General features: G+C 72.0%; 54 protein-coding genes and 1 tRNA gene (1 of these 55 only partly in view). 21 read left to right on the top strand and 34 right to left on the bottom strand.

Features of this window, described 5'->3' with window-relative positions:
- Positions 1-3 precede the first annotated feature (3 nt).
- The gene (locus ABZS40_RS01165) at positions 4-303 is read right to left on the bottom strand and encodes a hypothetical protein (RefSeq protein ID WP_354940412.1); all 300 of its coding nucleotides are present in this window, start codon (positions 301-303) and stop codon (positions 4-6) included.
- A gap of 114 nt (positions 304-417) precedes the next feature.
- The gene (locus tag ABZS40_RS01160; protein ID WP_354940409.1) at positions 418-615 is read right to left on the bottom strand and encodes a hypothetical protein; all 198 of its coding nucleotides are present in this window, start codon (positions 613-615) and stop codon (positions 418-420) included.
- 91 nt (positions 616-706) lie between these two features.
- On the opposite strand from ABZS40_RS01160, the gene ABZS40_RS01155 reads away from it, so the two are divergent.
- Complete coding sequence (locus ABZS40_RS01155; RefSeq protein WP_354940406.1) at positions 707-1,012, top strand: helix-turn-helix transcriptional regulator; 306 nt, start codon at positions 707-709, stop codon at positions 1,010-1,012.
- Between the two features lie 418 nt (positions 1,013-1,430).
- Here the strand turns inward: ABZS40_RS01155 and ABZS40_RS01150 are convergent, their stop codons facing one another.
- Together ABZS40_RS01150 and ABZS40_RS01145 are read right to left on the bottom strand one after the other, a co-directional pair.
- Positions 1,431-2,300 carry an ABC transporter permease subunit gene (locus ABZS40_RS01150; protein WP_354940403.1) on the bottom strand — a complete coding sequence of 290 codons (870 nt, stop codon included), beginning with the start codon at positions 2,298-2,300 and terminating at the stop codon, positions 1,431-1,433.
- On the bottom strand, positions 2,300-5,164 hold the full coding sequence (locus ABZS40_RS01145; protein WP_354940400.1) for an alpha/beta fold hydrolase: 2,865 nt from the start codon (positions 5,162-5,164) through the stop codon (positions 2,300-2,302). The genes ABZS40_RS01150 and ABZS40_RS01145 overlap by 1 nt, the downstream gene beginning before the upstream one ends.
- 372 nt (positions 5,165-5,536) lie before the next feature.
- On the opposite strand from ABZS40_RS01145, the gene ABZS40_RS01140 reads away from it, so the two are divergent.
- From ABZS40_RS01140 to ABZS40_RS01110, 7 genes are read left to right on the top strand one after another with little or no spacing between them, the layout of a single operon-like run.
- Complete coding sequence (locus ABZS40_RS01140; RefSeq protein WP_354940397.1) at positions 5,537-6,715, top strand: hypothetical protein; 1,179 nt, start codon at positions 5,537-5,539, stop codon at positions 6,713-6,715.
- A complete protein-coding gene (locus ABZS40_RS01135) occupies positions 6,702-9,320 on the top strand; it encodes a nitrate- and nitrite sensing domain-containing protein (RefSeq protein ID WP_354940395.1) in 2,619 nt (872 codons plus the stop codon). The genes ABZS40_RS01140 and ABZS40_RS01135 overlap by 14 nt, the downstream gene beginning before the upstream one ends.
- The gene (locus ABZS40_RS01130) at positions 9,317-9,790 is read left to right on the top strand and encodes a roadblock/LC7 domain-containing protein (protein WP_030490063.1); all 474 of its coding nucleotides are present in this window, start codon (positions 9,317-9,319) and stop codon (positions 9,788-9,790) included. The genes ABZS40_RS01135 and ABZS40_RS01130 overlap by 4 nt, the downstream gene beginning before the upstream one ends.
- On the top strand, positions 9,787-10,275 hold the full coding sequence (locus tag ABZS40_RS01125) for a DUF742 domain-containing protein (RefSeq protein ID WP_354940392.1): 489 nt from the start codon (positions 9,787-9,789) through the stop codon (positions 10,273-10,275). The genes ABZS40_RS01130 and ABZS40_RS01125 overlap by 4 nt, the downstream gene beginning before the upstream one ends.
- Positions 10,253-11,008: an ATP/GTP-binding protein gene (locus ABZS40_RS01120; RefSeq protein WP_354940389.1), complete on the top strand. Its 756-nt coding sequence runs from the start codon at positions 10,253-10,255 to the stop codon at positions 11,006-11,008. Before ABZS40_RS01125 ends, ABZS40_RS01120 begins: the two co-directional genes overlap by 23 nt.
- A gap of 38 nt (positions 11,009-11,046) precedes the next feature.
- The gene (locus ABZS40_RS01115; protein ID WP_354940386.1) at positions 11,047-11,547 is read left to right on the top strand and encodes a hypothetical protein; all 501 of its coding nucleotides are present in this window, start codon (positions 11,047-11,049) and stop codon (positions 11,545-11,547) included.
- A gap of 36 nt (positions 11,548-11,583) precedes the next feature.
- A complete protein-coding gene (locus ABZS40_RS01110) occupies positions 11,584-13,797 on the top strand; it encodes an AAA family ATPase (RefSeq protein WP_354940383.1) in 2,214 nt (737 codons plus the stop codon).
- Between the two features lie 31 nt (positions 13,798-13,828).
- Here ABZS40_RS01110 and ABZS40_RS01105 read toward each other — a convergent pair whose 3' ends face one another.
- From ABZS40_RS01105 to ABZS40_RS01055, 11 genes are all read right to left on the bottom strand, one after another.
- Positions 13,829-14,338: a GNAT family N-acetyltransferase gene (locus ABZS40_RS01105; RefSeq protein WP_354940380.1), complete on the bottom strand. Its 510-nt coding sequence runs from the start codon at positions 14,336-14,338 to the stop codon at positions 13,829-13,831.
- Positions 14,339-14,487: 149 nt separating this feature from the next.
- Positions 14,488-15,375, bottom strand: a complete 888-nt coding sequence (locus tag ABZS40_RS01100; protein WP_354940377.1) for a hypothetical protein — start codon at positions 15,373-15,375, stop codon at positions 14,488-14,490.
- A complete protein-coding gene (locus ABZS40_RS01095; RefSeq protein WP_354940373.1) occupies positions 15,344-15,943 on the bottom strand; it encodes a DUF3618 domain-containing protein in 600 nt (199 codons plus the stop codon). The genes ABZS40_RS01100 and ABZS40_RS01095 overlap by 32 nt, the downstream gene beginning before the upstream one ends.
- Positions 15,944-15,965: 22 nt before the next feature.
- Positions 15,966-16,361, bottom strand: coding sequence for a phage holin family protein (locus ABZS40_RS01090; protein WP_354940370.1), 396 nt, complete (start codon positions 16,359-16,361; stop codon positions 15,966-15,968).
- Entirely contained in the window at positions 16,358-16,996 is a 639-nt protein-coding gene (locus ABZS40_RS01085; RefSeq protein WP_354940367.1) for a hypothetical protein, read from the bottom strand. Before ABZS40_RS01085 ends, ABZS40_RS01090 begins: the two co-directional genes overlap by 4 nt.
- A gap of 193 nt (positions 16,997-17,189) precedes the next feature.
- Complete coding sequence (locus ABZS40_RS01080) at positions 17,190-17,597, bottom strand: DUF3263 domain-containing protein (protein ID WP_354940364.1); 408 nt, start codon at positions 17,595-17,597, stop codon at positions 17,190-17,192.
- Positions 17,598-17,707: 110 nt separating this feature from the next.
- Entirely contained in the window at positions 17,708-18,724 is a 1,017-nt protein-coding gene (locus ABZS40_RS01075) for an ABC transporter permease subunit (protein ID WP_354940361.1), read from the bottom strand.
- Positions 18,721-19,731, bottom strand: a complete 1,011-nt coding sequence (locus ABZS40_RS01070) for an ATP-binding cassette domain-containing protein (RefSeq protein ID WP_091403013.1) — start codon at positions 19,729-19,731, stop codon at positions 18,721-18,723. The genes ABZS40_RS01075 and ABZS40_RS01070 overlap by 4 nt, the downstream gene beginning before the upstream one ends.
- Before the next feature lie 19 nt (positions 19,732-19,750).
- The gene (gene tnpB, locus ABZS40_RS01065) at positions 19,751-21,151 is read right to left on the bottom strand and encodes an IS607 family element RNA-guided endonuclease TnpB (protein WP_354940358.1); all 1,401 of its coding nucleotides are present in this window, start codon (positions 21,149-21,151) and stop codon (positions 19,751-19,753) included.
- The gene (locus ABZS40_RS01060; RefSeq protein WP_354940356.1) at positions 21,148-21,345 is read right to left on the bottom strand and encodes a hypothetical protein; all 198 of its coding nucleotides are present in this window, start codon (positions 21,343-21,345) and stop codon (positions 21,148-21,150) included. The genes tnpB and ABZS40_RS01060 overlap by 4 nt, the downstream gene beginning before the upstream one ends.
- Before the next feature lie 233 nt (positions 21,346-21,578).
- Positions 21,579-22,364: a DeoR/GlpR family DNA-binding transcription regulator gene (locus tag ABZS40_RS01055; RefSeq protein WP_091403015.1), complete on the bottom strand. Its 786-nt coding sequence runs from the start codon at positions 22,362-22,364 to the stop codon at positions 21,579-21,581.
- Positions 22,365-22,564: 200 nt separating this feature from the next.
- Here ABZS40_RS01055 and ABZS40_RS01050 point away from each other — a divergent pair, with 200 nt between their 5' ends.
- Genes ABZS40_RS01050 through nagA form a run of 3 tightly spaced genes read left to right on the top strand, consistent with a single transcriptional unit; the run spans position 22,565 to position 25,553 of the window.
- The gene (locus tag ABZS40_RS01050; RefSeq protein ID WP_354940352.1) at positions 22,565-23,497 is read left to right on the top strand and encodes an SIS domain-containing protein; all 933 of its coding nucleotides are present in this window, start codon (positions 22,565-22,567) and stop codon (positions 23,495-23,497) included.
- On the top strand, positions 23,494-24,447 hold the full coding sequence (locus ABZS40_RS01045) for an ROK family protein (RefSeq protein WP_354940349.1): 954 nt from the start codon (positions 23,494-23,496) through the stop codon (positions 24,445-24,447). The genes ABZS40_RS01050 and ABZS40_RS01045 overlap by 4 nt, the downstream gene beginning before the upstream one ends.
- On the top strand, positions 24,444-25,553 hold the full coding sequence (gene nagA / locus ABZS40_RS01040) for an N-acetylglucosamine-6-phosphate deacetylase (protein WP_354940346.1): 1,110 nt from the start codon (positions 24,444-24,446) through the stop codon (positions 25,551-25,553). Before ABZS40_RS01045 ends, nagA begins: the two co-directional genes overlap by 4 nt.
- A gap of 323 nt (positions 25,554-25,876) precedes the next feature.
- Here the strand turns inward: nagA and ABZS40_RS01035 are convergent, their stop codons facing one another.
- Positions 25,877-27,100: a DUF4032 domain-containing protein gene (locus ABZS40_RS01035; protein WP_354940342.1), complete on the bottom strand. Its 1,224-nt coding sequence runs from the start codon at positions 27,098-27,100 to the stop codon at positions 25,877-25,879.
- Between the two features lie 119 nt (positions 27,101-27,219).
- On the opposite strand from ABZS40_RS01035, the gene ABZS40_RS01030 reads away from it, so the two are divergent.
- Complete coding sequence (locus ABZS40_RS01030) at positions 27,220-27,957, top strand: phosphatase PAP2 family protein (protein ID WP_354940854.1); 738 nt, start codon at positions 27,220-27,222, stop codon at positions 27,955-27,957.
- Between the two features lie 10 nt (positions 27,958-27,967).
- On the top strand, positions 27,968-29,203 hold the full coding sequence (locus ABZS40_RS01025; protein WP_354940339.1) for an APC family permease: 1,236 nt from the start codon (positions 27,968-27,970) through the stop codon (positions 29,201-29,203).
- A gap of 19 nt (positions 29,204-29,222) precedes the next feature.
- On the opposite strand, the gene ABZS40_RS01020 is transcribed toward ABZS40_RS01025, so the two are convergent.
- The 4 genes from ABZS40_RS01020 to ABZS40_RS01005 form a co-directional block, all read right to left on the bottom strand.
- Positions 29,223-30,008: an ABC transporter permease gene (locus ABZS40_RS01020; RefSeq protein WP_354940336.1), complete on the bottom strand. Its 786-nt coding sequence runs from the start codon at positions 30,006-30,008 to the stop codon at positions 29,223-29,225.
- Positions 30,005-30,994: an ATP-binding cassette domain-containing protein gene (locus ABZS40_RS01015; protein WP_354940333.1), complete on the bottom strand. Its 990-nt coding sequence runs from the start codon at positions 30,992-30,994 to the stop codon at positions 30,005-30,007. Before ABZS40_RS01015 ends, ABZS40_RS01020 begins: the two co-directional genes overlap by 4 nt.
- 30 nt (positions 30,995-31,024) lie before the next feature.
- Positions 31,025-33,868 (bottom strand): BTAD domain-containing putative transcriptional regulator, encoded by a 2,844-nt coding sequence (locus ABZS40_RS01010; protein ID WP_354940330.1) that lies wholly within the window; start codon positions 33,866-33,868, stop codon positions 31,025-31,027.
- 61 nt (positions 33,869-33,929) lie between these two features.
- Entirely contained in the window at positions 33,930-35,882 is a 1,953-nt protein-coding gene (locus tag ABZS40_RS01005) for an NAD-binding protein (protein WP_354940327.1), read from the bottom strand.
- A 95-nt stretch (positions 35,883-35,977) separates the two neighbouring features.
- Between ABZS40_RS01005 and ABZS40_RS01000 the strand changes: the two genes are divergently transcribed.
- The 4 genes from ABZS40_RS01000 to ABZS40_RS00985 all read left to right on the top strand — a co-directional run bounded on the left by ABZS40_RS01000 (position 35,978) and on the right by ABZS40_RS00985 (position 39,969).
- Complete coding sequence (locus ABZS40_RS01000; RefSeq protein ID WP_354940324.1) at positions 35,978-36,466, top strand: MSMEG_6728 family protein; 489 nt, start codon at positions 35,978-35,980, stop codon at positions 36,464-36,466.
- 24 nt (positions 36,467-36,490) lie between these two features.
- Entirely contained in the window at positions 36,491-38,038 is a 1,548-nt protein-coding gene (locus tag ABZS40_RS00995; RefSeq protein WP_354940321.1) for an FAD-dependent oxidoreductase, read from the top strand.
- 67 nt (positions 38,039-38,105) lie between these two features.
- On the top strand, positions 38,106-39,314 hold the full coding sequence (locus tag ABZS40_RS00990) for a hypothetical protein (RefSeq protein ID WP_354940318.1): 1,209 nt from the start codon (positions 38,106-38,108) through the stop codon (positions 39,312-39,314).
- 211 nt (positions 39,315-39,525) lie between these two features.
- Complete coding sequence (locus ABZS40_RS00985; RefSeq protein ID WP_354940315.1) at positions 39,526-39,969, top strand: HNH endonuclease; 444 nt, start codon at positions 39,526-39,528, stop codon at positions 39,967-39,969.
- 73 nt (positions 39,970-40,042) lie between these two features.
- On the opposite strand, the gene ABZS40_RS00980 is transcribed toward ABZS40_RS00985, so the two are convergent.
- The 5 genes from ABZS40_RS00980 to ABZS40_RS00960 form a co-directional block, all read right to left on the bottom strand.
- Positions 40,043-41,614 carry a serine/threonine-protein kinase gene (locus ABZS40_RS00980; protein WP_354940312.1) on the bottom strand — a complete coding sequence of 524 codons (1,572 nt, stop codon included), beginning with the start codon at positions 41,612-41,614 and terminating at the stop codon, positions 40,043-40,045.
- 78 nt (positions 41,615-41,692) lie between these two features.
- Positions 41,693-42,268 carry a hypothetical protein gene (locus ABZS40_RS00975; protein ID WP_354940309.1) on the bottom strand — a complete coding sequence of 192 codons (576 nt, stop codon included), beginning with the start codon at positions 42,266-42,268 and terminating at the stop codon, positions 41,693-41,695.
- The gene (locus ABZS40_RS00970) at positions 42,265-42,465 is read right to left on the bottom strand and encodes a hypothetical protein (RefSeq protein ID WP_354940306.1); all 201 of its coding nucleotides are present in this window, start codon (positions 42,463-42,465) and stop codon (positions 42,265-42,267) included. Before ABZS40_RS00970 ends, ABZS40_RS00975 begins: the two co-directional genes overlap by 4 nt.
- 171 nt (positions 42,466-42,636) lie before the next feature.
- A complete protein-coding gene (locus ABZS40_RS00965; protein ID WP_354940303.1) occupies positions 42,637-43,461 on the bottom strand; it encodes an enoyl-CoA hydratase/isomerase family protein in 825 nt (274 codons plus the stop codon).
- Positions 43,462-43,641: 180 nt separating this feature from the next.
- The gene (locus ABZS40_RS00960; protein ID WP_354940300.1) at positions 43,642-46,035 is read right to left on the bottom strand and encodes a M4 family metallopeptidase; all 2,394 of its coding nucleotides are present in this window, start codon (positions 46,033-46,035) and stop codon (positions 43,642-43,644) included.
- Positions 46,036-46,201: 166 nt separating this feature from the next.
- Here ABZS40_RS00960 and ABZS40_RS00955 point away from each other — a divergent pair, with 166 nt between their 5' ends.
- Positions 46,202-46,738 carry a hypothetical protein gene (locus ABZS40_RS00955; RefSeq protein WP_354940297.1) on the top strand — a complete coding sequence of 179 codons (537 nt, stop codon included), beginning with the start codon at positions 46,202-46,204 and terminating at the stop codon, positions 46,736-46,738.
- Here the strand turns inward: ABZS40_RS00955 and ABZS40_RS00950 are convergent.
- The 6 genes from ABZS40_RS00950 to ABZS40_RS00925 all read right to left on the bottom strand — a co-directional run bounded on the left by ABZS40_RS00950 (position 46,726) and on the right by ABZS40_RS00925 (position 49,500).
- On the bottom strand, positions 46,726-47,370 hold the full coding sequence (locus ABZS40_RS00950; protein ID WP_354940294.1) for a histidine phosphatase family protein: 645 nt from the start codon (positions 47,368-47,370) through the stop codon (positions 46,726-46,728). The two genes, ABZS40_RS00955 and ABZS40_RS00950, sit on opposite strands and share 13 nt — an antisense overlap.
- A gap of 66 nt (positions 47,371-47,436) precedes the next feature.
- Entirely contained in the window at positions 47,437-48,096 is a 660-nt protein-coding gene (locus ABZS40_RS00945) for a DUF998 domain-containing protein (RefSeq protein WP_354940291.1), read from the bottom strand.
- A gap of 10 nt (positions 48,097-48,106) precedes the next feature.
- Positions 48,107-48,526, bottom strand: coding sequence for a VOC family protein (locus ABZS40_RS00940; RefSeq protein ID WP_088952055.1), 420 nt, complete (start codon positions 48,524-48,526; stop codon positions 48,107-48,109).
- 35 nt (positions 48,527-48,561) lie between these two features.
- On the bottom strand, positions 48,562-48,963 hold the full coding sequence (locus ABZS40_RS00935; protein WP_354940288.1) for an AraC family transcriptional regulator: 402 nt from the start codon (positions 48,961-48,963) through the stop codon (positions 48,562-48,564).
- 37 nt (positions 48,964-49,000) lie between these two features.
- The gene (locus ABZS40_RS00930; protein ID WP_354940285.1) at positions 49,001-49,276 is read right to left on the bottom strand and encodes a hypothetical protein; all 276 of its coding nucleotides are present in this window, start codon (positions 49,274-49,276) and stop codon (positions 49,001-49,003) included.
- A gap of 147 nt (positions 49,277-49,423) precedes the next feature.
- Positions 49,424-49,500 (bottom strand) — tRNA-Thr (locus tag ABZS40_RS00925).
- A gap of 341 nt (positions 49,501-49,841) precedes the next feature.
- Between ABZS40_RS00925 and ugpC the strand changes: the two genes are divergently transcribed.
- Entirely contained in the window at positions 49,842-50,933 is a 1,092-nt protein-coding gene (gene ugpC / locus ABZS40_RS00920; protein ID WP_354940282.1) for a sn-glycerol-3-phosphate ABC transporter ATP-binding protein UgpC, read from the top strand.
- Between the two features lie 136 nt (positions 50,934-51,069).
- Here ugpC and rlmB read toward each other — a convergent pair whose 3' ends face one another.
- Both rlmB and cysS read right to left on the bottom strand, forming a co-directional pair.
- The gene (gene rlmB, locus ABZS40_RS00915; RefSeq protein ID WP_354940279.1) at positions 51,070-52,203 is read right to left on the bottom strand and encodes a 23S rRNA (guanosine(2251)-2'-O)-methyltransferase RlmB; all 1,134 of its coding nucleotides are present in this window, start codon (positions 52,201-52,203) and stop codon (positions 51,070-51,072) included.
- Positions 52,203-53,618: a cysteine--tRNA ligase gene (cysS, locus tag ABZS40_RS00910; RefSeq protein ID WP_354940276.1), complete on the bottom strand. Its 1,416-nt coding sequence runs from the start codon at positions 53,616-53,618 to the stop codon at positions 52,203-52,205. The genes rlmB and cysS overlap by 1 nt, the downstream gene beginning before the upstream one ends.
- A 222-nt stretch (positions 53,619-53,840) precedes the next feature.
- On the opposite strand from cysS, the gene ABZS40_RS00905 reads away from it, so the two are divergent.
- Positions 53,841-54,500 (top strand): helix-turn-helix domain-containing protein, encoded by a 660-nt coding sequence (locus ABZS40_RS00905; RefSeq protein WP_354940851.1) that lies wholly within the window; start codon positions 53,841-53,843, stop codon positions 54,498-54,500.
- A 240-nt stretch (positions 54,501-54,740) separates the two neighbouring features.
- Positions 54,741-55,862 (top strand): hypothetical protein, encoded by a 1,122-nt coding sequence (locus tag ABZS40_RS00900; RefSeq protein ID WP_354940273.1) that lies wholly within the window; start codon positions 54,741-54,743, stop codon positions 55,860-55,862.
- A 205-nt stretch (positions 55,863-56,067) separates the two neighbouring features.
- Here the strand turns inward: ABZS40_RS00900 and ABZS40_RS00895 are convergent, their stop codons facing one another.
- On the bottom strand, positions 56,068-56,082 hold the end of the coding sequence (locus ABZS40_RS00895) for a S8 family serine peptidase (RefSeq protein WP_354940270.1). The gene runs 1,680 nt beyond the window's last position; only the last 15 of its 1,695 coding nucleotides appear in the window; its start codon lies beyond the right edge, outside the window; it ends in the stop codon at positions 56,068-56,070.

Raw genomic sequence — 56,082 nt, 5'->3', positions numbered from 1 at the left:
CGTTCAATCCTGGTATGTGAAGTTCTCGCCCCGCACCCGCTCCTGCTCCTCGTAGTGGGTGGCGATGGTGGTCAGTGCGGTGCCGATCGAATCCATCGTCTTCTGGAGCGCCGCTGCCACGTCGCCCACGCCCTGCCGGACCCGCTCGTAGTCGTCAGGCAGGTTCCACGCGAACATCGGAAAGGCATCCCGCGGCAGTGTCAGCGAGGCGATCCTGGGTAGCACCGTGTCGGCGAATGACTTCGCGTCCTCGCTGATCGTCTGGCCCGCCTTGCGCATGGCCTCGGTTTCGAGCGACGTCACAACGACCCCCTCACCAGGCATCAACGGATCGATGGAAACGGCTGGTCCTGGCGGTTCATCCTGCCACGGATGGACCACTGGAGCTGTCCCCTGCTGCCGCCGCGGGTCGGCGGGTCAGCGGGCGCTCACCGCCGCCGGGTCGGTCACCGCGATCGGGTCCGTCACCGCGCCCGGCCGGGGCAGCGCCCTGGTCCGGGGCCGGGCGGCGAGGTTGAGCGGGTCGACCCGGTCGAGCGCGCTGGCCAGGATCGGGAACATCACGCCCCAGCCGAGCACGGCGACCAGTGGGTACGCGGTGGCGCGGGATCGCATCGGCAACTCCAATGTTCGAGTATCGTCGAACCAACGACACCGACCATAGGGTGTTGTTCGATGGTTGTCGAACAAGGGTTACACTGCTCACATGGAGCCGCACGAGCCCGACCTGATCGCCGTACCGGTCACCAGCGTGTTGGCCGCACTCGCCGACGACGTGCGGCTACAGATCGTCCGGGCGCTCGCCGAGGGCGGCGAGGCGACCTGCGGCAGCTTCGACTTCGGCGTCTCCAAGGCGACCCGTAGCCACCACCTCAAGGTGCTGCGCGAGGCGGGCCTGACCCGGACCCGGGCCGCCGGCACCAGCCGACTGGTCCGGCTCCGCCGGGACGAGCTGGACAAGCTCTATCCCGGCCTGCTGGACGCGGTCCTCACCCAGCGCCCGCCAGCCTGACCCTGCCCCACCCCGGCCCCGTCAAGCGGCGGCCCGCACGGCGGCGGCGGGTGGGACCTGCCCCAGGCGCTCGCTTTGGAGCTGAATCGTCTACGACATCAGCGAGGAGACGCGGCCCCGGCGGGCACACCGGCACGAGTTGGCGGAGTCCGGCGCAGCCCGACCTGTCCGGGTGATGTCGCAAACGATTCAGCTCCAAAGGCACCTGAGAAGAAGGTCCGCCGCCAGCGACGGAACAGCGCAAGGCCAGGCCAAATGCGCAACGGGGTACGCCAGCCAGCCTCGGACACGTGTCCGAGGGCGGGTCGAGGGCGGAAGCAGGCCCGACCGGCGGGGACGCCGCGATGGGCCTGCGAGCCTCGGCCTGGAGCTGGTCAACTGCCGCGAGCACCCCTACCAGCCCATCGGTGCCGACCCGCTACGAGGTGATGTCCTTGCGGGTGAAGCGCCAGAACGCAAGCCCCCAGAACAGCGTCGCGTAGCTGATCGCCGAGATGCAGCCGCGTACCACGTCGTCGGTCTGCACCGGAGTCGACAGCAGGCCCAGCCAGGCGGTGCTGAAGTGGGTGGGCAGGAAGTCGCGCACCGCGCCCAGGGCGGTGATCTGGTCCAGGATGCTGGACAGGATCCAGAGCAGCACCGCACCACCGACCGCGCCCAACGCGGCGTCCGTGGTCACCGACAGCAGGAACGCCAGGCCGGCCACCACCAGCAGTACGACCGCCAGGTAGCCCAGCACGGCCAGCAACCGGAGCAGCCCCTCGGTGGGTTCCAGCTCGGCGGCAACGGTGCTGCGCAGCGGCGACCAGCCGTAGCGCAGGGTGCCGGCCAGCAGCGCGGTGCCGGCCAACAAGATCAGGGCCAGCCCCGAGTACGCGAGCGCTACCACCAGCTTCACCGTCAACAACCGCGCCCGGGGCACCGGGATCGCCAGCAGATAGCGCAGGCTGCCCCAGCTCGCCTCGCTGGCCACCGTATCGCCGCAGAACAGCGCGACGACCACCACCAGCAGGAACGACGCCGAGACGAAGATCGAGAACAGGGTGAAATTGAGCCCGCCCGAGGTGGCCAGCTCGACCAGGCTGGCGAACTCGTTGCGACCGTTGTCGTCGTCGCCGCCCGAATCGAACTGGAACGCGATCAAGATGATCAGCGGCAGCAGCACCATGAACCCGAGCGCCAGCTGGGTCCGCCGCCGGGACGCCTGCCGACGGAACTCCGCCACGAACGGCGTGGTGGCCGACGGCCGATAACCGCGGGCCTCACCCGCGTCAGTAACAGCAGCCATCACCGGTCACCGCTTCCCCGAGAGTTCTCGCCCACCAGGGCGAGGAACGCGTCCTCCAGGCGCCGCCGAGGCACCACCCGATCCACCCCGATGCCGGCGCGCACCAGCTCCGCAACCACTTCGCTGCGGGCCGTGCCGTTGGTGTCGACAACCAGTTGGCCGTCGCTCTCCGGCAACACGCGGACCCCGTGCAGCCGGTCCAGCACCGCTCGCGCCGCCACCGGGTCGGTGACGTCGAAGAGCACACTCGGCGACTCGCCCACGATCTCCTCCACCGGCCCGGACGCCACGATCCGGCCCTTGTTCACCACCACCGCGTGCGTGCACGTCTGCTCCACCTCGGCCAGCAGGTGACTGGAGACCAGCACCGCCCGGCCGTCCGTGGCGTACCGCTGGAGCACCCGGCGCATCTCGGCGATCTGCGGCGGGTCCAGCCCGTCGGTCGGCTCGTCCAACACCAGCAGTTCGGGGAGGCCGAGCATGGCCTGGGCGATGGCGAGCCGCTGGCGCATCCCGTGGCTGTAGTTCTTGATCCTCCGGTGCACGGAGTCACCCAGCCCGGCGATCTCCAGCGCCGCGTCGAACTGTGCGTCCTCCCACGGCCGCCCGGTGGCCCGCCAGTACGCCTTCAGATTGTCCAGACCCGACAGGTGCGGCAGGAAGCCCGGCCCCTCCACCAGCGCCCCGATCCGGGACAGCACCGGTGAGCCGGGCACCAACCGACGACCGAAGACGTAGATCTCCCCGGCGGTCGGCTGGGTAAGCCCCATCAGCACCCGCAGGGTGGTGGTCTTGCCGGCGCCGTTCGGCCCGAGCAGACCCACCACCTGACCGGGGTGCACCTCGAAGTCCACGTTCGACACGGCGACGAAGCCGTCCGCGTACTCCTTGCGCAGCGCGCGCACGGCCAGCGGTGTGTCCGCGTACTCCGGATGAACCGACCGGTCCTGGCGGCGGTGCCGGCGGCGGACCAGGGCGACGACCACGACGAGCCCGATCACGATGGCGGCGAGCAGGCCGGCGAGCACCCAACGCCAGATCGTCGCGGCGGTGGGGATCGGCTCGCCGCTGACAGTGGGCAGGCTGACAGCGCCGTCCGCGGCCACCGTGTAAGCGGTCGGCGCCGCGGGCGTGGTGTACGACTGGTCGGAGGTGGCCACCACCAGTCGCAGCCGGTGCCCGGCCTCCACCCGGCGGACGATCCCGGGCAGCGTCACGGTGACCGGGCGGGCGTCCTGCACCTGCTGCGGCAGGCCGGTGAGCCGGATCGGGGCGACCAGGCCGTTCGGCAGGGTGGCCGCGCCCTCCGGGTCGACGTCGTAGAGCTTGACGAAGAGCACCGCCTCGCCGGTCGGCGACGCGGCACGCACTGTGACTGTGGGCGCACCGGCCACGTCCACCGCCTCGGTCAGCGGGGTGGACTCGAACTGGGCGTGCTGGCCGGGCACGTCACCGGCCACGCCGTCCAGCAGCGAGGCGAGCCCGCCGGCGAACGGTATCGAGGAGATGGCGGCCGGGTTGCCGTTCGGTGGGTTCGCGATCGGCTGTGCCGGACCGGCGACCGTCACCTCCCGGCGGGCGTTGCCGGCGAGGCCCGGGTAGTCGGCGCGGCGGAATCCGGTGGCGACGAGACCCCGGTCGAGCGCGTCGAAGCCGGCGATCCGCGACCAGGTGAAGTCGTCGCCGGGCGCGTCGCCCTCGCCCTTGACGTAGTGGTCGAGCCACTGGACGGTCAGGAACTTCACCCGGTCTTCGTCCGAGCGTGGTCCACTGCCACCGTCGTGCCCGCCGGTGAACCAGGCGACCCGTACCGGGGTGCCGGTGGCGGCGATGCCGCGCGCGTTCGCGTCCGCCTCACCGAGCGGGAAGAGCGTGTCCGCCTCGCCCTGCACCAGCAGGGTGGGCGCCTTGATCCGGTCCAGCACGCCGGCCGGGCTGGATCGGCGCAGCAGGTCCACGGCTGCCTGGTCGGCGCGGCCGGTGGTGGCGATCCGGAGGTACGCGGCGCACACGTCGGCGGCGAACCGACCGCAGGACGGGTCGGCGGCACCGGCCGGGGCGCCACCGGGACCGGTGCCGGGGCCTGCGCCCGGCCCGGGGCTGGGCGGGCCGGCCGACGCCGGTGCGCCCTGCGGCTGGGCGGCGGTCGCGCCGGAGAGCCCGGCCGGGCCGGAACCCACGTTGCCGCCCCCGCCGAAGAAGAGGCCGGCCCAGCCCTTCTTGAACACGCCCTCGGTCGGCGCTCCGCCGGTGCTCTCCGGCAGGAACGCGCGGGACAGGTCGTTCCAGGTGATCATGGGCACGATCGCGTCGACCCGACGGTCCTGGGCTGCCAACAGCAACGCCAAACCACCGCCGTACGAGCCGCCGACAACGCCGACCTTCGGGTCGCCTGCGGCGTCGGTGCGCACCTCCGGCCGCGCGGCCAGCCAGTCCAGCAGCCGCTCAGCGTCGCGCACCTCGTAGTCCGGGTTGTCCAGGTGGATCTCACCGCCGCTGCGACCGAAGCCCCGCGCGGTCCAGGTGAGCACCGCGTAGCCGCGCCCGGCGAACTCCTCCGCGTCGGAGCGAACCGACTCCTTCGTGCCGCCGAACCCGTGCGCCAGCAGCACCGCCGGCACCTTCCGACCGGACGAGGCGTCGTCCGGCAGGTAGAGGGTGGTGTCCAGGTTCACCGGTTGGTCACCGGACGGTCCGGACCGGACGGTGAGCATCGCGCTCTCGGTGCGTACGCCCGGTCCCTGTGGCCACACCGCCCAGGTCACGGCGGCGGCCAACAGCACGACGACCACAGCGGCGGCGGTCGCCCGGCGGCGGGTGGGCAGGGCACGCCGGAACCACGCGGCCGGCGACGGCGATGTCATGCGGCACACGGTACGGCCCGCAGCCTGAGCGTTGGCTGAGATCCGCCGTACGTCCGTCCGGTTGCCCCGATCGGTGCGCGGTGGGGTGCGAGCGCGCACCGTCCGACGCGGCACAGCGAGTTGAGTTCGGATCCCGTGAATTCCGATCTTCCGCGGATATCCACATCGATCCCTCCATGTCACACCCACGGCTGACACAGAGCGTGCCGGTAACGCGGACAAATGGTGACATGGCTCGAAGTGACGTGAACCTGACTCGCCGAGTGAGGTCTGACCAGGCGAGGGTTCGATTAGTTTTCCGGTCCGGTGCACGGGACTTGTCGGCCAGCCCGACGCCGCGCCGATCAGCGCCCCACGCCGGAGGAGACATACATGACAGTCCCCGCGCCGCGGGCCCGTCGACGGCCGTCCACGCTGGGCCGGCTGCTGCCTCTGCTGCTCATCGGAGCACTGCTGGCACCGTTGGGCCTGCTCGTCACGTCGAACTGGCGGCAGGCCACCGACGACCGGGACCTCGCCGCCCGGGAACGGCTCGGCGTGCAGTACCTCACCGCGCTGGCGGCGGTCACCAACGCCCTCGTGGAGGCCCAGTCCAACGCGGTCAACGGCCGCCCGGTGGCCCGGGAGGCGTTGAACGGGGCGGTCGAGGAGGCCGCCGCGGTGGACGCCCGCATCGGTGGGGAGCTGCTCAGCCAGGAACGCTGGGCCGGCGTACGGGCCAAGCTGGAGGCGCTGCGCGGCCGGAGCGCCGCCGACCCCGAGGCCGCCTTCACCGCTTACGGCGAGGTCTCCGACCTGCTGATGGCCCTGCACCGGAAGGTCCGGGAGAGCTCCGGGCTGGTCCGCGACCCCGAGGCCGACTCGTTCTTCCTCCAGGCCAGCGCCGGCCAGGAACTGCCCGAGGCGGTGGTCGCCGCCGGCCGGCTGGCCGACCTCGCCACGTTGGTCTCCCGCCGGCCGGCCGTCGAGCAACCGCGCGGCCTGCTGGAGCTGACCGGCCTGCGGGTGTCCGCCCTGGCCCCCGCCGCCGACCTCGTCGACAACCTTCGCTCGGCCGTGGACGGTTCGGAGAGCACCGACCTCGGTGCCAACGTGCTGACCCCGCTGGACACCTACCAGCGTTCGGTGGAGGCGCTTGCCGCGTACTCCGTACCGGCCAAGGACACCGGCGTGGTCAACCCGGGCCAGTTGAGTGCCGCAGCGCTCAACTCGCACCGCTCGGCCCGCCAACTTCAGCCGGTCATCCTCACCGAGCTGGACGCGCTGCTGGCCGAGCGCATCGACCGGCTCAACCGGGACCGCTGGCTGACCGCCGGGGCGGGTGTCGTCGCCGTCCTGCTACTGGGCTGGCTCGCCGCCCTGCTGGTCGCCGCCGGTCGCCGGGCCCACCGTCGGGCCGCCCTGGCCGCGACCCACGCGGAGAGCCCCGACACCCCGCCACACCGCGACCCGTGGCAACCGCCCGCCGACGAGGCGCGTGCGCTGCAACAGGTCGGCGCTGCCCGCGACCCGGAGACCGCACAGTGGGGGGCGTTCGATGCTGCTCGGTAGGCTCCGGATCCGCGGCAAGCTCGCGCTGCTCGTGGTGATTCCCCTGCTCAGCATGGTCGGCCTGGCCGTGCCGGTCATGCTCGACCGGGTGTCTGCGGCACAGCGCGCCGGCGACACCGCCGAACGGGTCCGGCTCGCCAGCCGGGTCGGCAGCCTGGTCCAGGACCTCCAGCAGGAACGCATCCTCTCCGTCGGCTTCCTGCTCGGCCGGGTCGAACGCAGTGAGCTGGTTCGCAAGTCCGCCGACGTGGACGATCGAGTGGCCGACCTCCGGGCGGCGCGGAGCGACGCGCTGACCGACCAGGTCGACCGCGCCCTCGACCGAGTGTCCAGCCTCATCGACCTGCGCACGGCAGTCCTGGCCCGGGCCGCCAACCCGGGTCAGGTGATGGACGCGTTCGGCCCGGTCAACAAGGGGATCATCGAGTCCCTGCGGCTCGTGGTCGGGGTGGACACCGACACGTTGCCGGGCCGTCAGGTACTCGCCCTCGACGGGCTGCTCCGCGCCGACGAGGGCCTGGGCACCTGCGCCACCCTGAGCCTGCTGGTCAAGGCGATCGGCACCCCGGACACCACCGCCGGGTACGTGGCGTGCATCGCCGCGCTGATGGTCGACAACTCGCGCTTCCGCAGCCTGATCACGCCCGAACAGCTCACTGTGGCCCAGCTCAACGACGCGGCCGTGGCCGCGCGTACCAGCCCCGACTTCCTGGTCAGAAGCGCCCGGGACCCGGCCGCCGCGGTCCGCGACGTGCCGCTGGAGGCGCTCTTCCCGGCCGTCCGCACGATGATCCGGCTCGGTCAGTTCGTCGAGAAGAAGCTGGTCGCCGACGTGCTCGCCGCGGTGACGGCAGAGCAGCGGCGCGCGCTGACCGCCGCGTACCTGGTCGGTGCGGCGACGGCGTTGATCCTGACGCTGGTGGTGCTGCTCAGCGTGGCGGTGGCGCGGACGGTGGCCCGACCACTGACCCGACTCACCCGCTCGGCCGACCGGGTCGCCCGGGTCGCCGAGGCGGAGCTGGTCCGGGTCACCGACGACGAGGCGGAGAGACCTCAAGCGGTCCGGCTGGAGCCGGTGGACATCCGCGCCAACGACGAGATCGGTGACCTGGCGCGGGCCTTCGACCGGGTGCAGAACACAGCGGCCCAACTGGTCGAACGGCAGGTCGCCGGCCGACGCAACGTGGCGCAGATGTTCGGCCACGTCGGACGGCGTACCCAGAACCTGGTGGGTCGGCAGATCGCGCTGATCGACCGGCTGGAGCAGCAGGAGGCCGACCCGGGCCGCCTGGAGCACCTGTACCGACTCGACCACATATCCAGCCGGTTGCGGCGCAACGCCGGCAGCCTCGTGGTGCTCTCCGGCTCGGCCGGGGCCGACGCGCACACCGCGCCGGTGCCGCTGGCCGACGTGGTCCGGTTGGCGCTCGGTGAGATCGAGGACTACACCCGGGTGGAGGTGCAGGTGCCGGCGGGCGTATCGGCCGCGCCGGCAGTGGTCGGTGACCTCGTCCTGGCGCTGGCCGAGCTGATGGAGAACGCCACGGTCTTCTCCCCGCCGCACACCCGGGTGCTGGTGGCCGCCGAGACGTCCGGCCTCGGCGCGCGGCTCACAGTGGTGGACCACGGCATCGGCATGAGCGAACAACGACTCGCCGAGGAGAACGCCCGGTTCACCCGCCGGGAACGGCTCGACCTGGCCCCGACCGAGGTGCTCGGGCTCTTCGTGGTGGGCCGGTTGGCCCGTCGGCACGGCTGGCAGGTCGCCCTGGCCGCCACCGGCGGCGGTGGGGTGACCGCACAGGTGGAGATCCCGTCGACGTCGCTGGTGCTGCGCCGCGCCGACCGGGCCGGGGCCGCCGTGGCCCGCGCCGCGGTGCCGGATCGGGACCGGCGTACGACGGCGAAGCTCGACCCCGAGCGGGACGCGCGACCCAGCGCGGTGGCCATCGCCGTGCCGGCCCGCTTCGACTCCGACCTGCTGAGCCGGGCCACCCGCAGCCTGGACGCCGGCCCATCCTGGAACGCGTTCGGTCAGGGCCAGCCGGAGCAGGCCGTTCCCGAGCCCCAGAGCCCGGAACCGGCGGGCAAGCCGGGCGGGCCACGGGTGCGGCAGCGGGTGCCCGGGGCGACGCTGCACGCCACCGCCGCGACGAGCCGGCCGGTGGACGCCACCGGCGCGGACCCCGCCGCCGCCCGCGCGCTGGTCGAGGCCTTCCAAGCCGGTGTACGCCGCGCCGAGTTGCACGTGACGCCGGGCCTCGACGCCGCGTCGGCGCGGACGGCCGGCGACCCGACGGCTGGCGCCGGAGCGGCCATGGTGGACTTGGGTGCGACCGTCGACCTGCCCAGCACCCCGGGAGGCGCCGGCCCCACGGTGCCGCGTGGTGGTGGCTCGACCGATGCCGCACCGGAGCGGCCCCGGTTGAGCCGACGGGTGCCGGGAGCGAACCTCACCGCCATCCCGGTCTGCCAACCGCTCAGCACCCACCTCGGAGACCCGGCCGAGGTCCGCGACCTCATCAGCGAGTTCGAGGCGGGCGTCGCCCGCGCTCTCCGCGAAGTCAGCCCCGACCACCGGAACGAAGAAGGATCATCACGGTGACCAGCCCCTTCCTGCACGACAATGTCGACCAGACCCAGCCGAGCGCCAATGGGGACCTCAGCCCGGAGGCCCGTACGTTCAACTGGCTGCTGGACTCCTTCACCTCCAGCACCGCCGGGGTCCTGGAGGCGATCGCGGTCTCCTCGGACGGTCTGCTGATGGCCATGTCGGCGATCAAGGATCGGTCCAACGCGGAGCGGTTGGCCGCCGTCGTGTCCGGAATGACCAGCCTCGCCGGTGGGGCCGCCAGTTGGTACGCCCTCGGCGGCCTGAACCGGGTGATCGTCGACATGGCCGACGGCTACCTGCTGATCAGCGCGATCAGCAGCGGTTCCGTGCTCGGGGTGGTCGCCGACCGTTCGGCGAACCTCGGCACCGTCGCGTACGAGATGACGCTCTTCGCCGGGCGGGCCGGTGGCGCCCTGACCCCGCGACTGATCGTCGAGTTGAAGAACGCCGTTCAGCAGTGACCCCCGACGTCGCCGGCGAGGATCCGGATCCGGAACCCAGGGTTCGGATCCGCCCGTACCTGCGCACGTCACCCCCGACCGGGGACGCAGCGCCGGCGACACCGGCGCTGCCCGAGCCGGCGCCGGACGGGGACCAACCCCCCGGTCCCCGCCCGTTCGTGCTCACCTCCGGGCGGGTTGCGGGTGCCGACCCGGCGATCGGGCTGGAGACCCAGGTGACCGCCCGCATGGACAGCGGCTGGTGGGCCGGCCCACCCGGCGCCCTGCTGGCACCGGAACTTCAGACGATCATCGCGCTCTGCGCCGAGCCGATCTCGGTGGCCGAGATCTCGGCCCGCGCCCGACTGCACTTCGGCGTGACGCGGGTCCTGGTCGGCGATCTACGCGCCGCCGGGCACCTGGACGTGCACGTGACCGACACCGACGACGCTGTCGACCCCGATCTCATCCTGCGAGTGATTGATGGACTCCGTGCGATCTCCTGAATGGCCGGTCGCCCCGCTCGGCGGGGTCGCCGCGAACAGCGCCGCCGCCCGATACGGCATGTCCCCGGGGACCGGGCCGATAGTCGGGCGGGCCGGCCCACCGCCGACCGCACCGCCGCCGTACCGGCCCTCGTCCGGCACCGGGTCGGCCCCTTCGGCCGGTAAGCCGAGCGCCCCGCCGATCCCGGTCAAGATCCTGGTGGCCGGCGGGTTCGGGGTGGGCAAGACCACCACAGTGGGTGCGATCTCCGAGATCGCGCCCCTGACCACCGAGGCTGAGATGACCAGCGCCGGGATCGGCGTGGACGACCCGGGTGCCCGTTCCACCAAGACCACCACCACTGTGGCGATGGACTTCGGCTGTGTGACGATCGACCGCAGCCTGAAGCTCTACCTGTTCGGCACGCCGGGGCAGACCCGATTCGGCTTCATGTGGGACGACCTGGCCCGGGGAGCGCTCGGCGCGCTGGTGGTGGTGGACAGCGCCCGGCTCGACGACTGCTACCCGGCGATCGACTTCTTCGAGCGGGCCGGGCTGCCGTTCGTCGTCGGGGTCAACGCCTTCGACGGGCGCCTGGCACTGGAACTCGGCGAGATCCGTTGGGCGCTGGCCATCGGCGATCAGGTACCCCTGGTGCAGTTCGATGCCCGCGACCGGCTCTCGGTACGGGACGCCCTACTGGTCGTCCTGGACCGCGCGCTGGACCGCGCCACCCGGGACAGGAGGGCCTGAGCCGACCAGCTCCGGCCATGGCGGGAAGAGGTGATCTGGTGAGGGGCGACCTGGACGAGACGCTGGCCCGGCTGGCCCGACGTGAGGAGGCGTCGCGCCGTCGGGCCACCGACCGTGACGACACCACAGCACGGTCGAGCCCGCCCGGCCTCGGCGGCGACACCCGCAACGCCCGGCCGGGCCGGCACGCGGGGGTGGAGGCCCCGAGCGAGGTGCCCGGATGGGGGCCGGTCGAGGAGGTGGCCGAGGCGATCCGCCAGGTCGTCGGGACCTACCCCGGGCTGGCGGTGACAGTGCAGGTGGAGCACGCCGGGCGGACGTACCCGATGCGGGTCTCCTGGGACGGGCCTGCCGTCACTGTCGGAGCGGTTCCCCCGCCGACGCCGGTGCAATCCCCGCCGACCTGGCCGCTCTCCGGCCGGACGGTGCCCGCCTGGGCGCCCGGTCCGGACGGGTTGACCCCGGACCCGGCGGCCCGGTTGGCCGAGCTGATCCGACGCGACCCGACGTTGTTGGACGAGCTGGATCCGGGCCGCTGACCGGCGGGGGTGGCTGGCGGCGGCTACGGTCGGGCAGTGGCGCAACCCGACCTGACCTTGACGGCGAGCCTGCGGCCGGCGGCGCTGGACGCCCGACGGGGCATCGTGCGCCTGCACCCGGAGGCGCTGACCGCGCTGGGGCTGCGCCCCGGCGACCCGGTCCGCCTCGCCGGCCGCCGGGAGACGGCCGGGATCGCGGCGGCCGCCGGGCCGGGCGCGAGCACCGCCCTGCTGTACGCCGATGACCTGACGTTGGGCAACCTGGGTCTGCGCGACGGCGGTCAGGTGCGGGTGAGCCCGATGCCGTTGGTGCCGGCGAGCCGGGTCGTCCTGGCCGGGCCGGTGGGGGTCGTCGCGGCGGTCAGCCCGGAGATGCTCCGGCTCGCCCTGCTGGGCAAGGTGCTCACCGCCGGGGACGACGTGTCGCTGCTGCCACAGGATGTGCTGCCGGACGCTTCGGTCCGCAGCCTGGTCGAGGCGGCGCGGCGCAGCCTCGCCAACGCCGTCGGCTTCGCCTGGACCAGCACGCTGCTCAGCGTGGTCACTGTCGAGCCGGCGGCCGGCGCGCTGGTCACCATGGGCACATCGATCGCCTGGGAACACGGTGCGACGACACACGGCGGGCCTGCCCTGGTCGGCACCGCGTCGACCCGGCCGGGTACGAGCGCCGACGCTGTTGCGGCGGAGGACGTGCCCGACGTGGACGAGTTGCCCGGGCTGCGGGCCCAGGCCGAGGAGTTGACCGAGCTGCTGGACCTCGGCTTCCACCACCGGGAGGTGCTGGGCCGGCTCGGCACCACCATCTCGTTGGGGGTGTTGCTCGTCGGCCCGGCGGGCTCCGGGAAGTCGGCGCTGGTCCGGGCCGTGGCCGCCCGGGTCGGTGCCCGCGTCCACCCGCTCTGGGCGCCGGAGGTGGCCGCGCTGGCCAGTCAGGCCGCCGCCGAGCGGTTGCGGGTCGCGGCATCGGCCGCCCGGGCCGAAGGGCCGGCGGTACTGCTGGTCAGCGATGTCGAGGCGCTCGCACCCGCCGACGAGCCCGGTCCGGTGGCGACCGTGTTCCGTCAGGTGCTGGCGGAGAGCGTCCGCGCCGGCGTCGCAGTGGTCTGCACCACCGGCCGACCGGAGGCGGTCGACCCCGCACTGCGCGCGCCCGACCTGCTGTCACTGCGGATCAGCGTCCCGCTCCCGGATCAGGCGCTGCGTCGCGAACAGCTCACCGTGCTGACCCGGCAGGTGCCGCTGGCCGACGACGTGCGGCTGGACGAGGTGGCCGCGCGTACCCCCGGGTTCGTCGCGGCGGACCTGGCCGCACTGGTCCGGGAGGCCGGGGTACGCGCGGCGCTGCGGCAGAAGTCCGCCGAGACGCCGACGGTGTCGATGGCCGACTTCACCGCCGCCCGGGAGGTGGTCCGGCCCACCACGATGGCGGCCTCCACACTGGATCTCGCCTCGGTGACCCTGGACGACGTAGGTGGCCTGGACGAGGTCAAGCAGACGCTGACCGAGTCGGTGCTGTGGCCGCTGACCTACCCGGACACCTTCGCCCGGCTCGGCGTGCAGCCGCCGCGCGGCGTGCTGCTCTACGGGCCGCCGGGCTGCGGCAAGACCTACCTGGTCACCGCCCTGGCCGGGTCGGGGCGGGCCAACGTGCTGTCGGTCAAGGGCGCCGAACTGCTCTCCAAGTGGGTCGGTGAGAGCGAACGCGCGGTCCGCGAGCTGTTCCGTCGGGCCCGGGAGGCGGCCCCCACGCTGATCTTCCTGGACGAGGTGGACGCGCTGGCGCCGGTACGCGGCCAGGCCACCGACGGGGGCACCACGGACCGGGTGGTCGCCGCCCTGCTCACCGAGTTGGACGGGGTGGAGACGCTGCGCAACGTGGTCGTGGTCGGTGCGACGAACCGGCCGGACCTGGTCGACCCGGCGCTGCTGCGGCCGGGCCGGTTGGAGCGGCTGGTCTACGTGCCACCACCGGACGGGCCCGCCCGCGCGGAGATCCTGCGGGCCGCGTCCCGGCAGGTGCCGTTGGCGCCGGACGTCGACCTGCCCGCCCTCGGCGACGAGCTGACCGGCTTCTCCGCCGCGGACTGTGCGGCGCTGATCCGCGAGGCGGCGCTGGCCGCGATGCGTGAGTCGCTCGCCGCCGCCACGGTCACCGCCGAGCACGTGTCGACAGCACGGGCCCGGGTACGACCGTCGCTGGACCCGGCCCAGGTCGCCGGTCTGGCCGCGTACGCCGCCAACCGGGAGTGATCAGAGCAGGACAACCCTCTCTCGCGCCGCCTCAGAAGGCGGGCGGCGTCGAATCGAGGCAGATCTCGGCGCGTACCTTGCCGTCGTCCTCGCGCAGTTTCGCGCCGCACTTCCGCAGGACCGACACCGCGCCGATGTTGTCCGGGGTCGTCTCGGCGACCACCGCCCGCATGCCCGCCCGAGCGGCGGCGTTCAGCAGCTCCCGTAGGGCGGCCGCGCCGATACCCTGCCCGCGCGCCGACCGGCCGAGCCACATCCCCGTCTCCACAGTGCGGGGCTCGTCACAGCGCGTCATCCGCACCATGCCCATCACCTCGCCGCCGACGAGGATGGCGTACATCTGCGAACCGGTCGGGCCGTCCAGCCCGCCGAAGCTCGCCCGGTGGAATTCGCGAAACGCCTCGCGACGGGCGAGCGACCAGCCGGCGGGCGCCTCGACCGGGGGCATCACGTCACAGGGCTCCGCCTCCGCAGCCGCTACGGAGAGCAACGGCTCCAGGTTCCGTTCGTCCACCGGCTCCAGCCGGACCGCACCCGCCACGTGCCGCAGTCTGCCGCTCTCATCGGCCGAAGTCCACCCCATTGGCCATCCACTGGCGGTCCGGACAGCGGTACCGGCCGGTCGGGCGGCCCGGGTGTTCCACATCACGCTCTGTTGTCACCCGACCGGGTGTCAAGGTGCCAAAACGCCTACCCGAACTCGCAGAACACCACCGAGGCGTCGTCGGTGGACTTGTGTCGGCGCAGCCGGTCGGGGTGGTCGCGCTCTGCGTCCCGCACCCGGTCGATCAACGCGCCCGGACCGTCAGCGGTCAACAGGTCCAGCAGACCGGCCCAGTCGATCAGCGCGAACTGCTCCACCGCGCTGGACGCGCCGTCACTGAGCAGCGCCGCCCGCCGTAGCTCCCCGGGACCGTGCCGGGGCGCGGTCCCGGTCACCGCGTGGAAGGCCGCGTCCGGGTCGGAGGCCGCCACCCAGTAGCCGTGGGTGCGGTTCATCCGCTCCCGCTGGACGGTCACGGCGTGCCGGAACCGCGTGACCGGGTCCTCCGCGCCGCCCGGCAGGACGGCCACTGTCTCCCGCAGCTCCGCCATCGCCGCGTCCAGCCGGTTGTCGGTGACCACGCTGACCTTCCCGCCGGTGTCGAGGACCAGCGGGCTGTCACAGAGCACCAGATAGTCCACCTGGTCGCCGCAGTCCCGCAGGAGGCAGACAGTGCTGGACGGGGTGCCCGGATGGTCGAGGTCGCACTGCCCGCCGTGGTCGGCGCGCACCGCGAGGATGGCCGCGGCCAGGTTGCTGGTCAGCCGGGCGGCGGGGCGCACCGCCTCGGCGACGCCGATCCGGGCCGCCAGGTGCCGGACGTACCACTCGGGCCCGTGCACGCAGCCGGTGTCGAAGCCGTCCGGCACCGTCGCGCCGTCCAGGACACCGACCAGCGGGCCGAACCGGAAGACCAGGTCCTCGTTGACCGGCCGGCCCGGGGCCGGCGCGGACGCGGATCGTACCCGCATCACCGGCGCCGGCCCCGGCACATCGATCGGGTCAGTGCTGCCGAAGGTCGTCGACGGCCGCATGCGTCTCTCCCTGCACCTGACCGGCGGCCGAACGGCCCTGGTCGCGTACCGCGGACACGCCCTGCTGGGCGCTGGACCGGACCGACTGCGCCGCCTGCTGCGCAGGCTCCCGCAGGTTGTCCTGCACCTGATGGCCAACCTGGCTCGCCTGCTCGCGCAGCTGATCGGAGTGCTCACTCACCATGCCCCGCGCGCGTCCGGCGAGTTGCCGCTCACGCCCGCTCGGCGGAATCAGGGAGGCGGCCAGCAGACCGACTCCGAAGGCGACCAGGCCGGCGGCCATCGGGTTGCCCTGAGCCTGCTCGCGGGAGTGCTGCCCGAGTGAACGGGTTTCGTCGCGTACCGAACCGGCCGCGTACGACATCCGTTGGCCGGCCTCCTGCCCCAGGTGGTTCGAGCTGCCCATCATCTTCTCCTTCGCTCGGGTGAACGCCCCGCGGGCCTGCCCGACGCGGTCACCGGCGATCCGACGCGGGTTGACCTTGTCGGTCAGCGCGTCGACGTCACTGCTCAACTCGTTGCGGGTGCTCTCGATCTCCCGCCGGATTTGATCCGGATCACTGGACATGAGCTGTTCCCTCCCGAATCGTTCACCGACCCCGCAGGGCGTCCGGCAGCTCCCGGGCAGTCTGCTTCGTCCGGGGCAGAACCGCACGAGCCCGCTTCAGCTGGGTCCGGGCGTTGATGAAGAGCCCACCGGCCACGGCGGCCCACAGGACCGCGACGATCAGCGCGGCCCATCCCTGGTCCATCGTGTTGGACAGCCCCCACCAGAGGGCGTACGACACGAAGAGCACCGCCAGGAACCCGGCCAGCCCGGCACCGCCGAACATACCGCCGGCCTTGCCCGCCTGGCTGACCTCCTCGCGCAGCTCGGCCTTGGCCAGCTCGACCTCCTTGCGCACCAGAGTGGACATGTCCCGGGTCACCTCGCCGATCAGCTCGCCGACGGAGGCCTGGGTCCGCTCCTTCTCCGGGGCGCTCACGGTGCCACCCCGCCGGGAAGGTTCCGCGCTGGTTCACCGGCGGGCGAGACGTTCTGCGCCCGTGCCGTCCCCACGTACGGCTGTTCACCGGCGTCCGCCGGTGCGCCCTGCGCGGGTGACGGAGCACCGGATGCGCTGCCACCCTGACCGTTGCCCGAGGCCGGCGCGGTCAGGCCACGGGTGAGCCGCCCGACCAGGAGCCCGGCCACCGCCGCGCCCGCGAGGAACGTCGTCGGATGGTGCCGCGCGTACGTGCGAACCTCGTCGAGCACCTCGCCGGGTTCTCGCTCGTCGAGCCAACCGGCGGCCTGCTGGGCGGCGTCGGCCGCCTTGCGCACCACCTGACCGGCCAGCCCGGAATCGCCGTCCCGTTCGGCCATCGAACTGAGGTTCTGGCCCAGGTCCCGCAGGCCCGCAGCGGCCCGCCGCTGCTGCGTCTGCGCCTGGTCCCGAAGCTGCCCGGTGGCTTCCCCGGTCAACTGCTGGGCCTGTCGCCGCGCCTCTGCGGCCACCTGCCCGCCCTGCTCAGCTGCGGTGTGGGCGACCTGACCCCCGGCCTGCGCGGCCTGCTGGCCGACGCGTGAGGCTTCCTGGCGGGCCTGCTGCCCTCTGCCGCTCTGGTTCGTTGCCGTCATACCCCGCTCCCTTCCTGAGCCCGAGGTCGCAAGCAACCTCGGCGCGCCTCCCGCCTACCCGCCTGCCCAGCGGCCATGCGGCTGGCTGAGCAGACCGGCGACCGACGCCGCGATCTTGCACTTTGTGTCCGGACAAAGATGTGCAAAAGCTCGCAAAGCGGCGACAGGAAGTGCAAGATCGCGGAGCGCAGGATCAGCGGCGGCGGTTACGGGCGCGCGACGAGCGCAAGCGGCGGAGTCGGCTTATCAACACGGGGTCGGCGGCGAGGGCGGCCGGATTGTCCAGCAGGCCGTTGAGCAGTTGGTAGTACCGGGTCGACGAGATCCCGAAGGTGTCCCGGACGGCCTGTTCCTTGGCGCCGGCGTGCCGCCACCACTGCTGCTCGAAGGCGAGGATGGCCCGCTCCCGCTCGGTGAGCCCCGCCGCGGGACCAGCGGGATGAGTGGGCTGGGCCGCCTCGTCGGCGGGTGGCGCGTCGGCGGTCTCGATGGACGGCGCCGGTCGGGGAGTCGGGACGGTCGGCCCGGCAGCACCCGTGACCTCACCCGGATGAGCGTCGATGGACGGCTCGGGGGCGGCCGGGGTGGTGTCGGCGGACATGTCGTTCAGCCTAGTCAGCGGCGACCAGGGACGCAGCAGGCGGCGCGGCCGGTCCGTACCGCCGGGAACCCCGACGGCCGGACCGGCCGCGCCGCGTCACTTCGGTCGAGTCAGGAGATGTCGCGGCGACGCATCGCCCAGAGCGCCGCCCCGAGGATCACCACCACCCCGACCGAGAGCAGGACGGAGGACTGCTGCCACGTGATGTCCATCGTGGCCGGCTTGCACTCCCCGTAGTAGGTCGCGTTGCAGGAGTTCCAGTCCTGCAACGTGACCGTCTTCGTCATCCAGGCCAGCACGTACGTGGGCAGCAGCCAGGCCTCGGCGAACCGCACGCTCGCCATGGACAGCAGGATGCCCAGGCCGAACTGGCCGACCACCATCACCGCCACCACGCCCCCGAGGGCCATCGCGGTGTGCCGACCGAGCGAGGCGAGGGCGAAGCCGATGGTGGTGAGCACCAACACCAGCACCACGCCGCGTACGCCGGTCAGCATGAACGACTGCCAGACCCCCGAGGTCATCTTCTCGGTGCTGCCCCGGAAGTTGGCGACCGCCCAGAACCCGGCAAACCACAGCACCGCGGCAGGAAGCGTCACCGCCAGGATGCCGGTGAGCAGCGCGGCCAGCTTGGTGAGCAGTACGGTGAGCCGCTTCGGCCGCCAGAGCAGCAGGTTCATCATGCCGCCGGTGCTCCACTCGGCGCCCACGAAGGACGCGCCGACGACGAACCCGACCAGGGCGAGGATCGCCGCGAACGGGATCAGGGTCTCGTCGAACGTCTCCTTGAAGTCGAACGTCGACGGCAGGAACCAACTCGCCTCGATCTGGTCCCGAGACGGGGCCGTGATCATCGAGCAGTCGGGCGGGTAGCGACCGTCGGTCGCCGTGCCGGCCGTCTTGGCCTGCTCACACGCGGTGCGCTCCTGCTCGCTCCAACGCACCTGCTCCTGGTACTGCTGGTCGGCCTGACGCTCGGCCTGAGCGAGCTGGCCGGCGTCGATCTTCTGGTTGGTGAAGAACACCCCGACCACCACCGCTGCCAGCACCAGCAGGCCCAGCAGTGTCATGTAGCGGGTGAAACGCCGCTTGCTGAGCCGGCGAAGCTCGGTACGAAAGAGGCTCACGCGCCCCACCCTCCCCCGGCGGGACCGGGCTGACCCGTCCCGCCGACCTTCATGGACTCGTCGACCTGCCGGTGCTGACCGGGTACCGGCGCGGTGGCGGTCAGTTCGAGGAAGACGCTCTCCAGGTCGACGGCGATCGGCGCCAACTCACTGACGTAGAGATTCTTCTCGGCGAGCAGCCGGGTCACCGACGCCGGCTTGTCGACGCCGGCCAGCATCAGGTGGTCCGGGTGACCGGTGACCCGGATCCCGGCCTGGGTGAGCGCCTCGGTGGCCACCGGCAGGTCGCTGACCGCCTCCAGCCGGATCCGGACCGCACCGGACGAGTGCTGCGCGAGCACCTCGTCGACCGGGCCGAACGCGACCCGCCGGCCCAGCGAGATGATGGTCACCGAGTCGCAGATCAGCTGGATCTCACCGAGGATGTGGCTGGACAGCACCACTGTCATTCCGGACTCGGCGAGGGTGCGCATCAGCGTGCGCATCTCCCGGATGCCGCCCGGGTCGAGGCCGTTGGCCGGCTCGTCGAGGATGAGCAGCTTCGGGTTCTTCAGCAAGGCCGAGGCCACGGCGAGCCGCTGCTTCATGCCCAACGAGTACGTCTTGACCCGCTCGCCGGACCGGTCGCGCAGCCCGACGAGTTCCAGCACCTCGTCGACCCGGACGGCCGGCACCTCGCCCGCTCCCGCGAGCAGGGACAGCGTGTCCCGGGCCGTGAAGTGCGGGAAGAACTGCGGGCTCTCCACGATCGCGCCGACCTGGCCGGCGACAGTGGGCAGCGCGTCGGGAACCTCGTGCCCGAGCAGCGCCATCCGGCCACCGTCGGGTCGGATCAGGCCGAGCAGGGTACGCAGCGTGGTGGTCTTGCCGGACCCGTTGGGGCCCAGGAAGCCGTGCACCTGCCCTGCGTCGACCCGCATGTCGAAGCCGTCGAGCGCGTTGCGGGTGCCGCGTCGACGACTCTTGTACGTCTTACGTAGACCTTCGATCTCCAGGACAGCTGGCAAGCTGCACCTCCGTTATCTATCAGTGCGCTGTAGTAAGCACACGATTGGTAGTCCCGCCTTGCGGTGGGACGGTCCCGGTCTGACCGGCGAACGCCGTGCCGGGTGGACGGTTCATCGCCACCTGCCCAGCGGCGAACTGGGTCCTACGGTCGGCTCCGCGTCCGTTCGAGCCTTGCGGCTGCGGGTGCACGGCCACTCCGGCACCGGTGTTGCTGACGAGTGCCGCGAGGTTACGGGCCGCGTTGTGGTCACGGTCCAAGCTCAGGCCGCACTCTTCACACGTGAGAGTTCGGACCCGCAGCGGCAGCTTGGCTTTCACCGCGCCGCAGGCCGAACAGGTTTTCGACGACGGATACCAGCGATCGGCTACCAGCAGCCGCCCGCCGTTCCAGGCCGTCTTGTAACCCAGCATCCTACGAATGGTGCCGAAACCGCAGTCGGAGATCGCCTTGGCGAGCCTGCGGTTGCGGACCATCCCGGCGACGTTGAGGTCTTCCACCACCACCGTGCCGTATTCGGCGGCAAGGCCGGTGGTGAGCTTGTGCAGGCCGTCGCGGCGCAGGTTTGCCACCCGGGTGTGGGCGCTGGCGAGGTGGGATGCGGCGCGGTGCCACCGCCGCGAGCCCACGATGCGACCGGTACGGCGCTCGGGCCCTTGCCTCCGGGACATGCGCCGGGCGGCGCGTCGTAGCCGACGAGCGGCGCCGGCCAGGTGGCGCGGGTTGTCCACCACCTCGCCAGTGGACAACACTGCAAGGTGTTTGATGCCCACGTCCACGCCGATCGTTGATTTCGGTCGGGCCGGGCGACGGTCAACCTTGTCGACCTCGCACGCGAACGATACGTACCAGCGTCCCCCGGCACGCTTGACGGTGGCGGACAAGATCCGAGCGGTGCCGTTGTCGAGACGGCGGGCGATTGTCCGGGCCGACTCGTGTAACCGCAGCACGCCCAGCCGCGGCAACGTCACATGCCGGCGGTCCCGCTCGACCCGGATGGTGCCGGTGGTGAACGTGCACGACAGCGCATCGCGGCGCTTGCCTTTGAATCGGGGGAACCGCACTGGCGGCCCCTTCCGCTTGCCGGACTTGGAGTCACGCCAGGCGTCCAGGCCACGCACCAGGTTGCGGATCCCAGACGCGTACGCTTCCTTCGAGTTCTCCGCCCACCACGGTGCGACCTCGACCTTGGCTACGTTCCAGCGCTTACGTAGACCGGGCAGCGACCATGACACGAACGGGGTCAGCTGGTCGCCGTTCAGCCCGTAGGACTTCTCCGCTTCGCGCTGGTCCAGTTGGGCCTTGATCAAGCCGAGCCCCCAATTGAACGCCTTGCGCGACGCGCCCGCGTGCGACGTCAGCGCACGCACCTGCGCCGGGCTTGGGTCGAGCGCGAACCGGTACGCCTGGTTGACGATCACGTCGGATCCGTCTTCGTCGCCTCGACTGAACGGCAGATGCGGTTCGCCCGAGCTGCCTGCCGGGCCAGGTCCGTCCTCTGCTCGGCGGAGGAAACGCGGAAGTGCACCACGACCAGCCCGGCGTCCGGGGCTGCGTCCGACAGCGGCTCACCGACCACGAGGAGCCGGCCCAGCCGGTACGTGGGAACAGGCAACCTCCCCGCCGCGTACTACCGCCGGGCGGTTACGTACGAAACAACTGGTCACCGCCGCCCACTCCTTAGATTCACACCGGCCACTGGTTGTCGTCCAAAATCCGCAACGCCGGCAGCTGCCACCCCCATCGGGCGGGGATGACAGCCGACACCATACCCGGTATGCAAGCGAGCGTATGCCCCGGTGGCTTCGACGCGCCGATCGGGCTAATTCATCGACGGAGCGTGACCTCTCAGGCGCAGATGACCTGTACGCCGGCAGCGCGGAACGCGTCCACCACCTCCGGCGCGGCGCCGGAGTCGGTCACCAGCGTCTCCACCCGCTCGACGGGGCAGATCCGGGCGAAGGCGTGACCCCCCAGCTTGGACGAGTCCGCGATGATCACCACGCGCTTGGCGCGGGCCACCATCAGGTTGTTCATCGCCGCCTCCCCCTCGTGGTGGGCGGCGGCGCCGAGCTGCGGGTCGATCGCGTCCACACCGAGCAGGGCGACGTCCAGGGTGACCTCGCGCAGCAGCGCCCCGCCCAGCGGGCCGACCAGCTCGAACGACTTCGGGCGCACCACGCCGCCGGCCACCACGACCTTCATCCGGGATCGGACCAGCAGCTCGTTGGCGATGTTCAGCGCGTTTGTCACGACTGTGAGCTGGGCGCCCTCGGCGCTGGTGTTCAGATCCGGTCGCACGGCGAGCGCCCTGGCCACCTCGGTGCTGGTGGTGCCGCCGTTCAGGCCGACCACGGTGCCCGGCGTGACGAGCGCGGCGGCGGCAGCCCCGATCCGCTGCTTCTCGGCCGAGTGCTTGGCCGTCTTGTAGCGCAGTGGCAGGTCGTACGACACGCCGTTGGCGACCGCCCCGCCCCGGGTCCTCGTGATCATCTGCTGCTGCGCGAGCTGGTCGAAGTCACGCCGGATGGTGGCCTGGGAGACGTCCAGCCGCTCGGCTGCCGCCTCGACGCTGACCCGGCCGTTATCGGTCAGCATTTCGAGCAGGGCGTTCCATCTGGCGTACCGGTCCACTGCGGGGGCCCTCCCAGCAAACTGCACGGACGGTGATTGAATGCGTGCACACTAGTGCGCGAAACTAGGCTGGCGCAAAAGACTGACCTGCACGATCGGCCGGCCGGTTGCCATGGTCACCCGCGTTCGCGCAGAATAACGCGCGAAATGCGGGTCTAACGAGCCGTATTGCGCACCGGTCGGCCCTGCGAGGAGTTCCCATGGCGTACGTGGACGCGGAGATCGCGAGCCAACCCGACTGCTGGCGGGAGGCGGCCAGGCTGGCCGAGGTGGTACGCGGTGACCTGCCGCGTCCCGGGGAGCGGGTTGCCGTCGTCGGTTGCGGCACGTCGTGGTTCATGGCGATGGCGTACGCGGCCCGCCGCGAGCAGGCCGGCCAGGGTGAGACCGACGCGTTCCAGGCGTCCGAGTTCCCCGCCGGCCGCCGCTACGACCGGCTGATCGCGATCACCCGTTCCGGCACCACCACCGAGGTGCTGGAACTGCTCGCCGCACTGCGCGGACGGACACCCACCACGGTCATCGTCGGTGACCCCGCCTCCCCGGCGGTCCACCTGGCCACCGCCACAGTGGCCATGCCCTTCGCCGACGAACGGTCGGTGGTGCAGACCCGCTTCGCGACCACCGCGTTGGCAGTGCTCCGGGCCCACCTCGGCGACCCGGTCACCGCGCTCGCCGCCGACGCCGAGGTGGCGGTGCGATCCCCGCTGCCGATCGACCCGGCCACCATCGAGCAGGCCACCTTCCTCGGTCGGGGGTGGACGATCGGGCTGGCCCAGGAGGCCGCGCTGAAGTGCCGCGAGGCGGCCACCTTCTGGGCCGAGGCGTACCCGGCGATGGACTACCGGCACGGGCCCATCTCGATCGCCGCGCCGGGCCGGCTGGTCTGGGCGTTCGGTGAGCTGCCCGACGGGCTGCCCGAGGATGTGGCCGCCACCGGCGCGGCCTTCGTGCACAGCCGCACGCACGGCTGGCGCACGGTGCTGGGCAGCTGGTCCGCCGGCCGTACCCCGGTCGACCCGATGGCCGACCTGATCCTGGCCCAGCGCTTCGCGGTCGCGCTGGCCACCAGCCGGGGCCTCGACCCGGACGCGCCCCGCCACCTGTCCCGTTCAGTGGTTCTCGCACCATGACCGACGACCCCGTGGTCGTTGCGCTGGACGTCGGCGGCACCGGCATGAAGTGCGCAGTGGTCCGCCCGGACGGCGTCGTGGTGCGCACCGAGCGGCACCCCACCGACGCCGCACGCGGGCCAGCGGCCGTGGTCGCCACCATCCTGGACGTGGCCGGCTGGCTGGCCGACAAGGCCCGCGCCGACGGGCTCACCCCGATCGCGGTCGGCATCGCCGTGCCCGGGGTGGTGGACGAGGCGCGCGGCGTCGCGGTCTGGTCGGCGAACGTGGGCTTCCGGGACGTACCCCTGCGGGACCTGACTGTGAAGCGGCTCGGCCTGCCGACGGCGCTCGGCCACGACGTGCGTGTCGGTGGTCTCGCCGAGGCCCGGCTCGGCGCCGGACGCGGCACCGGGCACGTGCTGTTCGTGGCCATCGGCACCGGCATCGCCGCCGCGCACGTCGTGGACGGCACGGCGGCGGTGGGCGCCCACGGCGCCGCCGGGGAGATCGGCCACATCCTGGTCCGGCCGGACGGTCCGCGCTGCGGCTGCGGCCGCACCGGCTGCCTGGAGGCGCTCGCGTCGGCCGCCGCGATCGGCCGCCGGTACGCCGAACTCGCCGGCGACACCGCCGACGCCCCGGTGACCGCGGCCGAGGTGGCCGAGCGGGCCGCGGCCGGCGAACCGCTCGCCGGCCAGGTCTGGCAGGAGGCGATCGAGGCGCTCGCCGACGGCCTCGCCAGCGGGCAGGCGTTGTTCGACGTGGCGACGATCGTGCTCGGCGGCGGCCTGGCCCAGGCCGGGGACCGGCTGCTGACCCCGCTGCGGGCGGCGCTGCACGCGCGAATGACCTTCCACCGGGAGCCGCAGCTGGTCGCGGCAGCCCTCGGCGACGAGGCCGGTTGCCTCGGTGCCGCCCTGCTCGCCCTGGACGCCGTGGGTGTCCGTGACCATCAGGAGAAGCGATGACCGTACGGGTGAACGGCCGAGTGGTGACCCCGACCGGAGTCGTCCGACAGGGCTGCGTCGAGTGGGACGGTGACCGGATCACAGCGGTGGCCGAGTACCCGTCGGTGCGCGACGGGCACTGGATCCTGCCCGGGTTCGTCGACATGCACACGCACGGCGGCGGGGGACACACCTTCACCACCGGCGACGCCGACGAGGCCCGCAAGGCGGCAGACTTCCACCTCTCGCACGGCACCACCACGCTGCTGGCCAGCCTGGTCAGCGCGCCCTTCCCGCTGATGCGTACCGCCACCGAGGCGTTCGCCCCGCTGGTCGACGAGGGCGTGTTGGCGGGAATCCACTTCGAGGGGCCGTACCTGTCGGCCGCCCGCTGCGGCGCGCAGAACCCGGAGTACCTGCGGGACCCGTCGACCGACGAGCTGACCGAGCTGATCGAGCTGGGCCGGGGCGCGATCCGCATGGTCACCCTCGCCCCGGAGCGCGACGGCGCGCTGGAGGCGATCAAGCTGCTCACCGCGCAGCGGGTGGTGGCGGCGGTGGGCCACACCGACGCCACGTACGAGCAGACCCGCGCCGCGGTCGCCGCCGGCGCCAGTGTCGGCACCCACCTGTTCAACGGGATGCGGCCGGTGCACCACCGTGAGCCGGGGCCGGTGGTGGCCCTGCTCGACGCGCCCACAGTGATCTGCGAGCTGGTCGCCGACGGGGTGCACCTGCACGACGGCATGCTGACCTTCGCCACCGCGACCGCCGGCCCGGACCGCGCCGCGCTGATCACCGACGCGATGGCCGCCGCCGGCATGCCCGACGGCGAGTACGAGCTGGGCGGCCAGGCTGTCACCGTCGCCGACGGGGTGGCCCGGCTCGCCCGCGACGGCGCTATCGCCGGCAGCACGCTGACCATGGACGCCGCGCTGCGGCACGCCGTGAACGCCGGGATCCCGATCGCCGACGCCGCACGGATGGTGGCCACCACCCCGGCGCGGGCCATCGGCCTGGGCGACCGGGTCGGGTCCCTCCAGGTGGGCCTCCGCGCCGACCTGGTGGTGCTCGACGACGACCTCAACGTGGTGCGGGTGCTGCGCGCAGGCTCCTGGGTGGAGTGACGGCAGAACTCTCGGTGACTGGCGGGCGGGCCTAAGCCGTATCGGCGGGCGGCCGCTGCTGTCGCTGGCTCGCCTTCGCACGCTCGGTGTCGGTGCATGGCCGCATGCCTGCCCTAGATGCGGGGCAGCTCCGCAGGGCTCCTACAGAGCCTTTGGAGCTGAATCGTCTACGACATCAGTCTCGTCACAGGCCCAACCGACCGGGGCTGAATCGTCTACGACATCAGCTCTAAAGGCAGCGGCCCAGATAGTGCGGTCACCGAGCCGAAGAGGCAACCGTATGAGCAAGCCGGGCCCCAGGCCGCGGACAGCCGGGCTGGGTTTCAGCTCAGACTGGGGACTTCCACGCCGAGGATGGCCTGCTCGTCGGGGCGGTGCACCAGCACGTCGGACAGGTACGACCCGACCGCGTGACGCATCCCGACGTCCCGGCCGGCCTGCTCGGAGAGCAGCCACTTGTGCTCGATGATCTGGGCGAACAGCTCCTGCGGCTCCAGCTTGCGGCGCAGGTGCGCGGGGACGGCCCGGACCACCGGCTCGAAGACCTCGGTGAGCCAGCGGTGCGCTGCCTGCTGCTCGTCGATCAGGTCGCTCTCCGCGCGGTAGGCGTCCAGGTCGTTGAGCAGCTTGCGGGCCTGGTTCTCCTCGGCGTCCAGCCCGGTCAGCCGCAGCAGCCGCCGGGTGTGGTACCCGGCGTCGACGACCTTCGGCCGAACCAGGAACCGCCCGTCGTCGATGGACGACATGGCCACCTCGGCGACGTCGAAGCCCAGCTCGTTGAGGCGGCGGATCCGGCCCTCGATGTCGTGCCGGGCCTCCCGCTCGATCGCCTGCTCGTAGGTGATCTCGTGCCAGAGCCGCTCGTAGCGCTGCACGACCTCCTCGCAGACCACCTCCGGGTCGATGGACTCGTGCAGCAGGCCGGCGGCCTGCAGGTCCAGCGCCTCACCGAAGATGTTGACCCGGGCGATCTCCAGGTCCTCACCGCGTTGGCCGTTGGAGAGCTTGTTGTGCAGGGCGCCCGTCTCCGCGTCCACCAGGTAGGCGGCGAAGGCGCCCGCGTCGCGCCGGAACAGCGTGTTCGACAGCGAGCAGTCGCCCCAGAAGAAGCCGGTCAGGTGCATCCGCACGATCAGGGCGGCGAGCGCGTCGAGCAGCCGGCTCATCGTCTCCGGCCGCAGGGTGTGCGAGAAGAGCGCCCGGTACGGCAGCGAGAACTGCAGGTGCCGGGTGATCAGCACCGATTCGAGCGGCTCCCCGTCCTCGGCCTGCCGGTCGGCAACCACCGCCACCGCCTCGACCGAGGGGAAGTCGATCCGTTCCAGGGCCCGGAGCAGGTCGTACTCCCGCTCGGCGATCCGCTCGCGGGTCTCCTTGAACGCGTACACGTACTCGCCCAACCGGACGAACCGGACGATGTGCCGGGAGATGCCCTGCGGCAGCGCCACCAGGTGTTCGGCAGGCCACTCCTCCAGCGGTGTCGACCAGGGCAGGTCGAGCAGCGCCGGGTCCACGAGGGCAGACGTGATCCGCACGGGCACAAGCATGACTGGTCCCCCCAGCAATCGCCTCACATCGTGGTTGGGCCCACAGCGCCGCACACCCCGGCGTCGCGCCGGGCCGGTAGCGTGGTCGCGTGCTCAAACCCTCAGCGGTACGACGTGACCTGCGGCTACGGCCCGTCCGCCCGGCCGGCTGGTGGTTCGACGCGCTCCTGCTGGTCGGTCTGGTCGGGTTGACCGCGGCGCTCGCCGCCGACCAACTCTTCGGGTTGGACCGGGCGGTCGCCGACTGGGCCGACGGCCACCGGCCGGCCGCCGCGTACTGGATCGCCCGGGTGCTGAACTTCCTCGGCCAGGGCACCCCGCTGACGTTGACCGCCGCCGGGCTGGGCGTGCTGCTGGCCGTCCGGCTGCGGTCGGTGCGACCGATCCTGCCTCCGGTGGCCGCGTTCGTGCTGACCAACCTCACGATCGGCCCACTCAAGATCTGGACGGCACGGGCGGCACCGAGCGCCAGCGTCAAGGAGCCGTTCCTGACGCCCGAGCAGACCCTGCCGCTGTTCCACGACGACCTGCCGGTCCGGTTCGCCCAGTCCTACCCGTCGGGGCACGTCGCCAACGCCATCGTCTGGTACGGCGTCATCGCGCTGCTGCTCGCCCCGCTGGCCCGCAGCTTCGGCCGCCAACTACCGGCCAGGCTCGTCACAGTGATCCGCATCGTGCCGCCGCTGGTCGTCCTCACCACCACCACCTACCTCGGCTGGCACTGGCTGACCGACTCGGTGGCCGGGCTGCTGCTGGGCCTGCTCCTGGACCGGCTGCTGCACCGGGCACCCTGGGACGGCGTGCCGCTCCCCGGCCGGTTACGCGGGTGGGACCGCCCGTTCACCTCGTACCCCTAGATTTTGGATCGTGGACCAACTGGCGCGGCGGCTGGGCGTACCCGATGCGGTTGTTCTCGGGTTGGGCTCGATGCTCGGCGCGGGCGTCTTCGTGGTCTTCGGCCCGGCCGTGGCGGCGGCCGGCGGCGCCGGCCTGCTGCCCGCGCTGGTGTTGGCCGGCTTCGTCGCCTTCTGCAACGCGACCAGTTCGGCGCGGCTCGCGGCCCGCTATCCGGAGTCCGGCGGCACCTACGTCTACGGCCGGGAGCGCCTCGGGCCGTTCGCCGGATTCCTGGCCGGCTGGGGCTTCGTGGTCGGCAAGACGGCGAGCTGCGCGGCGATGGCGTTGACCATCGGGGCGTACCTCTGGCCGGGCCAGGCCCGGCCGGTAGCCGCCGGTGCGGTGCTCGCGGTGACCGCTGTGAACCTGCGCGGCATCGGCAAGACCGCCACCGTGACCAGAGCGTTGGTCGTGCTGGTGCTCGCGGTGCTGGCCGTGGTCACTGTCGTCGGGGTGGTGGGCGGGCCGGTGCACCTGGACCGACTCGGCGAGCCCGGCGGATCGGCGCGGGGCGTGCTCACCGCCGCCGGGCTGCTGTTCTTCGCCTTCGCCGGGTACGCCCGGATCGCCACACTCGGCGAGGAGGTCCGCGACCCGCAGCGGACCATTCCGCGCGCGGTGCCACTGGCGCTCGGGGTGGTGCTCGTGATCTACCTGGTGCTGGCCGTGGTCACCCTTGGGGTGCTCGGCGCCGACCGACTGGCCGGGTCCGCCGCGCCCCTTGTCGACGTGGTGACCGCCGCCGGGCTGCCCGGCCTGGCGTGGGTGGTCCGCGCCGGTGCCACCATCGCCGTCGTCGGGGTGCTGCTGTCCCTGGTCGCCGGGGTCGGCCGGACCACCCTCGCCATGGCCCGCCGCCGTGACCTGCCCGGCGCGCTGGCCGCCGTGCACCGGGTGCACCAGGTGCCGCACCGCGCCGAACTGGCGGTCGCCGCCGTGGTGATCGTGGTGGTGCTGCTCGGCGACGTCCGCCATGCGATCGGCTTCTCCAGCTGCACTGTGCTCGTCTACTACGCGATCACCAACGCCGCGGCGCTCACGATGGTCCGGGACCCGGACCGGCGGTTGCCGGTCCGGGTGCTCGCCGGTCTGGGGCTCTTCGGTTGTCTGCTGCTGGCGGTCAACCTGCCGCTGGGCAGCGTTCTCGCCGGCTTCGGTGTGCTCGCCGTCGGCGCCGCCTTCTACGCCCTGCGGGCTCGCCGCTGACCCTGGCAGGCGGCCGGAGTCAGCGGCTCAACCGCCGGTAGCGGCGCACTGCCAACGGGGCGAACGTCGCGATCAGCAGCACCGGCCACAGCACCGCCAACAGCATCGCGTGCTCCGCCGGCCAGGAGTCGCCGCCCAGGCCCGGGTTGCCGAACAGTTCGCGGATCGCCGCGACGGTGGCCGACAACGGGTTCCACTCCGAGATCGTCCCGATGACCGACGGCATCAGCTCGGGCGACACGAAGACGTTGGAGATCGCGGTGAACGGGAACGCCGCCGGGAAGACGATCACACCGACCGTGTCCGGGTTGCGGACCAGCAACGCCAGGTAGATCCCGACCCAGGTGATCGCGATTCGCAGCAGCAGGAGGAGGCCGACGGCGAGCAACGCCTTGCCGACGCCCTGTCGCCACTGCCACCCGACGAGCAGGCCACACACCAGGAGGGTGGACATCTCCAGCAGGGCGCGCAGCAGGTCGGCGGCGCTGCGACCGGTCATCAGGGCGGACCGTGCCATCGGCATGGACCGGAACCGGTCGACCACGCCCCGGCTGAGGTCCAGCGCCACGCCGGTCGCGGTGGCCCCCAGCCCGTACAGCATGGTCATCACGAAGACCCCCGGCAGCAGGAACTCGCGGTAGTCGCCACCGCCCGCCACCTGCATGCCGCTGCCGAACACGTACCCGAAGACCAGCACGAACATGATCGGCAGCGTGAAGTAGAGGATCAGCTCCTCCGGCGCGCGGACCACGTGGGTCATGTTCCGCCTGGTCATCGTCCAGCCGTCAGCGATTGCCGTGGTCATGCCACGTCCGCCTTTCGTCCCGCGGCGACGGGCTCGCGGGCCTCGTCCGGCCGGTGCCCGGTCAGGTGCAGAAACGCCTCGTCCAACGTCGCGCGCCGCAGGCCGATGTCCTCGACCGCGATCCCGGCGTCATCCAGCGCGCGCACCACGTCGACCAGGCCGGCGACGCGATCGACCACCGGCACGCTGAGCCGTCGAACCTCCCTGTCGAGTTCGGGCTCCGCGCCGCAGATCGGCGCGACGAGGCGGGCCGCGTGGCCCAGCTCGGCCGCGTCGCGGACCACCACCTCGATCCGGTCGCCGCCGGTCATCGCCTTCAGCTGGTCCGGTGAGCCCTCGGCGACCACCCGACCGGCGTCGATCACCGAGATCCGGTCGGCGAGCTGATCGGCCTCCTCCAGGTACTGCGTGGTGAGCAGCACCGTCGTCCCGTCCGCCACGAGACCGCGCACGAGGTCCCACACCTGGTTGCGACTGCGCGGGTCCAGGCCGGTCGTCGGCTCGTCAAGGAAGAGCACGCGCGGCGTGCGGATCAGGCTGGCGGCGAGGTCCAGGCGGCGACGCATCCCACCCGAGTACTCACCCGCGGACCGGCCCGCTGCCTCGTCGAGCCCGAACCGTTCCAGCAGGTCAGCGGCGCGTCGGCGGGCCTCCCGTCGGCTGAGCCGGAACAACCGGCCAAACAGCTCCAGGTTCTGCCGACCGCTGAGGATCTCGTCGACAGCGGCGTACTGCCCGGTCAGCCCGATCCGGGCGCGCACCTCGTCCGGCCGGCGCAGCACGTCGTACCCAGCCACCGTGGCCCTTCCCGTGTCGAAGCGCAGCAGCGTGGTGAGGATCCGTACGGCCGTCGTCTTGCCCGCGCCGTTCGGCCCCAGCAGTCCGTGGACCGTGCCGGGCGGCACGGTCAGGTCGAACGTGTCGAGCGCGCGGGTCGGGCCGTACCGCTTGCCCAGCCCCTCGGCGACCACCTCGAATGTCGTCATGCCCCCACGGTGCGGCCGGGCGCTGACCGGTCACGCACCGGCCGCTGACGGCGGCGCACCGGCCTTCTCCGCCTCGGCGATCTCCTTCAAAACGACAATGATCTCCGCACGGGCGGCCTCGCCGACGTACCAGCCAGTGAGCCCACCGGCCAACGCCTCCTCGCAGAACCGCCTCGCGGCGGCCAGGTTCCCGCGCACCCGGGCCACCTGGGCGAGGCCGAGCCGGGCGCTGGCCACGAACTCGGGCGCGCCGCTGCGCTGCGCGAGGAGCAGCGCAGCGGCGAAGTCGTCGTGCGCCGCCGCGAGGTCACCGGCGCGCAGCCTTATCTCGCCCCGGGTACGCAGCATGTCGGCCTGGTCGACGGCCGACCCTAGCGCCTCGACCAGGCCCATGGCCTCGTCCATGTGCGCGCCCGCCGTCTCCGGGTCGCCCTGCCAGGCGGCCAGTTCGCCGAGCGCACCGAGCGTGATCATGGTGCCCCACCGGTCCCCGGTGCTGCGGAAGCCGTCGAGCGCGGTGGCCAGCGCGGCCTCGGCCCGGTCCCGTTGGTCGCTCCACATCAGCGCCGAGCCGCTGCCCATCGCGCCGAGCGCGTTGATCCACGGGTCCGGGCCGACCAGCCGTCTCAGCTCCGCCATCAGCTCGTCGACATCCTCGGCGCCGCCGGACGGCGGCCCGGTCGAGATCCCCGACAGGTACAGCAGGAAGGGCTGTCGGGGCGCCCGGTCGAGGCTGCGGATCACGGACCGCTGCGTTCCGAGGGACGGCAAAGGGCCGGAGCCGGCGAGCGAGGCGTTGTAGACGCAGAGGGCGAACTCCTCGCTCAGCCCCGGTGGTGCTTCGGCGCCGAGCAGTTCGAGGACGTCCGCGGCGAGCCGCGCCCCTTCCCCGCGCATGCCGCGCAGCCACCAGTAGAACGACAGGGCCGCGACCATCCCGGCCGCGTCGGACGCGTCACCGGCGGCGGTGGCCCGCCGCAACGCCGCGTGCAGGTTGTCCCGCTCCGCGTCGAGCCGTCGCAACCAGTGCAGCTGCTCCGCGCAGCGGAGGTGGTCGCTGGCGGTCCAGGCGAATTCCAGGAAGTACGCGGTGTGCGCGCGACGGAGCTGGTCGGCCTCGCCGGCCTCAGCGAGACGCTCGGCGCAGAAGGCACGCACCGTTTCGAGCATCCGGTACCGGCCGCCGGTCATCTCCACGAAGGACTTGTCGACCAGACCGCTCAGCGCGTCGACGAACTCGAAGGTCGCTAAGCCGCAGACCCGCCCGGCCGCCTCCAGCGTCGCCCCACCGGCAAAGACGGTCAGCCGCCGTGCCACCTTCCGTTCGGCGTCGTCGAGCAGATCCCAACTCCACTCGACCACGGCCCGCAGCGTGCGGTGTCGCGGCGACGCGGCCCGGTTGCCAGTTGACAGCAGCCGGAACCGGTCGTCGAGGCGGGCGGCCACCTCGGCGACGGACAGCGCCCGCAGCCGCGCGGCGGCCAACTCGATCGCCAGCGGCAGGCCGTCCAGGCTGCGGCAGATCCGCAGCACCATCTCGACGTTGGCCGGCGTGACAGTGAAGTCTGGCGCGACGTCGGTGGCCCGCTGGGCGAAGAGGCCGACCGCCGCATAGTCGTCGGCGTCCAGCGCGGACGCGCCGAGCGGTGGCACTGTGAGCCCGGACAGCGGGCACAGCGCCTCACCGGCCAGCCCCAGCGGCTCCCGACTCGTGGCCAGGACGCGCAACGCCGGGCACGCGCTCAGCAATCGGGCCGCCAGCCGGGCCGCGTCGACGAGAACGTGTTCGCAGTTGTCGAGCACCAGCAGCAGTCGCCGCTCGGCGAGCGCCTCGACCAGCCGATCGGTGGTCTGCCGGCCCGGCTCGGCCGGGGCGCGCAGGCCCGCATCGCGCAGGCCGAGTGCGCTCAGAACCGCCTGCGGTACGTCCGAACCGTCGGCCAGCCCGGCCAGCTCGACGAAACGGACCTCGCCGTCGACCCGGCCCGCAGCCTCGATCGCCAGGCGCGTCTTGCCCGCCCCTCCGGGGCCGGTGAGGGTGACGAGCCGGCGGTCGCCGAGCAGGTCCCCGACGCGCTTGAGCTCCTCCTCCCGCCCGACGAACGTGGTGAGTTGACTCGGCAGCGCCGGTTCGGCGAGCCCGCGTTCCTCACCGCGCAGCACCGCCAGGTGGACCGCCGCCAGCTCCGCCGACGGGTCGACGCCGAGCTGCTCGGCCAGCGTGTGCCGGGCGTCCTCGAACTCGGCCAGCGCCTCCGCCGGCCGACCCAGTGCCGCCAGGGCACGGATGAGCTGGCCCCGCGCGCGCTCCCTCAACGGGTGCGCCACGACCAGCTCCCGCAGCTCCGCGATCAGCGCGCTCTGTGCGCCCAACGCCAGGTCCGCCTCGACCCGATCCTCGATGGCGGCCAGCCGCAGCTCGTCCAGTCGGGCTGCCTGGGCGGGCGCGCCGATGGCATCGGCCAGGGCGGGACCCCGCCACAACTCCAGCGCCTCGCGCAACACCGCCGCCGCCCGGGGCCAGTCACCGTCGACGAGCGCGCGGCGCCCCGCCTCGGCGAGCCGCTCGAAGCGGTACGCGTCGACATCGTCGGAATCCACGGCGAGGCGATAACCGGCCGGGTGAAACTCGACAGGGTCGTGCTCGGCGGGCAGGGCCTGCCGCAGCCGTGACACCTGGGACTGGAGCGCGTTGGCCGCTCCCCGCGGCGGATGCTCCCCGTACAGGCCGTCGATCAGCCGCTCGGCGGAGACCACCCGACCCGCGTCGAGCAGGAGGAGCGCCAGCAGGGCGCGCAGCCGCGGACCGCCCACGGGGACCTCTCGCCCGTCGGCCAGCACGACCTGGGTCGGACCCAGGATGCGAAAACGCATGACATGGATTGTCGCCCACTGCCGGCCGGTTCCTGCGGACCGATTGGGCAGCCTTTGACCGTCAGCTCACCTCGCCGGGCCCGTCATGCCGGCGGGTCAGCTCGAGTTCGTCGGGTTGACCGCCGTTGGTCGTCGAGGGCACGTCCCCGGCGGGCGGAACTCCCGAACCCGTCTGGCCCGGCACCGGCGGGGGCGCCGCCGATGGGGCGTGCACCCCCCCGGGGACCGACCCGGCTGGCCGGAGGACCGGGCCCGGGTGGGGCGGCGGGGCGCACTGCCGCGTCAGCCGGTCCAACCCGCGCCGCCTGGCGACCACAGTCAGCCGGTCACCGGCGAAGATCACCTGCCGGGGGTCGAGGTCCTTCCACCAGATCGTTTTGGCACCGCCCGCCGGGGTGCGGGCGATCAGCCGGACCTGCCCGTCCCGGTTGACCACGTCCAGCGGTCGGCCGTCCAGCTCGGAGCCGGCGGCGACCGGCACCTCGGCGACCGGCAGCGCGTGCCGGTCGACCGGGATGGTGCTGATGACATTGCGTTCGGTGAGCGCCCCGATGAAGGCCGGGGCGGCCAGGTAGGAGACCGAGCGGGACACCCCGAGCGCGAAGGTCTCCTCCACCCGTTCGGCGAAGTCACCGTCGAAGAGCCGAAGCACGACGCGCAGGTCGGCGCGGAGATCGCGGGCGGCGAGTGCCGCCTCCAGGTTGGCCACGTCGTCGGTGGACGCCACCACCAGCGCCTGGCAGTCGGCCACCGAGGCGGCGACCAGCGTCTCCGGCAACGCGGCGTCGCCGACGATCAGCGGCACCTCCAGTTGGCGGGCCAGGGCGGCGCCGCGCGGCTGCGGATCCTTGTCGATCGCCACCACCTCGACGTCGTACTCGCGCAGTTGCGCCATCACCCGGGTGCCGACGTTGCCCAGGCCGATCACCACCACGTGCCCGACCCGCGGGGGTTGCAGACGGCCGGTGTGCAGGGCCAGCCGGGCGTTGACGATGCCGTCCACCACGACGGCGGTGATCAGCGGGATCAACGCCAACCCGGCCAGGTTGAGCACCACCTGCATGATCTGGGCGTCCGCCGCCTTGGTGGTGTCCGGGTCGGCGCCGCTGAGCGTGGTGACCAGCGTCAGGTACAGCGCCTCCAGCGGGGAGACGTCCTCGGCCCGGGAGATCAGCGCCCCCAGCACCGCGATCAGCGCGAGCACCGCCATCACCGCAATGCCGATCTTGCGGGTGGCGAAGCCGCGTACCGCCCCCAGCACCACCGCTACCGGACGACGCCGCCGCCGCGCCCGGACCAACCGGCGGGCGGCGACCTCGGTGCCCGGTGGCTGACCGGTCGCCTCGGCGAGCACCAGGTCGGCGCCGGCCTGATCGGCCGGCAGCAGCTCCACCCCCTGCGCCTCACTGAGGTGCGCCAACGCGCAGACCACGTCCTGCGGTCGGACGTCGGCCCGCCGCGCCACCCGCAGCGTCTTGTCCCGATGTTGGAAGGAACTCGGGTCGACCTCGTTGAGCGCGGCGGCCACGAAGGCCGGCGCCGCCATCTCGGCGTCGGAGAGCACCTCGACCGGGGCCTTGAGCAGCTTGCGTACGCCGTCGGCGAGGGTGCCGTTGAACATCCGCAGCACCTGACGGACCCGCTGGTCGACAGCCTGGGCGCAGAGCGCGGCGTGCAGGTTGCCCACGTCGTCCTGGTGCAGCAGGGCCAGCCCGGTCGCGCCGGCCAGACCGGCGGCCTCGAAGGTGGCCACGTCCAGCCGGTCCGAGCGGACCACCCGGACCCCGCGCAGCCCGGCGACGTCCGGCCCGTTGCTGCGGTAACGCTCCGGCACCACGACCGTCACCCGGGCCCCACCCGCCGGCAGCTCGGATTCGAGCATCGCCCGGGCCACGTAGTAGGCGAGCGCGTCCTTCCCGCAGATCACGTAGTGCGGGCGCGGGTCACCGACGGACCGTAGCCGCCAGTTCCACTCGACCGCCCGTCGCGCCCGGTCCCGCCACGGCTCCGCCATGCCCGGATCGTAATCAGCACGGCCACGGTGGGCGACCCCGTCCGGATCATCCCGTGACCAGGTATGTCCGCCCCGCCGACGGGTAGAGCAGCGACATGCAGACGTTCCTCCCGTACCCGGGCTTTCTGGCCAGCGCCCGCACGCTGGATCAGAAGCGGCTGGGCAAGCAGCGGGTGGAGGCCATCCAGGTGCTGCGCGGGCTCACCCGACCCGGGTACGGCTGGCGCAACCACCCGGCCGTGAAGATGTGGGCCGGGTACGAGGAGGCGCTCGTCCGCTACGGGCTGGACATGTGCGCGGTCTGGATCGAGCCGGGGCGGGCCGACACCTGCGCCACCACGATGACCGTCGACCTCGCCGATGCCTGCGGGGCCGGCGTCGTACGGACCCAGGACGAGCTGGCCCGAGCCGGTGAGCTGCCACCGTGGCTGGGCCGGGACGACCTGCACCTGAGCCACCGCTCGTCGCTGCTGCGCAAGGACCCGGAGCACTATCGCCCCCTGTTCGGCGACGACGTGCCGGAGGATCTGGAGTACGTCTGGCCGGCCTCCGACCGCCCCCGCCGCTGCCTACCGGCCGACTGAGCCGAGGTGGGGCAGACTGGGCCCATGGCGCTGTCGCAAGTGGTAGGTCGGCTGATCGGCGTACGGCAGCACCAGGTGGACCCGGGCGGCGGTGGCGCCGATCGGGTGCCGCGACCGACCACGGCGCTGGTGGTGGGTGGCGGCATCGCCGGGATGTCGGCGGCGGTGGTGCTGGCCGAGCGGGGTGTGGCGGTCACGGTGCTGGAGGCGGCACCCACCCTCGGTGGCCGGCTGGGCGCCTGGCCGGAGGCGCTCGCCGACGGCAGCCAGCGGAACGAGCACGGTTTCCACGCGTTCTTCCGGCAGTACTACAACTGGCGGTCCATCCTCCGCCGCATCGACAGTGATCTGGGCTTCCTCAAGCCCATTCCGGGCTACCCGATCCTCAGCGAGCAGTGGCCGACCGAGGAGTTCGGCAAATTGCCGCCAGCGCCGCCGGCGAACCTGCTGGCGCTGCTGCTGCGCAGCCCCAGCCTGCGCCTGGCCGACCTGCGACTGATGGATCGGGACGCGGCGCTGCCGCTGCTCAGCTACGACCCGGTGCGCACCTACGCCGACCTGGACGACACCACCGCCGACGAGTTGCTGGCGTCGCTGCGACTGCCGGACCGGGCGCGGGCGATGCTGTTCGAGGTCTTCTCGCACTCGTTCTTCAACCACGAGGCGGAGATGTCGGCCGCCGAGATGGTCGCCCAGTTCCACTTCTACCTGCTCGGCAACCCGGAAGGGCTGGCCTTCGACTGCCCAGACGAGGACTACGCCACGGCGATCTGGGAGCCGCTGACCCGGCACGTGGAGAAGCACGGCGGCCGGGTGGTCACCGGCTGCGCCGCCACCGGGGTGCACCGCGACGCCGAGGGCTGGCGGGTGACGACCACCGACGGCGGTAGCCATCCGGCGGGTCACGTCGTGCTCGCCGTCGACCCGCCAGCGCTCGCCGCGCTGGTGGCGGCCTCCCCGGACCTGGCCGAGCAGGCACCCGAGCTGGCGGGACGGATGGCGGCCTTCGGCACCCCGGGCCCGCCGTACGCGGTGGCGCGGTACTGGTGTGACGGGGACGTGGCCGCCGAGCGGGCGGTGTTCAGCGGCGTGTCCCGCCAGCCCACGCTGGACTCGGTGACGCTTTACCACCGGCTGGAGAACGAGCCGCGGCGCTGGGCGCGGCAGACCGGCGGTTCGGTCATCGAGCTGCACGCGTACGCCTGTGAGCCCGGCGTGCCGGCCGACGAGCTGGCCGAGCGGATGCGCCGCGAGCTGGTCGCGCTCTGGCCGGAGGCCGGCGACCTGCGGGTCCGCGAGCTGCGGGCCCGGGTGGAGGCGCAGGCGCCGGCGTTCACGCCGGGCAGCCACGCCTGGCGACCGGGGGTACGCACCGACGCGAACGGCATCTACCTGGCCGGCGACGGCATCGCCACGGACTTCCCGAGCGCGTTGATGGAACGCTCGGCCGCGACCGGGATCATCGCCGCGAACCACATCCTGCGCGCCGAGGGTGGCGCGGCCGAGCCGGTGCGCTCGATCCGACCGCGCGGGCTGCTGGCCGGCAGGCCAAATCGACAAAACACAACATAAGCCACGGTACGCTGCCGTACGCTCGAATGATCAACCGTCGATCGGCCGGGCGGGAGGGCAGCGGGAGATGTCACCACTGCACCGCGCCGGCGCGGAGAACGGTCCGTCGATCGACGAGATCGGCCGCGACGACACGTACCCGCTGATCCGCGACGAGCGTGCCTGCATCGTCACCGCGCTCCGGCTGGGTTGGTGGATGGCGGACGCCTACCACCACGGGCAGCACGCGGAACCCCGCGCCTTCGTCGAGGCCCGTCCTGCCGTACCGCCGGCCAAACTCTCCAACCTCACCGAGATGTCCGCCCACCGACGGATGCGGATGTACCTCGACGGGGTGGACGTCGCCCTGGCCCAGATCGCCGACCTCACCCGGCACACCGGGCCGGTGCCCGACACGTCGGCCGCCCGGGCCCTGCTCCCCGACCTGGGCCAGCCCGACCCCGCCGACCCGGTGCCGCTGCTGCTCGCCCTCGACGACCTCAACGTGGAGGTGCTGCGCTGGGCGATGGCCGCCAACCACCGGGTCGGGCTGGCCTACCGACTGGGCCGATCGGTGGCCGACACCGTCCGGGCCGGTGACGTCACGCAGTTGCTGCGGCAGTTCGGCGGCCGGCAGGTCCAGATCAGCAGGTGGTTGGACGAGTTGGCCAGCGTGCTGCCGCCGTACTCGGCCGCGGTGGTGCGCCGCTCGCTGGCCGCCTGGGCGACCGCCGTCGACCGCGCCGGCCACGGGGACCCGACCGAGCCGACGCCCGCCACCCTGAGCCGGGCGCTGCGCGGCCAGGGTGACCTCTGGCGCGACGTGCTCACCGGCGGCCTGCACCCGCGCGACCTGCTCGACGAGGAGGACTACGCGGTGATCGCCAGGAACCTGATCATCCGGGACCGGCGGCTGGTGGCGCAGGCGGCCCGGGGCATCTTCTGGCCGGTGCTCGTACCCCTGCTGTTGGTGCTCTTCGCGGTCGTCGGGGTGAGCGCCGCCGCAGCCGCCGGCTCACCGACCACCCGGGCCACCGTCGCCCTGGTGGGCCTCGGCGCCGGGCTGGCCGCGATCTGGCGGACGGTCTCCGGGCCCGCGCTGGCCGTCGCCGGTGAGGTCAACCGCCCGCTGCTGGACAGCGAACTCACCGCGCGGATGGCCCTACGGCTGAACCGGCCGCTGACCACCGCCCAGGTATCGGCGAAATCAGCTCCCCGCACCCGCCGCCAGCGGCGCCCCGAGGAGACCGGCCGATCGAAATACGTTGCTCGCGTCTCCCGCGTCGACCTACCGTGAGCGCGCAAGGTCAACCACCACCGCGGGAGCAGCTCATGACGATGTGGCACGTCAGCACCGTGCTGTCGACGCTGCCCGGTGACGGTTACCGAGCGGAAGGTCCCCGGGCGGGCCGGCCCGACTGACGCGTACCCGTACGCGCTGAGCCGCCCCGTCCGACAGCCGGACCGGGCGGCTTCCTGCTGTCCGTCCCCTCTGGAAAGGAGTCCCGGTGGACGCCGTCCTCGTCATCAACGCCGACCTCGGCCCGCTGCACCGGGTCACCGTCCAACACGCCGTCCGCATGCTCTGCCGGCGGGTGGCCGAGATCCACGAGGCCGAGCCGGACCGGGTGATCGGGGTCTTCCCGATGCCCCGGGTGGTGCGGCTGGTCCGCTTCGTGGTCACCCGGTGGAGGTTCAACTCCGGGCCGGCCTGGTCGCGGGCCGGTGTGCTGCGCCGCGACGACAGGTGCTGCGCGTACTGCGGGGGCCCGGCCTCCACCATCGACCACATCCTGCCCCGCTCGCGCGGCGGCCGGAACACCTGGCGGAACACCACCGCCGCCTGCTACGCCTGCAACCAGCGCAAGGGGGACCGGACGCCGGCGGAGGCGGGCATGCCGCTGAGCCGGGAGCCGGTGAACCCGGGCTGGGCGGCGCTGACCGGGCGGTGACGGACCGGGCCGGCGGGAACGGGGGGCCGCGTCCCGGGTACGTCCCGAGCGCGGCACCCGCCGGCCCCCCGAATCAGGCGGTGCGTTCCTTGACCTTCGACTTCAGTCGGGCATTGGGGCACTGCACCCGGATCTCGCTGCTGTGCTCCGCAGAGGTCAACTCGACCACGATCTGCTTCGCCGGCCCCGGGTCGTACTCCTCGGCGCGGAAATCTGGCGCAAGCACGACCGTGAGCACCTCGACCGACTTCCCCACGCAGCGAGCGGTGACAGTCCCGCCACGCGCGTCGACTGGTGCGCCGGCGGCAGAGGTGGGAGTCGGCGCGGCCCCGGTCGGGGTCGGCCCTGCGGTGGTGGTTGTCGGGACCGGGGTCTCTGTCCGGCCCGGACCGGTCGGAGGGCTTATCCGGGTAGCGGGCGCGGTGTTCCTGGTCGGCGGCACGGACGGCCCGGCATCGGCCACGTCGGTCGGCTCCTCAATGCGGGGCATCCCCACAGTCGTGGTGCCCGGGCCGCTACCGGTCGGAACGGCGCCCTGTCCCTGTCGACGATTGCTGACATCGCCGAGCGACCCGGCCAGCGCCACCGCGGCGATCACGGCACCGCCGACCGTCAGAATGGCCCGCCCCCGACGCCACGGCCCGCGCCTCATCGGCCCCGCCGAATCGCCGGTCGGCCCGGTGCTGGTCGGCCCGGTGCTGGTCGGCCCGGTGCTGGTCGATCCTTCGTCGGTCGGCCCGATGCGGGTCGGCTCGGCGACGTTTGCCGCCGGGTCGGCGGCGACGGCAGCCGCCTCAGGGGCGGTCCCGCTGGCGGAGGTCCCGCTGGCGGCGGCTCCGCTGGCGGCGGCGAGCAATATGCGGGCCGCGTCGGCGGCCGACGGCCGGTCGGCGGGGTCGCCGGCCAGGCACCAGCGGTAGAGCCGGTGCACCTCCGGCGGTACGCCGTCGATCGGGGGCAGCGGGTCCGGCTCGACGTGCGTGTGCGCGCGGAGCATCCCGCTCTGCGCTTCGGCGGGCCACGGCAAACGGCTGGTGAGCACCCGGTACAGCAGCAGGCCGAGGGCGTACACGTCGCTGGCCGGCAGCACCTCGCCGGCCTGCAACCGCTCCGGCGCCAGGTACGCCGGCGTACCCAGCAGCCGCCCCTCGAAGTCGATTTCCGGAGCGCCGGCGGCCGCCGCGATGCCGAAGTCGAGCACCTTCGCGCCGGTCGGTGTGAGCATCACGTTGCCCGGCTTGATGTCGCGGTGCACCAACCCCTGCTCGTGGGCGGCGGCGAGCGCCGAGGCCACCTCGGCGCACACCCGCAGACCGGCGCGCGGCGGCAACGGTCCGACCACCAACCGGTGTTCGAGGGTGTGACCGCCGAGCAACTCCATCACCACGAACGGGACCTCGGCACCATCCAGCACCGACTCGCCGTAGTCGTAGACGCTTGTCACGTGCGGATGCGACAGCCGGGCCGCGGCCTTGGCCTCGCCCCGGATCCGCTGTCGGGCGTTGGTGTCCGAGGCGACCAGCACCTTCACCGCCACGTCCCGTTCGAGCACCTCGTCGTACGCCCGGTGCACCGCCGACATGCCGCCACTGCCGAGGCGCTCCAGGAGCCGGTAGCGGCCCGCAAGCAACTGATCACGCTGCACGCCGGACAGCCTGCCGTACCGGTCTGAGGACCGGGTACCCGGGATCGAAATATCGCGATGAGTGGGACCTGCTTGCGGCTACCGTCCGCTCGGATCCGGGTGGGCGCGCAGGAACGCCTCGCCCCTGTGAGCATTCCGGAGGACCGACACGATCAGCACCGCCCAGGTCACCAGCAGCAACCCGCCGATCGCCGCGAAGAACGGCGCGAACGCCAGGAACGCCTGACCGACGCTGGTCATCGCCAGTCCGGCGACCAGCACCACAAACCAGCGTTGGCCGGCGAACTGTCGGGCGGTCTCCACGAGGAGGGCCGGGTCTTCGTCGGCCTCGGGTGTGCCGCGTCGAACCTGCCGCGCCAGCCGCCGACGGTGCGACCAGCTCAGCGTCAGCAACGGGGACCGGCGGGACGCCCGGTGGCGCCCGGTGCGTACGGCCCAGACGACAGCGGCCACCTCGACGACGACGCCGAGGATCACCAGAACGCGCCCGAGATTACTGGCCCAGCGCGGCGGATCACCCTCGAAGATGCCGGTGTTCTGGCCACCCATCACGACACCGACCGCGAGCGCGCCGACCACGGCGGACAGCAGCACGAACCCGAGGATCAGACGGAGTCGCAGTTGTTTCCGCCCGGTGGTCCGGTCCGGTCTCATCGTTGTCGCGTCCATAGTGGTCCCCCGATCCAGACGAGGGTCGCGATCGTCAGGGCGAGCCCGGCGAGTTGCAGGGCGCCGCCGATAGCGGTCGCCCAGGCCGGCGGGTCGCCGTCGACGATGCCGGTATCGCGGCCAATCACTACCGCATCGACGATGATGGCTACCGCCAGAATCGACAGCAGCACTACGAGCATCAGCCGCCGACGATCATGGCCTCGCGGTGCAGTCGACATTTCCATGAAGGCCCCCGCCCCTGTTTGGCCCCGGGATACCCATCTATGGTCGTACGACAAACGCGATCCGCTGCCGGGCGCCTCGGGCCCGGCAGGATGTCGGGTGGCTCTGACCCGCAGCAGCCGAGGCGTTCAGTCGCCGGTCGGGGGCTGCCAGGCGAAGCGGGGCTGTCGGCGTTCGGCGATCGCCGCGACCCCCTCGCGGGCCTCGCCGGTGGTCGCCACCTTCCGGTGCCACCAGGCGATCCGCGCGGGTTCGGCCCGCTCGTCGATGATCTCCTTCGCGGCGGCGATGCTCAGCGGCGACCGCTGGGCGATCGTGGCGGTCAGTTCGTCCACCCGTGCGGCGAGCCGGTCGGGTGGCAGCACCTCGTCGACCAGGCCGATCCGCAGGGCGCGCTCGGCGTCGATCAGCTCGGCGGTGAAGAGCAGATGCTTGGCGGCGGACGGGCCGACCAGCCGGGCCAGCCGGCGCGTGGTCGGTGCCGGATAGACCAGTCCGAGTCGGGCCGGCGGTACGCCGAAACGGGCGTCGTCCGCGGCGATCCGCAGGTCGCAGGCGACAGCGAGTTGAGCCCCACCGCCGACGCAGGCGCCCCGGATGGCCGCGATCGTCGGCTTGGCGAACCGGGCCAGCCGTTCCTCGGCGGCCACCGCGATGCTGGCGTCACCGGCGTCCAGCAGCTCGGCCAGGTCACCGAGGTCGGCACCCGCGCAGAAGGCGTCGCCCGCGCCGGTGAGCACCAACGCCCGTACGTCGGCGTCGGGCTCCAGCCGGTCGAGCAGCTCGGGGAGCTGACGCCACATGGCCGCGGTCATCGCGTTGCGCCGGGCCGGGTTGTGCATCACCACTGTGGCGACCGGCCCGGTCACCTCGACGGTCAACTCCGCGTCCGACACGTCAGCTTCCTTCCCGCGCCACCGTCCGACGGCGCCAATCTGGCGAGTCGACGCCATGCAGCCGTGCGGCGACCATAACGGCACGGGCGGTGGGTCAAGTCACGCGGACTGCCAAGCAATCTTGGACAGTTTCCGTCAAGCGGCGGGCCAGCGCTGACGAAACTGTCCAAGATTGCCAGGAAACCCGCACCGGCGAGCCCGGCGACCACCGCGGAGGGTGGCCGCCGGGCCGTCAGGTCAGGAGACGGTGACCGCGGTGTCGTCTACCACGAAGGACGTCTGCAGCGAGGAGTCTTCGGTGCCGGTGAACTTCAGGTTGACGGTCTGACCGGCGTACGCCGCCAGCGAGAAGGACTTCTGGCTGTAGCCGGTGGCCTTGTTCAGGTTCGAGTAGGTCGCCAGCGTGGCCAGAACGGTTCCGCTCGAATTCAGCACCTGCACGTTGAGCTTGTCGTACGCGATGCTGGTGGTGGTCTCGGCCGAGTCGATGTGCAACCAGAAGCTGAGCGCGTACGACGAGCAGCCGGACGGCAGGGTCACCGACTGGGCGAGCGTCTCGGTGCGGGTGGTGCCATATCCGTTCAGCCAGGCCTTGTACGACCCGGTGCGGGCCGCCTGGCCGCTGGAGCTGGTGATGACGCCGGAGCTGGCCGTCCAGCCGGTAGCACCGGACTCGAAGCCCTGGTTGGCCAGCTTCTGGCCCGGCGCCGTGCAGCCGCCGCCGGTGCCGTTCACGGTCAGCGTGTAGGTCGCGCTGCGGGTGACCGCGCCGGCACCGCTGACGGTGATCGAGTAGGTGCCGGGCGGGGTGCTCGCCGAGGTGCTGATGGTGAGGGTGGACGAGCCGCCCGAGGTCACCGAGGCGGGGCTGAACGCGGCGCTCGCCCCGCTGGGCAGGCCGGACGCGGAGAACGTCACCGTCTGCGCCGAGCCACCGGTGGTGGCGGTCGACACGGTGGTGGCGGCTGAGGTGCCCGGGTTCACCGAGCCGGCGGTCGGCGACAGCGCCACGGAGAAGTCGTTGCCGGTTGAGCAGGGTGCGTCGTTGCCGGCGACGTTCACCGCGGTCCAGGCGGCCTGCACGGCCTTGTACTCGGTGGAGCAGCTTCCGTACAGGTCGGTGGCCGCTCGCAGGCTGTAGGCGCGGGCGGTGTTCGCCGGGTTGCTGGTGCTGACGTAGGCCGTGTTGGAGGTGAAGTAGACGTCCAGGGCCCGGAACCAGATCTTCTCGGCCTTGGCCCGACCGATGCCGGTCACCGCGGGGGCGGAACCGCAGACCGGGGAGGTGCCGTACGAGGTGGCACCGGTGCCCTCGGCCAGGTTGAAGAAGAAGTGGTTGGCTACGCCGGAGGAGTAGTGCACATCCTTGTTCTTGGTGCTGGTGGACCAGCAACTGTCGGACGAGCCGTCCAGCGACGGGTTGTACATGTAGCGCAGCGGCGTGCCGTTGTTATTGATGTTGATCTTTTCGCCGACCTGGTAGTCACCCGGGTCGGCCGAGGTGTTGGCGTAGAACTCGACCATGTTGCCGAAGATGTCGCTGGTGGCCTCGTTGAGGCCGCCGGACTCACCGGAGTAGGTCAGGCCGCCGGGCACCACGTTCTCGGTCACCCCGTGGCTCATCTCGTGCGCGGCCACGTCGATCGAGACCAGCGGGCGGGAGTTGCTCGACCCGTCGCCGTACGTCATCCGGGAGCCGTCCCAGAAGGCGTTGACGTAGTTGTTGCCGTAGTGCACCCGGCTCGGCACGCCGGTGCCGTTGCCGAAGATGCCGTTGCGGGCGTGGGTGTTCTTGAAGTAGTCGAACGTCTTGGCGGCGCCGAAGTGGGCGTCCACCGCGGCGGACTGCCGACTGGAGGTGGCTCCGGTGCCCCAGGTGTTGTCCGCGTCGGTGAAGGTGGTGCAGCTCGACGTGCCGTTGTTCATGTCGCAGGTCGACCCGTTGCCGTGCGAGGGGTCGATCATCTGGTACGTACTTCCGGAGAGCGTCGTGTCGACGCTGACCGCACCTGAGTAGAGGCTGTTGCCGGTGCCGGTCACCGATTCGATCTCGTCGTATGACCCGACGGTCGCGCCGGTGGCCGCGTCGGTGATCACGTGCAACCGGGACGGGGTCTGCCCGTCGGGCTGCCACCCGCTGACCACGGTCTCCCAGGCCAGTCGGCCCTGTCCGGAACTGGCGTCCACGAACAGCTCCGGCGTGCCCACCGCCTCGGCCTCTCCGGCGAACCGGGCGCCGGCGGCCTTCTTCGCGGCCGCCGCGGTGGTCCTGGCCGCGGTGGCGAGGGTCAGCGGCGCGGCCAGGCCGACCGAGCTGCCGGTGTACGTGCCGTTCGGCGCAGTGTGGATGACGAAGTCACCCCCGTACACACGCAGGCCCTGGTAGGTCCGGGTGTAGCGGGTGTGGGCGGCGCCGCTGGGGTCCACCTTGGTGCTGTGCACCTGGTAGGACTCGGCGCTCGAACCCTGGACGGCGCCGGGGTCCGTTCGTAGGACGGTTGCCGCTCGGGCCGCGGCGGAGGCGTCCGGCGCGGGAGAGGTGGGCGGGGCCGCGTGCGCCGGGGTGACGACGCAGGTCAGCAGGCCGCTGGTGAGCAGCACTGCGCTGACGGCGGCAAGAGCTTTTTTCACGTGCCCTCCTGAGAGGAGAAGGTGTGACAGGGGTAGTCACGCATGTAGATATAACTATGTGTTGAAGAAAAGAGAAGGCCCGAACCGATGTCAGACATCGACATTGACCGTTCGGGTGAGGCCCTTGACAGGGGAACCGACGCCGCCCACCATGCGTCCCACGACCATGAGACCCACCTCGACAACCGGCGCCGCAATCGCGCTACTGGTCGCCCTCCTGGCCGGCTGCACCAGCGCCGAGCAGACCCCCACCACCCCGAGCCAGCCTCCGGTCACCACCGCTCCCAGCCCGACCGGCACCCTGCTTCCGACCACTGCCTCCACCACCGCCCCCCAGGCCAGCGGCGCGGCCGCCCGGGTGATGTTGCGAAGCTCCGGCGGCTTCGCCGGGCGCGGTGACGTGGTGACCGTCGAGCCGGACGGTCAGTGGACCGCTGTGGACCGGGCCGGCAGCCGGCGAACCGGTCGACTCAGCGCCGCCGACCTCGGCCGCCTGACAGCTCTGGCCGCCGACCCCCGACTGGCCGCCGAGGCGCGACGGACGACAAGCCCGACCAACTGTGCGGACGTGTTCACCTACCGGGTCACCGTCGGCACGATCGAGACCGGGTACGCCGACTGCCCGGCCGAGGGGCCCCCGCCGCCGGCCACGCAGGACCTGGTCAAGCTGCTGCTACGGGCCACCGGCACTCACACCAGGTAGTCCGGGGGCAGGCCGGTGCCCCGCAGCTCCGGCGGTAGGTGGGCCACGTCGTTGACGGCGACCAGATTCGGCGGACCGGCCGCGCTGTACCGGATGACGGTCAGCCCCGCGTTGTGCGTGTTCAAGCCCAGCCAGCGCCACTCTGGCGCGTCGAGGGCGTGCCGCACCAGCCAGGCGATCAGGAAGCTGTGCGTCACGACCAGCTCGCGGACCGGTTCGCCACCGGCGGGCCCCTCGGCGACCGGGCCGGCGAAGCGCCGCACCGCGTCCGCCGTCACTCGCGGCCCGTCGACCCGCTCGGCCGCCGAGAACTGGGTCAGGAATTCGGCGTACGCGGCCGGCAGGCCAGCCGGATCGGTGTCGTGTGGGAGGTGGTCGCCGGCCAGCTCCGTCTCGTACACCGGAACGTCGGGCAGGGACCTGGCGACCAGCTCGGCGGTCTGTGCGGCTCGCCGCAGCGGCCCGTGGTGGACGGCGGCGAACCGCCGGGCCCGCAGGCGTTCGCCCAGCAGGGTGGCCTGCCGACGGCCGCGCTCCGACAGGCCGGTATCCGGTTCGCCGGCATCCGGCCCACTCGGCTCGGACAGATCCTGCTCGGCGTGTCGGGTCAGGTACAGCAACCGGGTAGCCATGGCCTCACCCCAACACACCGGGAGGTACGAGTTCGACCCGCACCTCCCGGTCCTGCGGCCGTCGGCTCAGTCGGCCCGACCGGCGGCCGCCCGCGCGAAGGTGACCGACACCCACAGCCAGCCGGCCGTCACCGCCAGGCCGAACGCGACCATCACGGCCGGCGCCGGCCGGACGATCAGCGTCACCCAGGCCACCGCGAAGAAGATCCCGGTCACCAGGCTGTACGCGGCTCGACCACGCGCGGCCCGACGGGCGGCCACCACCGTCGCCACGATCAGCGACACGAAGGCCACCGCCGCCACCAGGAAGTGCAGGCCCCCGTGCCAACTGATCTCACCGGCGCCCCGAGGCGTACCGGCCGGGAACCCATCGGCCGGATCGGCGCTGAAGATCGCCGCCCCGACCAGGCCCAGGCCGTACAACGCGAGCAGTCGGGGCAACCACACCGACCCGCCGCCTTCGCTGGTACGGCGGCGCAGCGCCTGGGCGGCCAGCGCGCAGAGCACCCCGGTGACCAGGAACGTGACGATCTGGATCCAGCCCAGCTCACCGGTGCTCAACACGCTGACCGGGTGGCGACGGAAGTCGAAGCCGTCCCGGGTCGCCGCCTGCACGATCGCCGAGCCGACGAAGATCGGGCCGGCGAGCACCCCGCCGATCAGCAGCAGGCGGTCCCGACCAACGGCGGTCGGTCGTACCACTGGAAACGCCGCGGCCTGGCTCATCGCCCGCCCCCTACGCCCGGGGGAACATCTGGCCGATGCGGATCCGGTTGCCGAACGGGTCCCGGATGCCGAAGTCGATCCCGTACGGGCGCTCGGTCGGCTCGTCGGTGATCTCGACGCCCTTCGCCACAAGATCCTCGTGCGTCTTGCGGGCGTCGTCAGTGGTCATGAAGAGGTACCCGCCGAGGGCACCCTTGGTGAGCAGCTCCCGGACCTGCTCGGCGGTGGCCGGGTCCAGCGCGGGCGGGCCCGGCTTCTCCAACAGGATCTCGCGCTCCGGGTCGCCGGGCAGGTTGACAGTGAGCCACCGCATGAAGCCGAGGTCCTGGTCGGTGTTGACCTCCATGCCGAGCTTGTTGACGTAGAAGTCAAGCGCGGCGTCCTGGTCGAGGACGTAGATCTGGGAGCGGCTGATCGCGTTCATCGTCATGCCCATGACGCTAGAGGTAGACCGTGACCTGCGGCTTATCCAAAACTGCTGGGTCGGGTCCAGGCTTTGGTGAAGCACGACGGCACGTTGGCCGGCGCGACGCGCTGACGCCGGAAATCCGAGGGCGACTCGCCGACGATCTGTCGGAACGTCCGACTGAACGTGCCCAGGCTGCCGAAGCCGACGGCGTAGCAGATCTCCGTCACGTCCCGGTCGGTCTCCACCAACAGCGACATCGCCCGCTCCACCCGGCGGCGTTGAAGATAGCGGTGCGGGGTCTCACCGAAGGTGGCCCGGAAGGTACGGATGAAGTGCGCCTGCGAGACGTGCGCGATCCGGGCCAACGCGGGAATGTCCAGAGGCTCGGCGTACGCCCGGTCCATCGCGTCCCGGGCGCGCAGCATCGCCCGGTTCGACTCCTCCACCGCCCGACTCATCTGCCCCCGCCCCGCTCCGCGCTGCTCCGGCCCCAGGTTAGCGCCGGGCGTCCGTCGTAGCCGTGAGGCCGCCGAATGGTGTTGCCGTCTTCCATCGAAATTGGTGATCGGGCTCGTCGCGGTACTCCAGAACGCCCGCCTTCACCAGCGCATGCAGCATGTCCCATAGCGCCTGACCGAGCGGATCGTCCGCCCAGAACACCCACTTGACCTGCAAGAACATGTGATCCGCGAACAGGCCCACCGCTCGGCCCAACTTGTACTGAGCGCCATCGACATCCGTCCACTCAGCGAGTTCATCCGCCAAGGCCATGACCACAGATCCTCGCAGCAGACAGAACGCGTGGGGTACCGAGCCAGGACGCCGAGCTTGCCCGACTGATCTTCACGCTCGGCTTGGTCCTGGCACCGGATGGTCGGATGTCGAGCAGCAGTGCCGCTCGGATAGGTCTGATGTAATTGGAGCCCCCGGCCGGGATCGAACCGGCGACATCTCGCTTACAAGGCGAGTGCTCTGGCCAGCTGAGCTACAGGGGCGCGTGCATCGAGGTCAGCATAGCGACTGACGTCCGGTAATCCCGATCGCGAGGCCTCCCGAGCACGGGAATCGTCAACAACCCGACGCAGACTCCTTTAACAGGGCGTCGATTGATGTCTGCCCGTGCCGGAGTGACCGGAATGCGTAGCCCGCCTGGTGGGCTGGGCGGGCCCCCGCCTTGGCAGCACGGGTAAACGCGTTTACGGTTCACAGACACGGACGACAACCTGGCGCCCCCGCGACCGGTTCGCCGTCCGCTGAACCGACACGGACACGTGCCGGTTGCTCCTTCACTCGGATCGTCCGGCACGTTCCTGCCGGTGAAAGGAAGCGCTTCACCATGGCTACGGTCACCTATTCCAAGGCGTCCCGGGTCTACCCGGGCCAAGAGCGTCCCGCCGTCAACGAGCTGGACCTCGAGATCGGCGACGGGGAGTTCCTCGTACTGGTCGGCCCCTCGGGTTGCGGTAAGTCCACCAGCCTGCGGATGCTCGCCGGCCTGGAGGACGTGGACGCCGGTTCGATCTACATCGACCAGCGTGACGTCACCCACCTGCCCCCGAAGGCCCGCGACATCGCGATGGTCTTCCAGAACTACGCCCTCTACCCGCACATGACGGTGTACGAGAACATGGCGTTCGCCCTCAAGCTGCGCAAGACCTCCAAGTCGGAGATCGACCGGCGGGTCAAGGAGGCGGCCGGGCTGCTCCAGCTGGAGGAGTACCTCAGCCGTAAGCCGAAGGCGCTCTCCGGTGGTCAGCGTCAGCGTGTCGCGATGGGCCGGGCGATCGTCCGCGAGCCGCAGGTCTTCCTCATGGACGAGCCGCTGTCGAACCTCGACGCCAAGCTCCGCGTGCAGACCCGTACCCAGATCGCGTCGCTCCAGGCCAAGCTGGGCGTCACCACTGTCTACGTCACGCACGACCAGGTCGAGGCCATGACCATGGGTCACCGGGTCGCGGTGCTGCTCGACGGTGTCCTGCAGCAGGTGGACACCCCGCGGGCGCTCTACGACACCCCGTCCAACGTGTTCGTCGCCGGCTTCATGGGCTCTCCCGCCATGAACATCAAGACCGTTCCGCTGAACGAGCGGGGCGCCGAGTTCGCCGAGCTGCAGATCCCGCTGACCCGGGAGCAGGTCGAGGCGGCCCGCGCCGAGGGTGGCGACGGCAAGGTCACCGTGGGCTTCCGCCCGGAGGACTGCGAGCTGGTCAGCCCGACCGAGGGCGGCATGCCGGTCGTGGTCGAGCTGGTCGAGGACCTCGGCTCGGACGCCAACGTCTACGGTCACGCCGCGCTGGGGGGCAACTCGGAGCGCTTCGTCGTCCGCACCGACCGGCGCAGCATGCCGAACATGGGTGACACCGTGTTCGTCAGGCCGGTCGCCGGTCGCAGCCACGTCTTCCACGCCTCCACCGGTGGCCGGATCTGACGTAACGCCGTATCGACAAAGGGGCGGTCCGCTTCGGCGGGCCGCCCCCTTCGTCGTACCTGAGGTGGCTCTTCACCCTGTGGAGCACGAAGGCCCCCTCCCGCGCTCGGCGGGAGGGGGCCTTCGTCGACGTGCGCTACAGCTCGACGGAGCGCCGGCGGGCGACCTCGGCCAGGGCGACCGCCGCGGCCACGCTGGCGTTCAGCGACTCGACCTCGGAGATCATCGGGATGCTGACGGTCAGGTCACAGGTCTCCCCGACCAGGCGGGAAAGACCGCGCCCCTCGGAGCCGACCACCACCACCAGCGGACCGACGGCGGCCTCCAGGTTGTAGAGGTCGGTGTCGCCGTCGGCGTCCAGGCCGACGACCATGAAGCCGGCGTCGCGGCACGCCTTCAGCGACCGGGTCAGGTTGGTCACCTGCGCCACGGGCACCCGCGCGGCCGCGCCGGCACTGGTCCGCCAGGCGGTCGCGGTGATCCCGGCAGCACGACGCTCGGGTACGAAGACACCCTGCGCGCCGAACGCGGCAGCCGACCGGATCACGGCGCCCAGGTTGCGCGGGTCGGTGACACCGTCCAGCGCGACAAGCAGTGGAGCCTGCTGCTCCAGGGCAGCGGCGACCATGTCCTCGAACGGCTGGTACGCGAAGGGCGGCACCTGCAGGCCGACGCCCTGGTGCAGCACCCCGCCGGTCATCCGGTCCAGCTCGGCGCGGCTGATCTCCAGGTTGGCGATGCCCCGGTCGGCGGCGGTCCGGATGATCTCGTTGATCCGGTCGTCCATGTCGATGCCCTGGGCCGTGTAGAGCGCCGTCGCCGGCACGTTGGCGCGCAGCGCCTCCAGCACCGGGTTACGCCCGACCAGCAGTTCCGGAGTGTCCCTGGACGGGTTGGACTTGCGCCCCGGCGTGACCCGGGGACCGGACCGGCCGGTGGGCTTGCCGCCCCGTCCGCCGGTGGCGGCACCCCGCCCGACCGGTACGCCCCGACCGCCGCCTCGGCCCCAGGTGGTGTCCTTGCTGCCGGGCTGGCCGATCTTGGGGGCGCGCCCCTCCTCGGCCGCCGCGCGGCGCTCCTTGTCCTGCTTCCAGGCGGTGCGCTGCGGCAGCTTCTCGGTGCCCGAGTAGCCCTTGTGCCACGGCCGCTCGTCCGCGGGCAGGGTGCGACCCCGCCCGGCCAACGAGTCCTTGTTCTTGCCGCCGGTGCCCTTGGGGGCGCCTGCCTTCGACGTCAGTCGCCGGCCACGGCGCTGCGAGTTGCCGGCCATCAGTCCTGCTCTCCAATAGTCCAACGGGGGCCCTGGGGGGTGTCCTCGACCACCACACCGGCCAGCTTGAGCTGGTCACGCACGGCGTCCGCGGCGGTCCAGTCCTTGCGGCCCCGCGCCTGCGCACGCTGCTCCAGGGCCAGCGCGATCAGGGAGTCCACCACGGCACGAAGGTCGTCCGATCGGACGCCACCGGTCCAGGCCGGGTCGAGGGGGTCGACCCCGAGAATATCCAGCATTGCCCGCACCACGGCCAGCGTGGTGCGGACGGTCACATCGTCACCGACGCTCAGCGCGGTGTTGCCGTCCCGAATGTGCTGTTGCAGCACGGCCAGCGCGGCGGACGTGTTGAGATCGTCGTCCATCGCCGCGACGAAGCCGGTGGGCAGCTCACCGAGCTGCCCGGCACCGACCCGCTCGGCGGCCCGCTGCACGAAACCCTCGATCCGCCGGTACGCGGTGGCCGCGTCGCGCAGCGAATCCTCCGAGTAGTCGATCACCGACCGGTAGTGCGCGGCGGCGTAGTAGTAGCGCAGCTCCACCGGCCGCACCCCGAGCGAGTCCACGTACGCCAGGTCCAGCGCGTTGCCGGCGGACTTGCCCATCTTGGCCCCGCCGATGCTCAACAGCCCGTGGTGCACCCAGTAGCGGGCGAACGGCAACCCGGCCGCCTGGGACTGGGCGATCTCGTTCTCGTGGTGTGGGAACGTCAGATCCAGGCCGCCGCCGTGGATGTCGAACTCCGGACCGAGATAGCGCCAGCACATCGCCGAGCACTCGATGTGCCAGCCCGGACGGCCCAACCCCCACGGCGAGGGCCAGTAGGCGTCGGCCGGCTCGTCCGGTTTGGCACCCTTCCACAGCGCGAAGTCGCGCGGATCCCGCTTGCCCCGATCCGGGGCGTCCCCGGCCGACTGCATGGCGTCCGGAGACTGACCCGACAGCGACCCGTACGCCGGCCAGGACCCCACGTCGAAGTAGACGTCGCCGGAGCCGTCACTCGCCGTGTACGCGTGCCCGTCGGCGATCAACTTCGTGATCAGCTCATGCATCTCGGGGATGTGCCCGGTGGCGCGCGGCTCATAGGTGGGCGCCAGCACGTTCAACGACCGGTACGACTCGGCGAGCAGCAACTCGTTGGCGTACGCGATCGACCAGAACGGACGGCCCTGCTCACCGGCCTTGATCAGGATCTTGTCGTCGATGTCGGTCAGATTGCGAATGAAGGTGACCTCGTAGCCGGCGGCCAACAGCCAACGACGCAGGACGTCATAGTTGACGCCGGAGCGAAGGTGACCTATGTGCGGCGGAGCCTGAAGGGTGAGACCACACAGGTAGACCCCCACCTTGCCGGCTTCCCGCGGGACGAAGTCCCGCACCGATCGGGTGGCGGTGTCATACAGGCGTAGCGTCACCGTACAAGGGTAGCTGTCCGTGCCTGTCCGGGTCCGCCGGTGCCGGGTCGTACGCTGCCAGGCGTGGATGCGACCGCACGCTCCGGTGGCTCCGGTGACCCGCCAGCCAACCCCACCGCCCCCACCGGCCCGGCCATCGAACGTGCCGCCGGGCGGGCCGGCGGGGCCTTCGGGCCGACCTCCGGCTCGGCCGACGCGACCTTCGGGCCGGCCGAGGCTGGCGTGGGGCGGGCCGACGCGGTCGCGGGGCGGGGCGGAGAGACGTCGCAGACGCTGGACCGGGGTTTGCGACTGCTGCACCTGGTAGCCGACGCCTCTGGCGGTCTGACCGTCACCGAGGCCGCGAATCGGCTCGGCATTGGCCGGGCCGCCGTCTACCGGCTGGTCAGCGCGCTGACCGGGCACGGCATGCTGCGCCGCGACGGAGAAGGTCGACTGCGCCTCGGTGCCGGGTTGCTGCACCTGGCCCGGCGGGCCCAGCCGCTGCTCGCCGAGGGTGCGCTGCCCGCGCTACGCCGCCTCGCCGAGCAGGCCGGCGCGACAGCACATCTGACCGTCGTCGAAGGTGGAGAGGGCGTTGCCCTGGCCGTGGTCGAGCCGAGCTGGACGTCGTTCCACGTCGCGTACCGGACCGGGGCACGGCATCCACTGGACCGGGGAGCGGCCGGCCGGGCGATCCTGGCCGGCCGTGCCGGGGTGGCTGAGCCGGTGAGTAGCAGCGGAGAGTTGCAGGCCGGGGCGTACGGGGTGGCCGCACCGGTGCTCGGCGTACCCGGGCTGGAGGCCAGCGTCGGCGTGGTCGCGCTCGCCCCACTGGACGTCGACACGCTCGGCCCCCAGGTGCTGGCCGCCGCCCGAGCAATCACCACCGCCCTCAGCTGACCCCGCGCCTTGGTCAACTCGGGATCACGGAAGTCGCGGCATCCCAAGCCCGGTGACCGCCCGACTTCCGAAAACGCGAGTGGATCACCGCCCGTCGGCGGCCCGAAGGCCTGATCCGGCCGGTTGCCATAGCACGATCGACAGGCGGATTCGTGGTTGTCCACAGGTCCGGCGGCACCCGCAGGCCGGGTTGTCCACAGGGGTTTCGGTGCCCGGTGCGCGGTCGGCAGGCTGCTCGGCATGCCACCACGTCCGCACCGCCCCGATGCCCTGGCCTGGCAGGTCTTCCGCGGCTCCGACGCTGTCCGGGAAGGCCTGCTCACCGAACATCAGTTGCGCAACTCCGCCTGGGTGCGGTTGCGCCACGACATCTACGCCGACTCGCGACTGGACCGGGACCACGCCCTCGCGTGTCGCGCCGCTCTCCTCCGACTACCGCCCGGAGTGGTGGTCGGCGGCCCGTCCGCGGCCTACCTGCACGGCGTCCAACACGCCGCGAGCTTCACCGACGATGTGCACGTCCTCGTGCCCCGACCGCTGCGGATCGGCCCACAGCGCGGCCTCCGCGTGCACGTCAACGCCGTCATCCCGCTGAAATCGAGTAAGAACCCTGAGCTGGCCGCGCCAACCACACGACGACCGGCAGGCACAAGACGACCACCAGACGCGAGCCGCCCACCTGCCGGCGGAATGTCACCACGCCCAGCACGGCACCTGTCCCGCCCGGCCATCGTGTCCGTCGGAGCAGGGGGCATGGTCGCGGCCGGCCAGGGCGATGGGTGGGCGGCGACCAGACCGCTCGGGTCCAGCGAGCGGGACCTCCCGGTCCCCCGGTCAGACCCCGGCCGGGCCGCCTGGGAGACAGCTGTCTGGCTCGATCCGGTCCGGGCGGTCGCCATCGTCGATTCGCTGCTCGGGCAGGGGCTGGCCGATCGCGACACCCTGGCCGCCATGGCTGCCCGCAATGCTGACCGGCCGGGCGCGCGACGAGCACGTTGGGTGTTCGACCTGGCCCACGGCGGCGCCGAGTCCCCGCCGGAGTCACACCTACGCGTGCGGTTGGTGCTGGGTGGGCTGCCGCGCCCAGCCGTTCAACATCCGGTACGCCTGCCCACCGGCGTTGTTCTGCACCCCGACCTGGCCTGGCCGCAATATCGGGTGGCGGTGGAGTACGACGGCGAGTGGCACTCCGACGTGGAGCAGCTGCACCGCGACCGCCGCCGGCTGAACCAGCTGGTCGGCGCGGGTTGGCTGGTCCTGCACGTGACCAGCCGGCGGCTGCACGGCGAGTTCCCGGCGGTGCTTCGTGAGGTACGCGATGCGCTGGTCAGCCGCGGCTGGCGACAGGGTTCGTCCAGATGACCAGGATCACTTCGGATTCCTGGAAACCGCGCCATCCTTCAGGCACCAACACCACGCCTTCCGGGAAACCGAGTCGATCATGATGGGTGCCGGGCGGCGGCGGCCGGGGACAACGTGCCCGGACGGCCGCAGGGCCCGGTCGACGATGTGTCGACCGGACCCCGAAGGCGGTGGCGGTTGGGCCACCTTCGTAGTGCGATGTGCGCTACGGGCCGGCGTT

Source organism: Micromonospora sp. NPDC005324, from assembly GCF_040607155.1.
GTDB lineage: Bacteria > Actinomycetota > Actinomycetes > Mycobacteriales > Micromonosporaceae > Micromonospora > Micromonospora trifolii.
Note: the sequence above shows the minus strand (reverse complement) of the source record. Positions and strands in the feature narration are given on the sequence as shown.

Bases quoted from the DNA above. Each gene is read 5' to 3' on its own strand.
- ABZS40_RS01020 (WP_354940336.1), bottom strand. From the start codon at position 30,008: ATGACCACGGCAATCGCTGACGGCTGGACGATGACCAGGCGGAACATG.
- ABZS40_RS01045 (WP_354940349.1), top strand. From the start codon at position 23,494: ATGACCGACGACCCCGTGGTCGTTGCGCTGGACGTCGGCGGCACCGGC.
- ABZS40_RS01080 (WP_354940364.1), bottom strand. From the start codon at position 17,597: ATGTCCGCCGACACCACCCCGGCCGCCCCCGAGCCGTCCATCGACGCT.
- ABZS40_RS00950 (WP_354940294.1), bottom strand. From the start codon at position 47,370: ATGGCTACCCGGTTGCTGTACCTGACCCGACACGCCGAGCAGGATCTG.
- ABZS40_RS00955 (WP_354940297.1), top strand. From the start codon at position 46,202: ATGAGACCCACCTCGACAACCGGCGCCGCAATCGCGCTACTGGTCGCC.
- ABZS40_RS00945 (WP_354940291.1), bottom strand. From the start codon at position 48,096: ATGAGCCAGGCCGCGGCGTTTCCAGTGGTACGACCGACCGCCGTTGGT.
- ABZS40_RS01135 (WP_354940395.1), top strand. From the start codon at position 6,702: ATGCTGCTCGGTAGGCTCCGGATCCGCGGCAAGCTCGCGCTGCTCGTG.
- ABZS40_RS01000 (WP_354940324.1), top strand. From the start codon at position 35,978: ATGCAGACGTTCCTCCCGTACCCGGGCTTTCTGGCCAGCGCCCGCACG.
- ABZS40_RS01010 (WP_354940330.1), bottom strand. From the start codon at position 33,868: ATGCGTTTTCGCATCCTGGGTCCGACCCAGGTCGTGCTGGCCGACGGG.
- ugpC (WP_354940282.1), top strand. From the start codon at position 49,842: ATGGCTACGGTCACCTATTCCAAGGCGTCCCGGGTCTACCCGGGCCAA.
- ABZS40_RS00995 (WP_354940321.1), top strand. From the start codon at position 36,491: ATGGCGCTGTCGCAAGTGGTAGGTCGGCTGATCGGCGTACGGCAGCAC.
- ABZS40_RS01005 (WP_354940327.1), bottom strand. From the start codon at position 35,882: ATGGCGGAGCCGTGGCGGGACCGGGCGCGACGGGCGGTCGAGTGGAAC.
- ABZS40_RS01160 (WP_354940409.1), bottom strand. From the start codon at position 615: ATGCGATCCCGCGCCACCGCGTACCCACTGGTCGCCGTGCTCGGCTGG.
- ABZS40_RS01095 (WP_354940373.1), bottom strand. From the start codon at position 15,943: ATGTCCAGTGATCCGGATCAAATCCGGCGGGAGATCGAGAGCACCCGC.
- ABZS40_RS01120 (WP_354940389.1), top strand. From the start codon at position 10,253: ATGGACTCCGTGCGATCTCCTGAATGGCCGGTCGCCCCGCTCGGCGGG.
- ABZS40_RS01155 (WP_354940406.1), top strand. From the start codon at position 707: ATGGAGCCGCACGAGCCCGACCTGATCGCCGTACCGGTCACCAGCGTG.
- ABZS40_RS00930 (WP_354940285.1), bottom strand. From the start codon at position 49,276: ATGGCCTTGGCGGATGAACTCGCTGAGTGGACGGATGTCGATGGCGCT.
- ABZS40_RS00900 (WP_354940273.1), top strand. From the start codon at position 54,741: ATGCCACCACGTCCGCACCGCCCCGATGCCCTGGCCTGGCAGGTCTTC.
- ABZS40_RS01050 (WP_354940352.1), top strand. From the start codon at position 22,565: ATGGCGTACGTGGACGCGGAGATCGCGAGCCAACCCGACTGCTGGCGG.
- ABZS40_RS00965 (WP_354940303.1), bottom strand. From the start codon at position 43,461: ATGGCGTCGACTCGCCAGATTGGCGCCGTCGGACGGTGGCGCGGGAAG.
- nagA (WP_354940346.1), top strand. From the start codon at position 24,444: ATGACCGTACGGGTGAACGGCCGAGTGGTGACCCCGACCGGAGTCGTC.
- ABZS40_RS01150 (WP_354940403.1), bottom strand. From the start codon at position 2,300: ATGGCTGCTGTTACTGACGCGGGTGAGGCCCGCGGTTATCGGCCGTCG.
- ABZS40_RS00990 (WP_354940318.1), top strand. From the start codon at position 38,106: ATGTCACCACTGCACCGCGCCGGCGCGGAGAACGGTCCGTCGATCGAC.
- ABZS40_RS01100 (WP_354940377.1), bottom strand. From the start codon at position 15,375: ATGCGGCCGTCGACGACCTTCGGCAGCACTGACCCGATCGATGTGCCG.
- ABZS40_RS00970 (WP_354940306.1), bottom strand. From the start codon at position 42,465: ATGCTCGTAGTGCTGCTGTCGATTCTGGCGGTAGCCATCATCGTCGAT.
- ABZS40_RS01035 (WP_354940342.1), bottom strand. From the start codon at position 27,100: ATGCTTGTGCCCGTGCGGATCACGTCTGCCCTCGTGGACCCGGCGCTG.
- rlmB (WP_354940279.1), bottom strand. From the start codon at position 52,203: ATGGCCGGCAACTCGCAGCGCCGTGGCCGGCGACTGACGTCGAAGGCA.
- ABZS40_RS00935 (WP_354940288.1), bottom strand. From the start codon at position 48,963: ATGAGTCGGGCGGTGGAGGAGTCGAACCGGGCGATGCTGCGCGCCCGG.
- ABZS40_RS01145 (WP_354940400.1), bottom strand. From the start codon at position 5,164: ATGACATCGCCGTCGCCGGCCGCGTGGTTCCGGCGTGCCCTGCCCACC.
- ABZS40_RS01140 (WP_354940397.1), top strand. From the start codon at position 5,537: ATGACAGTCCCCGCGCCGCGGGCCCGTCGACGGCCGTCCACGCTGGGC.
- ABZS40_RS00975 (WP_354940309.1), bottom strand. From the start codon at position 42,268: ATGAGACCGGACCGGACCACCGGGCGGAAACAACTGCGACTCCGTCTG.
- ABZS40_RS00940 (WP_088952055.1), bottom strand. From the start codon at position 48,526: ATGACGATGAACGCGATCAGCCGCTCCCAGATCTACGTCCTCGACCAG.
- ABZS40_RS01085 (WP_354940367.1), bottom strand. From the start codon at position 16,996: ATGACGGCAACGAACCAGAGCGGCAGAGGGCAGCAGGCCCGCCAGGAA.
- ABZS40_RS01015 (WP_354940333.1), bottom strand. From the start codon at position 30,994: ATGACGACATTCGAGGTGGTCGCCGAGGGGCTGGGCAAGCGGTACGGC.